This window comes from uncultured Psychroserpens sp., from assembly GCF_947492715.1.
Classification (GTDB): domain Bacteria; phylum Bacteroidota; class Bacteroidia; order Flavobacteriales; family Flavobacteriaceae; genus Psychroserpens.
The window spans coordinates 288,357-333,282 of record NZ_CANLNS010000005.1 but is presented as its reverse complement, the minus strand read 5'-3'; the positions used below and the strand labels follow the sequence as shown (position 1 = coordinate 333,282).

Sequence of the window (44,926 nt, the reverse complement as noted above, 5' to 3'; positions counted from 1 at the left end):
CGTATTTGCTAACTTTGATTTACGACGGAATAGTTCTACCGAACCATTCCGCAACGAAACCATAGCCAAGACCGTTATGTGTCATTAAAAACTAACTTCATAATTCAATGAGTAAATACACAACCCTTATCAATATTCTTGACATTTTAAGAAAAGAAGCTCCTGAAGATTATAAATTCTATCATCCTTTAGAAAATGAGATTGACAAATTAAATAATGCTAGATCAAGAGCATATGTTCATCTATTCTTAAAAGTAAAATTTGGACTCTTAAATTTTGAAGATCGAATAAAATTTGTAACAGATGGAATCGATGATGGTGGTATTGACGGATATTATATCGACAAGAATAATAAAGCTATTTACTTTATACAAGCAAAATTTAGAACTAATCAAGAAAATTTTGAAAGTAGAGAAATCAAATATGGTGAACTACTTAATATGGATATTGATAGAATTACTGAAGGAGAAACTAAATATGAAAATGGAAAAAATTATAATGTAAATATTCAAAACTTAATTAAAGAATTGCAAGAAATACCTGATATGGGAAGGTACAAATATGAAATTATTATTCTTGCGAATACAAAAGAGATTTCTCAAAATAAATTAAGAAAACTTTCAGATAGCAATCCTGTTAGTGAATTTAATCATTCCAAAACTTATAAAGAATTAGTTTTTCCAGTGGTAACGGGAACTTTTTATAATCAATCAGAATTAGCGATATCAATAAACCTTTTGGATAAAAACTCCGAAGACATAAGTTATTCTGTTGAAACGGAATTTAAAGATTGTGAGATTTCAGTATTATTTGTCCCTACTATTGAGATTGCAAAAACTCTATACAAATACAAGAATTCTATTTTAAAATATAATCCTAGAAGTTATTTAGATATGCACTCGGGAAGCGTAAATGCCTCAATAGCTAACACAATAGTTTCAAAAAAAACAAATGAGTTTGCTCTTTTTAACAATGGTATTACTATTCTTTCTGACGAAACAGATTTAAATAAAAAAATAGGAAAAAAAGGCATTGGTCAATTAATACTCAAAAACCCTCAAATTATTAATGGAGGCCAAACAGCTTATACTTTAAGTATGTTATACGCTGATGTGATTCAAGGCAATAAATCAATAAGCATTTTTGACAAAAAAGAAGTTTTGCTAAAGGTTATAACCTTTTCTAACGAAGTAGATGAAAAAGGTGAAAAAAAATTAAAATTAATAGAAGAAATCTCCAAAGCTACAAATCAACAAACTGCTGTAAGTGATGCTGATAGAAGGTCAAATGATAAAATACAAATAGATTTACAAACATTGATCTATGATAAATACGGTTATTTTTATCAACGAAAATCAGGCGAATTTGGAGAAGGAATTAGGAATAAATATATAGACAGATCACAAATCATTGATCGAGAGTTAATGTTAAGACTAATTCTAGCAATAAGTCAAAAACCATCTCAAGCAAGAAGAACAGGAAGTAAGACTTTATTTAAAAAGTCAAATTTTGAAAACACACTAAATGATTCAAGCAGATATAAAGAATATGTTTTTGCATTTTTAGTGTATAATCATTTAAACAAAATACAAAGTAAGTTTAAACAAGAAGTAAACAATAAAGATGGTATTATCAACTATGGTTATGCTTTACGATATGGTAAGTTTGCTGTGATTTCATCAATATTAAAACATTACGCTAAATTTAAAGATCAACCAATTGAAACTACAATTGAGAATACTTTAAATAATTGGTTGAAATTTGAAAAACATATTATTTCTGCTCCAGTCAACCAAAGATATTTTCGAGAATTTAAAGATCCTGAAACTGGAGAAAAAAGACAAGTTCTAAATTTTGATGGATACTATAAAGGAGTTAGTATAAACATACAAATTCAACATTTCGATTTTGAAAACGCCACATAACAACGCGTATAGCCAATTGCTCTAGCTGGTTAAGACGACGATCTTTGTGTGCTTTTCACTATATTGTAACTGCGGAAAAATAAACGTGTACTTTTCCGCAACAAACTATACACGAACACGTTAGGTACAATTGCAACTTCTCACTCTTGTAACTTACTCATACTCTCTTTACGTTAGCTTATTTCGGCGAAAACTGATTACTCAAAATTCCTTGCGTTAGCTCGTTTACGGCTTTATGTGCTTACTCTTGCTCACTTTACCTTAGATTGGTTATGGTAACACGTTCTTACTCTATTGTGTTGCAACAGTACATAACAACGTGTATAGTTCATTGCTGATTGTGTGTGTACTCGGAAAATCCTACGGATTTTCCTCTGGTTCGTTTTCTTTTGCTAACTTAGTTCTTGCCAACGCAACTAACCATACACGAACACGTTGTAAGTAATTTGACCAAACATTTATGCTGAATCGAATTTTAATTTTGATGACTATTTTTTTATTGAATTCTTGCTCTTCAAAACATAAAGTAGTTCCTAAACCTATTTTAGTGAAAACTAGTGTTGAAAAACCAATATTAATTAAAAAAACAAATTCAGATTCCTCTGAACAAAAGGTAATTTACCATTCTATTTTAGTCGGAACATATGATAAAAGACCCTTAATAATAGAAAAATGGAATAATAATGGCTCTAGCAAAAAACAAATAAGAGAAACGATTGATAAAAAAAATAGAGTTACAAAATTAGAATTTTTAAGAAACGATAAACTATCTGAGTTTGGCTATTTTCCAATAGCGAAAGTAACTTATGAGTATTCCGAGAATAAAATTATTGAAACTGCATACGACAAATACGAAGAAACTCTTTTTGTTGACAAACATGTAGCGCATTATCAATCAATTTATCATTTAAACAAAAATGGGTTTATTGAAAAAGTAGAAAGAATTTCTGATTTTAAAAAGAGAGATTCAATCTGGTCTGAACTTAATATGTCACCACCTTCAAATGCAGAATTACAAGAAGAATCTAAAGAATACCAATTATATTATTATTCTGGTAAACCAATTGAAATTGAATTTTACAAATATTCTTACTCAAAATTAGATGGAATATATCCTGTTTCAAAAGATTATATTGTTGAAAAGGACTATCAGGAAAAATATATTTTCTATTGGATGGAAAGAGGTGTTGAACAAGGCGTGAAGAAGTTGAAATCTGAATAAAAACTACTTACAACAACGTGTATAACTAATTACTAGTACAGCTTGCACTCGGAAAATCCTGCGGATTTACCTAATGGTTCGTTCTCTTTTACTATCTTAGACATTGCCTACGTAACTAACCATACACGAACACGTTACAAGCAATTGCTCATTCTCACTCAAACTCAATTTATCTACTTACTTATACTCTCTGTACGTTAGCTTGGTTGTGGCAATACGTACTTACTCAAATAGCAAAACGTGAGCTACTTACAACTAAATGTGATTACTCTTGCTCGTTTATTCCTAGCGTCCTTGAGGCAATACGTGTTTACTCTTCTGTTTCGCAACAGCATATAACAACGCGTATAGTTCATTGCTCGGAAATTCCTATCGGAATTTCTGTCGCTTCTGAACAATGGGTTCGCTCCTATTTGCTATCTTAGTGCAGACGCAACGAAACCATACACGAACACGTTGTACAACATATAAAGAACAATTATTAAATGAATGATGAAACAACAAAATCTACTAATGACAATGTTAAAGTTGAGTCTAATAGTTCTTTCATTGAGTTTTCCAAATACATACCGATAGTATATCCCATTTTTGTTTTCTTAGGCTACATCAATTATGATTTTTACTACAGGAAGTTTAATATTGACATTTTCAATTATTTATCTATAAATGAATTTCTGTTTTCATTTATTTCACTTATTTATCCAATAATTTTTCTCTTTGTATCATATTTATCTATGAATGCATACAATGAATTCATGATTGGTGATATAAAACTTAAAAAGCGAAAAAATGAAGATGACCAAAAGGAGAAAAAAGATAAAGAAAACCATATTGAAAACTATGAACTTAAAAAATCAATTTTTATAAGTAAATATAAAAAGGCAAAACAAGATTGGAATAAAGGGAAACATCTCAAAGCTATAGGTAATTATGTTCTAATGGTTTTATTATTTCTCTTATTCATAATTACAATTTTTCTACCCACTTTCATTTTGTGGTATGGATTTACTATAATTATATTACCTCTTTACTCTATTACAAGCCTAAAAATAAAAGAACCAAGTTATTTAAATGAACCTCGTTTGCTTGTCACTGTTATTTTAATATGCTTTATAGCTGTTGGTGTAGTATTAGGAATAAGGCATTTAAAAGGTAAAATGACAAAAAAATCTTTTAGGTTTTATTTAATAGCCATATTTTTTATAGTTATAATATCAACATTGATGCAATATCAAAACTTGAGAAGCTATAATTTTATTCATCAAAAAGCTACTAAAGAATTATGCTTTGTATACGAAAATCAAAATATAGAAACTACTGAAAATAAGAGATTACTTGGAATTACAGCAGATTATATCTTTTTAAGAGATCATGAGTTAAAAACAAATTACATTTATAAATTGAGTGAAGTTCGTTATTTAGAAATTTTACATTTGGAGAGAGATTAACATTTTATAAATTAAAATACGTTGTACAACAACGTGTATATTTAATTGCTTGTTCTGTGTGTACTCGGAAAATCCTACGGATTTTCCTCTGGTTCGTTTTCTTTTACTAATTTAGACATAGCCAACGCAACTAACCATACACGAACACGTTACCTGCAATATGAAGCAAAGATTATTAGATAGAATAAATGGAATAATAGGAAGTATAGATACTTACGAATCTACGATTACTAAAAAACCTAGAGTTATTTCTGGACGAAGAACTTTTACTACAGAATATGACACCGAACTTTACTCACAAATAAAGTCTTCATCTCTTTCTCTAATTTTAAATCTTTATGGAAAAAATCACCCTTATTATCTAGAATTTAAAGGGAATCACTCTCATCATTCATATAAAATCCTTCGTGGTATACTTAACGCAATAAAATTTGAAATAGCCAATGATTGGCTAGCATCAATAAAAGGCTTAATTTCTGCAGAAATCTTCTCTGATTTTCTTGAAATGAGTGAACATTTATTGAGTGAAAATTATAAAGATGCATCGGCTGTTATGATTGGAAGTATTTTGGAAGAACATATGCGGCAATTATCAACTTTTGCTGGAAACCCTATAAGAGATGCCAAAGACAGACCTAAAAAAGCAAACTTAATTAATGCTGAACTAGCAAAATTAAGTGTCTATAATAAACTTGATGAAAAAAACATTACTGCTTGGTTAGATTTACGGAACAAAGCTGCACATGGAAATTATTCAGAATATAATAAAGATCAAGTAGCATTAATGCTCAATTCTGTACGAGATTTTATCTTAAGGAATCCATTGAAATAATACAGCAGGTAACAACGTGTATAATTAATTGCTCTTCTGTGCGTACTCGGAAAATCCTGCGGATTTTCCTCTGGTTCGTTTTCTTTTGCTAACTTAGTTCTAGCCAACGCAACTAACCATACACGAACACGTTGTATGCCATTTGAGAAAACATTCTGCATTAAAGAAAAATGATATTTACTTCTGACAAAGATTATAAATCAACCAAAAAAATAAAACAAGGGATTTCAAAAATCAAGGATGAATTTGAGCCACTTGCGAAATGGATTGATAAAAAATATAGTGTAAAAACACTAAATTTAGTCTTTGATTTCATGGATAATAACAAGTCCAATCCACGATTACAAGTTTGTCTTGAATATGCAAAAGACAAAGGGAAATTTATGGATAATCGGACTTATAATTTTGACAAAACCAAGCAACACGAAATTGCGAAAAAATTTGGAGAAATAACATCAAATTATGAATTGAAAAATAAGCCGAATTGGATTAAAAAACTACTTGGACTGACTTATAAATCAAACAATCTATTTGTTTACTTCTCTGACTTTGAAACAATAGCAAAAGATGAGGCAAATAAAAATATACCTGATAAAGAAATTAAAAAGCTGAAATCGGAAATAAATAATCCAGAAATATGGATGATTGACAGAAGATTTAATAGTGCGACAATTTTTTTATACACAGATGAGCAATTAAAGAAATACCAAGATTCTGAATTACATAAAAAATGGAATGAACAATATTTTGACATTCTAAAAAAGTATGACGAATTTGGATATTTTAAGAGAGATTTTTATTCAATTTTTTTGGATAGTAAAGAGAATTTTGACACGAATTATGAAAGTAATTGGTACTATTACTATAAATAAAAAACGGCATACAACAACGTGTATAATTCATTGCTAGTACTCGCCTACTTACGAAAATCCTCGCGGATTTTCTATTCGGTTTGTATTTGCTAATTTAGTTGCTGAAACACGCAACGAAATCATACACAAACACGTTGTGAGTAATATGAGAAAACCTTTGTATTTGATAATTCTACTTCAATTTCTCACATACTCGTGTGGTGGAACAAAATATAAATGTGTCAAATTAGAATCGATTGAAAAAGTTTCAACTGAAATTCTAACTCGAAGTGCTGACTCGATTGCGGAATTACGAATGTTAGCTTGGAAAGAAAAAGATGAAGCTGAAAAAGAAGGTCTAATACTTGAAATCAATTTTCAAAATTCAATTTATTTTGAACAAAATTGTAATTCAACTTCTGATTTAGAATCTTCGTATCACATGATTGGATCAATGCTAAAATATGATAAACTGAGAATCCAAATTATTGGAAATTCGGACTCGGTTGAGAATAAAACTAATTCGAATATATCACGCGAACGTGCAGAATTTATTCAAGCTGTATTCATAAAGAACGGAATTAAAAAAAATCGAATAGAATTGATAGACGGGAAATCTGATAGACCATTTGGTCTGCAAACAGAAAACGGAAACAAAGAAAACAGAAGAGTTGATTTTGTATACATGACTGAATAAAATACTACTCACAACAACGTGTATAGTCAATTACTCGTTTTGTGTGTACTCGGAAAATCCTGCGGATTTTCATCTGGTTCGTTTTCTTTTGCTAATTTAGTACTAAACTAAAACAACGAAACCATACACGAACACGTTAGGCAACATTTCAGCACAACCAAATTAAATTATCAACATAAATTCTAATGAAGAAAATAATTTATAAAAATGAGTATGAAGCGATAATTAAAGAAATAGAATTGCCAGTGGATGAATACTATTCTGAACCAAATGATATTCAAGGGAAATATAAAACTCGAGAAATTTATAAAAATGAAAAACTCAACGAGTATATCATTTTCAACGAAAGCAATAAAAGTCGAATCGAAATACTCAACAATGTAGGTTTACAGGAAGTAAAATTTGTTTTAGGACAGCGAGAATTCATAGGAGAATTTAGACATGAAAAGTTATATCACTATAACAGCGATAAAATTTTAGAAACTATTGTGAATTCAGTTTATGATTGTGAAAACAATGTGATAGTTTCAAGTTTTACTGATGATATTGAAAATGAAATCCCATACTGGAATGGAACTTCTAAATACTACTATGATAAATCAATTAGAGTTGGCGATTCACTATTTGAATGTCACTTTAACGACAATGGCGAATTAATTCCTATAACAATTGATGTAGAAGAATTAGGCTTAGGTGATCATGATGGAACTTGGATCTATAATGATGCAGACGGAATTGAAGATTTAATGAGAATATTTAATATGCCAAAGTTTCTTGCTGAGTTTTATGTTAGTTCAGAAATAATACCCAATAAAAACGTTTCCTAACAACGTATATAAAAAATAGCGGTTTAATCGCTTAATCTAAAGAAAATGAATAAATTAGAGGTCATTGTTAAATTGAAAAAATAGTGCATAAAATCCGCTACTTTTCATATACAAGACCGTTGGCAATAATATTATGAGAAACCGTAGGAATATTAATAATCGTAATCGATTTTCGATAATTTTTCCAATTTTATCAGTAATTGGCATATCGCTTATTTTAATTTCCACATCTGGTTATGAAAAAAGTTGGTCTTTCAATTGGGATGGAATAAGAACAGAAATAAAAGATTCTATTAGTGTCTATAAACATCAATCTATCTCAAGCAGAATCGAAGGAAATGGAAAAGACTTATCAATTATAAGTAGAGTTTGGATTATTAATAATGCGACTGAATCTGAATTAATTAAATTAACTGATTTTCCAAGTGGAACTATTAAAGCAGTTGCTCACGAAGGACTTATACGAAGAAAGAATTTTGATAAAAAAACGGAATATATATTGAAAGCTATTAGAGACACTACTGATTTGGTTTATTACCAATCAGGTTGTATCGGAACAGCTATGACACTAAATAAATATGTAAGCAATTACGTGCTGAATATTGCTGATGACGTGCCTCCATTTCCTCCAGATTCAACTTCAGACTTTGGATTATCGGAAACTGATAAAGAAAAAATACTTAAGGAATATAAAAAATATCCAAAATTTGAACATTAAATACTATGCACAACAACGTGTATAACCCATTGTTTGCTTTGTGTGTACTCGGAAAATCTTACGGATTTTCCTCTGGTTCGTTTTCTTTTGCTAACTTAGTTCTTGCCAACGCGATCAACTATTAAAGCTAGTAGATTTTTGCTCGACATTTTGAAAAAATGACGCCAGCAAAAACGAACTAGGGAAAATAATCACCGAAGGTAAACCATACACAAACACGTTGTAACACATATGAGAAAAACATTATCGTCCATATTAATAATTCTATTTATCCAATTTAGCTTTGGACAAAATATCGAGCATTTTACGAAAGAAAACTCTGAATTGACAGATGATGACTTTTGGTCAATCGCAGTTGATAAAGAAGGAAACAAATGGCTAGGAAGTGCAAAATCTGGACTTATAAAATTTGATGGCGAAAATTTTACAACTTTTGACGCCAAAAATTCAGTTATTAAAGGAAAATATATTTCCCCAATTTTTATCGACTCAAAAGATAATATTTGGGCATCATTTTCGCAACCAGATGGTTTAGCAAAATTTGATGGAAAAGATTGGACGACTTATTCTTCAAGCGAAATCAAATTATCTAAAATTTCAATCATCGATATAACAGAAGATGAAAACGGAATAATATACTTTGGAGGTTCAAACGGACTGACTTCTTTCAACGGAACTGAATGGAATAAAATCAAACTACCGAAAAGTGTCACAATAAGAGCATTGGCTGTCAGAAACGACAAAGAAATTTATATTGGCCACAATAACGGACTTCTAATTTATAAAAACTCAAAATGGCAATCTCTAACAACCGAAAATTCTGAACTACAACAATATGTTCGAGCTTTAAGATTATATGATGATAATGAACTTTATATTGGTTATGGAGGAAATATAACTGGTGGTTATTCAATCCTAAAAAATGATAAATGGAATCACGTGAATAAAGATAATTCTGATTTATCAAATAATATGGTTAGAGATATAGAAATCGATGACGACGGAAATTATTGGTTGGCGACAAACGATGGGCTGAATATTGTATCAAAAGACAAAATACAATCTATATTTTTCCGACAAAGAGGAAATGCAATTTTAGATATAGCAATTGAAAATGATATTGCGTGGATTGCTACGAATTATGGATTATTTAAAATAGAACTATAAATACGTGTTACAACAACGTGTATAGCTCATTGCTGTTCAGTTGCTTAAGTCGAAGTCAAGGCGTATTTGGAAAGTCGCCAAATTTTTAAATTTGATGATTTCCAAGAAAGAAGATAAATAGTAAAATTTAAAAATCTGGCTTGTGCTCAACCGAAAAACATTCGCTAATTTGCATGCAACGAGCCATACACAAGACCGTTGGCAGTAAGCTCGAAAACTAATTATGGATAACGGATTATTACTTATTATAACTTTTTCTATTCTTCTACTTGCACTAATCGTTTATTTTATCTGGCTATCTAAACGAAAAAAAAGACATGTTGAAACTTTAAAATCAGATTGGAATAAATTTGAAAAAGCACTCAATAATGAGCATATAAGTGGAATTATAAAATACGGAACGGAATTAATATGGAATGAAAACTTGACGGATTCACAAATGAAAAAAATGAAAGAATCTGTTTATCCTCTAGCGGAAAAACATGCAGAATTGGAAAATCTAAAAAATTTGATATATAATAAATGGTTAGATTGGAATAGAGACTATGTTGGAACTGCATAAGGTAAAAAGCCAACAGCCAACAACGTGTATAATCAATTGCTAAGTTTGTGTGTACTCGGAAAATCCTACGGATTTTCCTCTGGTTCGTTTTCTTTTGCTAACTTAGTTCCAGCCTACGCGATCAACTATTAAAGCTAGTAGATTTTTGCTCGACATTTTGAAAAAATGACGCCAGCAAAAACGAACTAGGGAAAATAATCACCGAAGGTAAACCATACACGAACACGTTGGCAACAAGCTGAAAAATGAAAAACCTAACATTATTTGTCGTTCTATTTTTAATTTTTAGTTGTTCTGATTATGTTGAATCTGAAAAAAAATCCTTGGATGGAAAATTCTCTGTAATTGCAAAAGTAAATCGGACTGACAAAAATGCGGAATTTTATGCTGAACCTATTTTTGAAATTTATAATTCTAAAAAACAACTGATAGCAAAAATTGAGTCTGGAGCTGGAGATTTTAGCAGATGGGAAGTTGGTTGGAGTGATATGGACAATTATTTACTTCTTAACTCAAGTGATATTGGAATTAAAGCTTGGAAAGTTGAAGATAATGAGGTTACTGAAGTTGAACCTTCAGCAGAATTATATTCGCAAGCCCATTATTTATTTCAAGATTAAAAAGCAAATTTCCTGATTATAAAACCATTTGGAAAGAAATATAAACCAATAAAAAGCCAGTTGCTAACAACGTGTATAATCAATTGCTTGGTTCTCGCCTACTTGCTAAATCCTACGGATTTTCCTCTGGTTCGCTTTCTTTTACTAATTTAGACCTAGCCAACGCAATCAACTATTAAAGCTAGTAGATTTTTGCTCGACATTTTGAAAAAATGACGCTAGCAAAAACGAACTAGGGAAAATAATCACCGAAGGTAAACCATACACTAACACGTTGGCAAACATTTGAGACATGAGATACCTGAAAATAATATTTGTTCTTTTTTTAGTTTTCGGTTGTCAAAAAGCGAATAAAAAACACATCGCAATTGGAACTTGGAATATATGCCATAAGGATGGTAATTATTCCGAATATAAAATAACAGACAAGTATGTCATAAATCTAACAACAGTATCCGATGAAGTTTGGCTTTTTCAAAACAAGATCACTGACAGCACATTAATTTTATCGAAATTTAAAAATGGACTTGGACTACTCATAAATAACGACACACTTGTTACAATTTCTCAATCTAAAAGTAAAATTATTTTAAAAAGCACTTATAGCTGGGACAAACTTGAACTAAACAAAGCTGAATTTGATTATGATGAAATTGACTCTACAAATTTAAAAATGTGGAAAAGCAAAACTCTATCTGAATTTAAAAAAAGGGCAAAATTAGCAAGTTGTCCTGACCTAAGAACCGAAGAAGAGAAAGTAATTCCCACCTTGAATTTGGACGACATTGAGGAAGAAGAAATACCAATTGGAATAATAGAGAACTAAAAAACGTTAGCCAACAACGTGTATAATTCATTGCTCGTGCAATGATTACTCGGAAAATCCTACGGATTTTCCTCTGGTTCGTTTTCTTTTGCTAACTTAGTTCTAGCCAACGCGATCAACTATTAAAGCTAGTAGATTTTTGCTCGACATTTTGAAAAAATGACGCCAGCAAAAACGAACTAGGGAAAATAATCACCGAAGGTAAACCATACACGAACACGTTGTAAAACATTTGAGTGAACAGAATTCCAATCGACATATCGAAATCTAAAAAAGCTGGAAAGCTGATTACTAGACAATGGTTTCTCGAAAAATTATTCGAATATTTACTTCCATTAATGCCTGTTGGAATGTTTCCATTTGTAGCGATAATGGAGTTCAATTCGAACTTAAACAACGACGAACCAATTGGACTTTCTCTTGCGTTTCTAATTTTCACACTAATAATTGGAGGGTTTATGATTTACTCAATTTTCAATGTGTATAAATTAAAGCGGATTAAAGGAGTATCGAGAGGAAAAAACTCTAATCTAATTAAAAAGATTGCGAAAAAAAATGAATGGAATATTTCAGCGAATAATCAACAAATATCAATAATCAATTTTTCTTGGCAAGATTCTGGAACTGATTGGGGAAAACAAATGACAATACTTTATGACGAAAAAGATATTCTTGTAAATTGTATTTCGTTTGGACTTTTTTCAAGCCCTTCACCTTTTCATTGGTTTGCGAATAAAAGAAAAATAAATAAACTGAAAACGGAATTTGAAAGTGGAATTAAAAACGTTTTACAACAACGTGTATAGTTCATTGCTCTGAAATTCCTATTCGGAATTTCCTAGTTGCTGAACAATGGTTTCTCTCCTATTTCATATCTTAGTACCAATCGCAACGAAATCATACACGAACACGTTAGTCAACATTTGAAAACTGTCACTAAAAATAACCTCGAACAGAATTTAAAAGAAGCCACTTCTTCTCTATTAGAAATGGCAAGAAATTCTTGTTGGAATAAAATTTCAGATAATACGAGTTACATTATTTCGGAAATCAAAAATGGTGAACCGAATCGAACTGAACGAAAAAAGGCAAATGATAAAAAGATACCTAAATCACTCGGAAAAATAACGACTGAATTAAAAGCGTTTTATGAAAATCTGTACGATATAAACTTGCACATATATAAAAGCAAAAAGGACAAGACAATAATTGAAATTCAATATTATCCGAAATCATCTCTAGAATCTGACTTTTATGAAACTGTAAAAAATAATGACCCAATGCTGCATTGTAAAATTGGACTTCCAAATTATCGAAGAAATGACACAAACAAATTTGATGTTAATTGGGAATTGGGTGGAATTCGTTACGAATGGAATAGTTTTCTAGGTAAAATTCGATTTAAGATTTGGAAATATAAACAAGAAGGAAAAATTAAATTGCGGAATAAAAATGTTGATTAATTTGATATTTTAAAAGTACTTCAACAATTAAACACTTTAAACTTTTTATGAAAAAACGGATAACAGCACTACTGATATTTTCGATTTTGCTCATAATAATATTTCCATTGATTTATATTTTTGACAAGGAAAGTTTAAAAGATCCAGATGGTAATGGTACTATTGCAGCAACAGTAACAATTATTACTGGTTTTTTCGGAATTCTAATTGATTATTTATTATTCAAAACAATTAAAAATAAATTGACCCTAAATCTAATAGAATTAGTATTAATTGCTGGATTTGTATATTTATGCTGGCCGAATAAATAACGTTGGGTAACAACGTGTATAGTTAATTATTTGTTCAGCTTGTACTCGGAAAATCCTGCCGATTTCCCTAATGGTTCATTACCTTTTACTATCTTAGACCTAGCCAACGCAACTAATCATACACGAACACGTTAGTCAACACTTAACAAAACATTGAACATTAAACTACGAAATATTAATTGGACTAAAAATAGTGGTATTCTTATCATCGGATTTTGTTTGATTACAATGTTATTAGCACAAATAGTTAAAGAATATAGAGGAACTTGGATTTATAGGTATGGAGCACCAACTTTACTACTTGCATTTTATGGAGCTGTGTTTCTCTCTTTTATTAATACTATTGTTTTATTTTCAAAACATAAATCTGACTTGAAAAATAATCTGATTTGGATTTTTTTAAGTGCAATTCCATTTTTATATATTGGAATAATGATGATAATCGCAATGAATCAAACTCTTGAATAATGTTCTGGAAAAGAAAGAAAAATAAATCAAAGGAATTTAAATGCTCAGAATGTGGAAATGTTCATTCGGAATGGCCTGCTTTAGCGTTTAAATCACCTGCGAATTACGACTTTCTGTCCGATAAAGAAAAAACTGAACTTGGAAAATTAGAATCGGACTTTTGCGAAATTCATTACGAAGACCAAATTGACCGCTTTATAAGAGTAACGCTTACTCAAAAAGTAAAAGACGCTTGTGAAACTTTGGAATACGGACTTTGGGTATCATTAAGTGAAAAAAGTTATTTAGATTATAAAGAAAATTACAATAATCCAAATCACGAAACTGGATATTTTGGTTGGTTATGTAGCAATATTCCAGAATATGGAGCTACGTCTTCTATTCCTTGCGATGTAATGACAAAAAATGAAAATGATAGACCTGAAATTTTTCCACACGAAGATTTTGACCATCCATTTGTTAGAGATTATTACAACGGAATTTTAAAAACAGAAGCGGAAAATAGAATAAACGAAATGACAAAAAACGCTGGGTAACACCGCATATAATTTATTGCAAGTTCTAGCCTACTTACGAAAATCCTCGCGGATTTTCTATTCGGTTTTATTTGCTAAATTACGTGCTAAACCAACACAACAAACCATACACTTACACGTTAGCCATAATTAAACCAGACAATTGAAAAAAGCCATCATAATTTTATTTATAGGAGTAATAAGTTGCAAAGACACTAGTACAAATTCGAATATTACAACGGAATTAAATGAAACGGAAAGAATTCAAATCGAATTACCTGTATTAAGTAACTGGAATGAACTTTATTCTGACGAGCTAGTTAAAAATCGATTTGAAGAAAGCTCAAACGATGGAACAACAATTATTGGTGTCTATTTAAATAATGAAACAGCAAAAAAAAAAGACAGTATAGATTCCATTGATTTTACTGATTATTCTTTGTTATTTATAAGAGACGAAGAGCAAAAACGAAAAATCAAGGATGCTGATTTAAAAAAAATTTTTGACATTCAAATCAATAAAGCATCAGTAGAGGAAATTGAAGTTAAAGATGCCATTAATAAAACATATTCTGACTCAACATTTATTACTGCTGACAAACCATATTTACTTCAAGAATATAGCAAAAACCCAAAAATATATTCTGCAATTAAATTAATAAAACCATATTCAGACGACCATAATTACATAGTAGTTTATGTATATAATTTAATTAATATCAAAAACCACCTTGTTTATGGAGGTTACTATCTTGATTTTAATGGAATAGAATCTATTAAAAATGCTCGACTGAATAACGATTTAATTATGTCTGAATTTATTAAAGCAAATCAAAAATAACTATGGCCAACAACGTGTATATTTAATTGCTCTGTTGGTTAAGCAAAAGAAAAATTCCTACCTTTAATCAAAATCAATACAGCGGAAAATCCTCGCGGATTTATCCGCAACCAACCATACACGAACACGTTGGCACTTATTATAAATTCATACTTACTACGACAATTTTATTAATAATTTAACTACTTGTGCTTACTAAATGACATAGATTTGAATTTAATTTAAAGCCTAGTTGAAATGACAATAAAAAAACTATGTATATTTTTTTCTATATGCTATTTCTGCACAAATATATATGCACAAACAGTAAATAATTTAGGGGTTAATTATACAATTCATTCAAAAAGTTTAAATGAAGATCGACAAATTCAAGTATTTGTCCCTGAAAGTTATAAAACAACAGATAAAAAGTACCCAGTATTATACATCTTAGATGGTCAAAGGTTATTTCCTTTTGGAGTAAGCCTTTTAAAATCTAATACTCATTTTCAACTGACGCCAGAATTTATTATTGTAGGAATTACAAACAAATATCCTGATAGATTTGGGCATTTTATTGATATAGAAAAAAGATTCTTAAAATTTATCGAAGAAGAAGTCATTTCTTATATTGACAATAGCTATCGAACTTCTGATAAACGTATATTATTTGGTTGGGAATATGGTGGAAGTTTTGTAGTTCAGACAATGATGGATAAACCAGATCTTTTTGATGCTTATCTTGCCGCCAGCCCTTTTCCTTTGGACAATAAAATTGAAGAACTAGATAATTTTCTTTCAAATAATCCGAGAATTAACAACATGTTATATTTTTCAGTAAGTCCATATGAAAACCAAGTTAATATTGGAACCAAAAAATTGGATAGTTTGCTAAAATTGAAAGCTCCTAAAACACTGAATTGGAATTATAAAGAATTAGAAAATGAAGAGCATCTTTCTACACCTTATTCAACTATTTATTTCGGTTTAAAAAAGTTTTATGGCTACTATCCAGAATTACAATTCAATAGTCTTGAAGAATTTACAAAAGCAGGCGGACTAAATTATGTTAATGAGTATTACAAAAAAAGAGCTTTAGATTATGGGTTTTCAAGTAACCTTTCCGATTGGACAATGTTCAGTTTAACAAGAAACGCGATAAGAGCAAAAGACTATAATCAATTTGACATATTTATAAATGAGTTTAAAGAAACAGGGTTTCTTGAAAGAATAAGAATAAATCGTTCTTGTTTAATTGCAGACTACTATTTAGAAAATAAACAATACGATAAGTCCATAGAGATATTTAGTCTCCTAGCAGATAAATATCCTAATTCAGAATTACCACTCATAGGATTAGGAGATAATTATAAATCACTTCTGAATAATAAAAAAGCTTCTATGTATTACAGAAAGGCTGAAAAATTATTTAAAAATAAATCTAACTAAATAATAATAACAAGAGCCAACAACGTGTATAAGTTATAGCGATTTGAGTTTATATTCAAGTCGCTATTCTTTTTTATTTTGTAATTTACTTTCCGAAAAGTATCGCAAATAAATTCGCTACTACTCATACACAAACACGTTGTACACAATTTCCAAAATCGTAACTAAAACTATATGAATCGTAACTTCTTTTACATCTTAATTGCATTATCAATTTTATCATGCAAAGATTCCTCATTACCTAAAACTGATTTAAATAATACCGAACAGATTGTTATTACAAATAAAGAATTCAAATTTGAAAAAGCTGAAGCCTTAAATGACGAAGCAGTTAATTATGGTAAAAAAGGGTTCAGTGAAAAAGCTAATAAAATACTCTTGGAAGCTCTTGAAATTGAACCAGATAATGCGACAATACTAAGTAATTTAGGACTAGTTAATAGTCACTTAAAAAATCATGATAACTCAATTTTATATTATCAACAAGCACTAACAATTTCTGATTCAACTTATTTATCAGCTGGAACAAATTTAAGTTTGGAATACTTTAATATTGGAGAATATCAAAAAGGAATTGAAATTGCGGATTTCGTTCTAAAAAACACCCGAAATAAATATGAGGAAATTGGAGCAAGAATTCATAAATCATTCAGTTTAATTAGTAAGGGCGAGTGTGAAAAGGCAAAAATTGAATTAAAAATAATTAAAAGTTATGTTAACGAAATTGACAACTTAGAATTTCAAATAAAAATCATTGAAAATAAATTAAAAAACTGTGTACAACAACGTGTATAGTTAATTACTCGTTCTGTGTGTACTCGGAAAATCCTAGCGGATTTTCCTCTGGTTCGTTTTCTTTTACTAATTTAGACCTAGCCAACGCGATCAACTATTAAAGCTAGTAGATTTTTGCTCGACATTTTGAAAAAATGACGCCAGCAAAAACGAACTAGGGAAAATAATCACCGAAGGTAAACCATACACGAACACGTTGTACAACATTTGTAAAACCGAATAATAAGCAATAACTATGGATGATGAATTACTTAATCTTTTTTCAGAATTTCCTTCACTTAATGAACAGGAAATAAAAGCTATTTCTGAGAACATCGTAGTACGTACTTTTAAAAAAGGAACAATCTTACTTAAAGAAGGACAAGTTTCGAAAGAATGTTATTCCGTTTTAAAAGGATGTATTCGACAGTATTACATAATTAATGGAGATGAGAAAACAACAGCATTCTTTATTGAAGGTGAAGCTGTAGCTTCATTTTCAAGTTACGTAAATGAAATTCCATCTAAGCATTATTTAGTTTGTGTTGAAGATTGTTCATTAACAGTTGGAACTAAAGAAAAGGAGATAGAAATGATTTCAAAATTCCCGAAACTAGAACCCATAATTCGTTCAGAAATGGAAAAAAATGCTGGTAAAGCTCAAGAAGAGCTTTCATTTTTTATTACATCTTCTCCTGAAGAACGATATATTAATTTAATAAAAAACAGACCCAAATTACTTAATCGAGTTCCTCAACATCAAATTGCTAGTTTTCTTGGTATAAAACCCGAGTCATTAAGTAGACTTAGAAAAAGAATTCTATCTAAGAAAGAATAGACGTCATTATCACTGTTTAGCATCGTATAAATAGATAGCAGCAGCTTTAGCCATTTCTCTCTGATTGTGCCCCACACCAGCAACAATTACTAGTTTCCAATTGAATTTCGCATTTAATATTGTTGCCATTTCTTTACTGTCGTTATAAAAAAAAGCTCCTCTTGCTAATCTATGTGTACCTTGCTTATCTGTAGTTTTTGACCTTAAAATCTTGCCTCCTTTTTCACCTTCATTGTCCAATTCACCAAGAAAAACTACTAATTTTTTTTTGAAAGATTTTTTTAAATCTCTCTTTGTAATACCCGAATTTTTTATTCCATAAGGAAGGGTAGTATTCATGCTAGAAAGTGTATATGACCCAGCATTCGAAGCAAGAATACGATTTGCTTTAGAATTAGGATGAATCAAAGCAAATCGATGCAAAATTTGTCCACCAGCAGAATGTCCAAACATATCATATTTTTTTTGCTTAGATTTTATTGATTTTTTGGCAATCATAAAAATTCGATCAAAATCAGGATAAATCCATAGACTTGCATCTGTATTTGGCTTAAATTTTACGATATCCTCATCCATAAAAACTTGATTGGAATTCTTTTTAAAAGTAATCCCCTTTCTACTCCCTAAATTCTCGACCAAACCTCCTAAATGATACCCTTCATAAGCATATTGTTTTTCGGGATAGGATGGAGAAAGTATCAGTATATTATACTTTTCTGAAGCTTCTATCCAAGAATCGCGATAATCATCTCCATTTCTTCCTGCTCCAGGAATAACCATCAAAATTTTTGATTTAGGCGTTAAATTTTTTGGCTTATGATAATACACAGTAATAGTATCATTCTCATGTCCCTTACCTCCTTTAATGAAGAAAGAGCCTGAGCCTTCATCAATTTTTATTATCTCTAATGATTTTTTTTGTGCATGTATACAATTGATAAATCCAATACATGCTATTGTAATATAAGTTAGTATTTTACTATTCATAATTTGTTACCTTATGTTGTTTTTATTTGATTGATATTCGGATTTCTAAAATTTATCTTTTTAATCAAAAGCCAGAATGTAAAGGCTAATTCTCCAAAAACAGCTATCACTAGTAATACTATATTTGCAATAGAAACCATCTCATTGCTAATTAGCAATAATTTTATCATACTATCACTAGCATAGCCTATACTTCCAACCATCATTAATATCCCTAAAAAGCAAGGAAAATACTTAGACTTGAATATTAAATAGCCAAGTGCTATCAAATGAAGTGCAAAGAATAATTGCCAAATATATTCTCCAAATTTATGTGCTTCCATAAAAAGAAGAATTATTGAATCAATCTCGTTAGCTTGCAATCCATTTAAATAGTCTGTTTTTTCAAGAATTAATAAAGGAACTAAATAATTAACAAGGTTTATTCCCATAATTATACTCATCGCGAATCTTGCGAAAGTTGCAACCATGGCAATTGTGCTACTCACAACCTTAAATAATCTATAAAGCAGTACTGTCAGTATTATTTCAAATATTAAAACAAAAATATCACCTACTATTCCTAAACGAAACAAATCTATATTGTCAATAATATTTTGAGTCGTCATCATTCCATCACCAGAAACAAAAATCTCGTTTGGCATATAAGCAATACTAAAACCTCCAGTTATTGCAATAAGTAAATAGATAAGGCCTGTAAGTTTTAAATACGATTTTGAACCAACTTTCATTTTAATTTGTGAGTTTCTTTATCATTTCTTGAGCATAAGAATTGTTTGCATCAAGAGCTACAGCTTCTCTGAAAGCAACTAATGCCTTTTTAATATTTCCTTTATTATAATAAACCTGTCCCAAACTATCCCATAGATTACTATCGTTTGGAAATAATTCTATATTTAGTTCTGCAAACAATATTGCATTATCAAACATATAGTTCCTTGAGTATAAACCACTCAAGCGATTTAAGTAGAACGGTTTCGTAAGTTCGGAACCAAATTGTTCGATAATTTTTGATTTTAATTCAGCTAATGAACCTTTAAATTTTTCCGAATACTCCAAAAGCGAACTCACAAAATCAGGTTCAATGGGTTTTGGCGTATATGTTTCATCAAATAACATTTTATCAACCCACCATCCAATACCTCCAATTTTTGTAGTAAACGCATTAGTTCCATAAATAATTAATATATCTTCCTTTGGAAACCATCTATAATCATAGAAAAAAGTCCCATTGCTTCCATCATGAGCTATCATTTTAGTATTTCTAGGTGATTGGAAAACCACCCATCCATAAGAATAATAACTCGTCTCTCCTTCAAATTCAAGAATATAAGGTTTGGTCATTTTCTCAACAAGTGCCTTAGATAACACATTATTAGATGTTAAAGCTTGATACCATTTATACATGTCTTCTTGAGTAGAATGGATTCCACCATTACCCATTACAACCCAAGAAACAGCATTATCTTTTTTATAACGCTCTATCATAGTACCAATGTTCATTACATTATAACTATAACCTTTTGCAATAGACATATCGCTCCATTTAGGTAATAAATAACCTGTATGTTTCATGCCTGCTGGCATAAACAAATATTGATTTATATATGATTCATAAGATTGTCCAGATACTAATTCAATAATTCGCGATAAAATACTATAACCAGCATTGGAATATTTATGCTTTGTTCCAGGTTCGTGAGTTAGTTTTGTAGAAAAGAGTTCTTTGAAATAGTCTTCTGTTGATATAATGTCAAAATCACTCTTTCCTATCGCTCTAATAATTCCTGCTGAATGTATTAGCAATTGATGAATTGTAATCTTCTTTTTATCTTCTGGAAGATCCTTGAAAAATTCACTTAATGAATCTCCTACTTTTAGCTTCCCTTGCTCCTCCAGCTTTAGAATAGCTGCAGCAGTAAACTGCTTCGAAACCGAACCAATATCAAAAACTGTGGTTGGTGTATTTAAAATTTCGTTTTCCTTATCAGCAAAGCCGTATCCTTTATTGAGGATGATTTTTCCTTCCTTATAAACTAAAACAGTTCCAGATAGTCCTTTAGAAACACCAGCAGTTAAATAATTATCTATTCTTTGCTTAATTTCATCATTTCCTTGAGTAGATTGTGCTTTAACATATTTTCCATTTCCAATAATCATTAAGAAAAGGAACATTACTTTTATATTTTTCATCATTTTTAATTTATAGTGCAAAACTCCTATTTAAATTAAACACATTCATTGACTTTAGTTAAGAAGTGAAAGACGGATGAAAATAAAAACGTTGTACAACAACGTGTATAATTAATTGTTGGGTTCTCGCCTACTCGGACACGAGCGAAGCGAACTGGCGTAAGCAAAATCCTGCGGATTTTCATTTGGTTCGGTTTCTTTTGCTAACTTAGTTCTTACCAACGCAACACACGAGTGCAGCGAACTGGTGAAGCAAACCATACACAAACACGTTAGCAACAATTTAAAAAAACAAAATTGACAAGATTTCTTTTATTTATATTATTTACAATACCATTCTTTACAAATTGTAAAAATCAAGATAGAGAGTCTGGTAAAATCGAAAGTAATTCACAGGAAGTATTCTCAGAAATTGATTCACTAAAAACCATCTGTAAAACTGATTCGAATGAATTAACCAAATTCATATTTTCAACTAGAAAGGATGTTAACATTTTTGACCACTTTGAATATGATGAGCACTGGGATAAAATATTAGATAATGCTAAAGAATATGAGACACAAGTTTTATCTCTATTAAACTGTTCTAATTTAACCGAATCACAGAAGGGTTTTTTAATACATGCAATGAACGGCCTTTCTTTTGAAGAATATATAGAGTTTATCGATAGATGCTTCGATAAATATTTGTCTAACCGAATAACTCTTGAAACATTTGAATTTAATGTAATATTCAATATCATAAAACATAGACATTATGTTAGTAAATACTATCAAAACGAAAAAATAATTGAATTACTTACTCGTATTAAAAGTCATAAAACCATCAGAGGAACCAGATTGGAAAAAAGAATTGACAAAGTTCTTTCTGGTGAACATTGGAAAGAAAAGATTGAATTTTATTCTGGAGCTGCAATGGATGGTCATACTGAATTGTTAGAAGGATGGTAAATCAAAAAACTGTAGCCAACAACGTGTATAGCTAATTGCTCAGTCTGTGTGTACTTGAACACGAGCGAAGCGAACTGGCGCAAGCAAAATCCAACGGATTTTCCTCTAGTTCGTTTTCTTTTACTAATTTAGACCTAGCCAACGCAACGAAATTATACACAAACACGTTGGCATTCATATTGACAAAGAACACGAAAGAAAAAAATGAACAAAAAAAATAGTGTATTTATCGCAACAAGTTTAGATGGATTCATCGCTGACAAAAATGGCGGAATAGATTGGCTTCATACAATACCAAATCCTAATATGGATGATATGGGATACGTAGAATTCAATAACGATATTGATGCACTTGTTATGGGAAGAACAACGTTTGAAACTGTGTGTGGATTTGATGTCGATTGGCCTTACGATAAACCTGTATTCGTATTAAGTAACAAATTAAGTGAGATACCTGAAAGTCATAAAGGAAAAGCGTTTTTAGTTAAGGGAACTTTAATAGAAATTTTAGAACATATTCACGAAAAAGGTTTTAACAGATTGTACATTGACGGAGGAACTACAATAAGAAACTTTCTGAAAGAAGACTTAATTGACGAAATGGTGCTTACAACGATTCCTGTTTTATTAGGTGGTGGATCTTCTTTATTCTCTGAACTTCCAAACCAATTGAATTTCGAACTGGTTGAAACTAGAACATATTTGAATCAAGTAACACAAAGTCATTATAAACGAAATAAATAATACGAAATGCCAACAACGTTTACAATCAATTGCTAGGTTATTGCCTACTTGGAAAATCCTACGGAATCTCCTCTGGTTCGTTTTCTTTTGCTAAATTAGTTCTAGCCAACGCAACGAAATCATACACAAACACGTTGGTAAACATTTGAATTAAAATTAAAACAAAAATTTTATTTATAGCATTTGTACTTTTTCATTCCGTCTTCAGTTAAATACGGGAAGATCAAATTATTTACATAAACTACGTATTTGTTTTTTAAATTTGGATTTAGAAAATCATCAGCATTAAGGTTCATAAAGAAAAAAGTACGCATCGCACCACTTAAATCCATTAAATAATCTAAATCGTTGTCGGTTAGTTCTTTTCTCAATAAATTTTGAACTTGCAGCTGTTTTAATATGTTTAAATATCCATTTTTTCTAGCATTATTATCTTGTTCTATCTTTAAAGAAAGAGCTGAATAACTTCTCTTAATTTCAATAAAATCAACATAGAAAAATAAATATTTTAATGAGATTTCAAAAGTGATTTTTGGCGCGTCAAGTATGCTTTTCAATAAATTACCGAAATCAAAAGTCTTAATAATTTCCACCGTTTCTTTTAGCATATCTTCATATAAACTAAGTATTAATTGATTTTTCGTTTCGAAATGATAGGTAACATTACCATAGCTAATAGAAAGTTCTGTAGCGACTTCTCTTAACGTTACGTTTTTAAACCCTTTTATATTAAAAAGTTCTCTAGATATATTCTTAATCCTGTCTTTTGTCTTCATTATTACATAAAATTAGGTCATTTGGACTAATTTTAAAATTATTTAGATATCTTTGCTTTAAAATATATTCAAAGTGAAATCAATATACAAGAATAATCAAGCAAAAATTGATTTAATGAATCTTTATGATAAAAAATTAAAAGATTTGCAAATTGATTTTGAAAACATAGATATTGACACAAAATTTGGAAGAACAAGAGTTGTAAAAGCAGGCAACTATAGTGGAAAACAAATTGTAATGTTTCATGGTTATAATGCAGGATCACCGATTACTTTAGAAGCAATAAAAGACATATTAAACAACTATTGTTTTTATGTTATTGAAACTGTCGGACAGGCAACCAAAAGCGAAGAGTCTATCATCAATATTAATGACGATTCTTTTGCGCTTTGGGCAGATGAAGCATTGGAAAAGTTAGAAATACAAAAAGCAAATGTTATCGGTATATCATATGGTGCTTTTATAGTTGGAAAAATAATTGTCCACAAACCTCAACGAATAGAAAAATGCATTCTTGTAGTTCCAAGTGGAATTGTTAATGGAAATGTTTGGAAGTCAACAAAAAAATTAACCTTTCCATTAATTAGATGGAAAATCACTAAAAAAGAGAAGCATTTAAAATCTTTTTTAAGCGCATTTGTTCCTGTTGAAAATGATTTTTTATATCAAATGTTGAGTTTAATCATGAAAGGTGTAAAATTAGACACAAGACTACCTAAACTGCTAAAAACTAAAGACGTTGAAAATTTTACAGCACCTGTTTATGTAATTGCAGCTAAAAATGACGTTTATTTTCCTGGTGAAAAAATTGCGCGAAGGTGTAGGGAGCTGTTCTCAAATTTAAAAGAAGTCCATATTTTAAAAAATTCAAAACACATGCCCTCTAAAGATACGTATCCTATTATTCAACAAAAAATAGGGGAATGGATCAACTAAATATTAAGGTGTTATAACAGTGAATCTAGCCGAAAATAGCTTGAGGGTTTTTGCATAAATAACCACAACGAATACGTTGACAAACAGTTGAAAATATCATGAATTACAAATTTTATTTTTTATTATTATCATTAATCCTTGTCAGTTGTAATAACAACCAAGTTAATTATAAAAAAATTGCTTCCTTTCAAGATCATTCCATTAAAAATTTAGAAATCTCGGCAGATAAACACACACGTGTTCTACTTATTTTTCCTCATGCGGATGACGAGATTACTTGTGTTGGACTTACTTCTTATCTGAAATCGAAAGGAGCGAAAATCCATATGTTAACTCTAGGGCACAGCTCAGAAACCAAAATAAATGAAACTAGAATTGAAGAATTAAATTGTTCGGCAACTAAAATGGGTGTCGAAAAGTTAGAAATAGCGGGTCTAATTATTAACAAATGGGATGATATAATGAATGATAACATTTCATTTTGGTATGACAAAAAAGACAGCATTAAAGCTATAATTTCAGATAAGATAAAAAGGTACAAACCTCAAATATTAATAACATACGATACTGAAATTGGTGGATACGGTCATCCTGAACATCGAATATCTGCACAATTAACTGAAGAAATATTTCATGAAAAGAAAAGTGATTCTACACTTTATCTTGAGAAAATTTATCAATTTAGCTTACCAGAAAAATTAGAAAATTTCATGCTAAGTAATATTCCTGCTTATGATTATTCAAAGAAATTAACAAATAGTGAAGGTCTTCCAAATCCAGATGTTGCGCTTAATATAGCTGATTATTGGAAAATAAAGAATGACGTAGCTCTTTGTCATGAATCTCAATTTAAAATTTTGAATAAATTCCACATGATAGCCAAAAAAGGTGAGTTAAAAAATCATTCAGAGGCATTTAGCAAAGAATACTATACTGTTATAGAATAAACGATTTGCCAACAACGTCTATAATTAATTGCTTGATTCTAGACTACTTAGAAATTCTTTCGGAATTCCCTCTGGTTCGTTTTCTTTTACTAATTTAGACCTAACCAACGTGATCAACTATTAAGGCTAGTAGATTTTTGCTCGACGTTTTGAAAAAATGATGCCAGCAAAAATGAACTAACGAAAATAATCACCGAAGATAAACCATAGATAAATACGTTGTGCGTCATATCAAAAACAAAAAACGAATAAAATGGATATTGAAATAAGGCCTTTGACTAAAGATTTACAAGACGATTACTTGTTTCTCTTTGATAATATGATTCACAAAGAAAATCCTGATTGGTCAAAATGCTATTGTAATGACTATCATTTTCTAGGAGATGTGGAAACATGTACACGTGATATTAGCCGTTCTTTGATAATTAATCGTATCAATGAGAGTGAGTTGCAAGGTTATTTAGTTTTTGAAAATAATAACCCAATTGGATGGTGCAATGTAAACGATAGATTAAAATATCAAAGGTTATTGAGAGACTATGATTTGATTGATAACCCTGATGATAAGGTTTGTTCAATTGTTTGTTTTTTAATACATCCCGATTATAGAAGACAAGGGATATCTCAAAAGATTCTTGAAAAAATTATTACAGATTATTCAAATACAGATTATCATTATATTGAATCATATCCAAAGAAAGGAGAATCAAATGCGAGTAATTTCAAAGGTCCAATAGAATTATATAAAAGAAACAATTTCAAGACGCACAAGGAGTATGATCAATATTATGTAATGAGAAAAAAACTAAAATAAATACAGTGCACAACAACATGTATAGATAATTGCTCGTTCTGTATGCACTCGGACACGAGCGAAGCGAACTGGCGCAAGGAAAATCATACGGAATTCCCTCTGGTTCGTTTTTGTTTACTAACTTAGTTCCAGCCAATGCGATCAACTATTAAAGCTAGTAGATTTTTGCTCGGCATTTTGAAAAAATGACGCCAGCAAAAACGAACTAGGCAAAATAATCACCTAAGGTAAACCATACACGAACACGTTACCCAATATTTAAAAAAAACTTATGAAATTAAAATTACTAATAGTTACAACTTTACTATTTGGCTTTTTAACACAAGCGCAAAACCTGAAAGACGAAAAATTAATGGGAGAATGGCAAGCTGTAAAAGTTGATATTCCAAACTCTGACGAAATTCCACAAAAAGAAGCTTTAGAAATGGTAGAAAATGCCTTCCTAAACTCAATATTCAACTTCAAAGGAAATACAGTTTTTAGAATCAAATTTGGAAAATTAGCAGATAAAAAAATGAAAGAACTATTCTTTCTCGATAATCAAAACTGGAAAATAAAAAATGACCAAATATTAATTGGAACAGAGAACAATGGGTTCGCTTCAATGCGTATTACTTTTCAAGAAAACAATGGTAAAACTTACTTCATATTGCCAATGATTAGGCTAGAAATGGAAAAATTAAGTAATGATAAACCTTCAAAACCAAAAATTATTAAATCAAAGTCAGAAAAAACAGAAAGTGTCGATTACTCAAAAGCAGAAATCGTAACTAAAGACATTGATGAATCTCAAATTATAGAATTTAACGAATTGGAGAATCCACCATTAGCACCTGAATGTCAATCAAAATGGGACATCGAAAAAAGAAAAAAATGTACAAGTAAATATATCAGTATGCATGTTTCAAGAAAATTCAATACTGATTTAGCAGCAAAAGTTGGTGAAACAGGTAAAATAAAAATAAATATTGAGTTTGTGATTGACACAAACGGAAATCCAATAAACATTACTGCCAACGGTGGACCTGAAATTATGAATCAAAATGCTATCGAGGTTATAGGATTATTACCTGATTTAAAACCAGGAATGAAAAATGGAAAACCAGTAAACGTTTTATATAAAATGCCTCTAGTTATTCAAATCGCAAATTAAAAAACGTTGGGTAACAACTTGTATTATGCATTGCTTGGAAATTCCTATCAGAATTTCTGTCGCTTCTGAACGATGAATTTCTCTTTATTTGCTAACTTAGTGCTAACGCAACGAAACCTTATACGAATACGTTAGCCAACATTAAAAAATGTTATTAATTCATTGGACAAAACATAAAAACACATCTGATATTCTCAAAAATGGAATTCGACCAAAACGAAGAACGTCTGAATTGGACGAAAAAAAAGTAATTAAGGGAATTTGGTGTTATCCTTTTACTCGAAATAAAAGCCTCAATAATAACTGGAAAAGTAATCTAAAAGTTTGGAGACAAGATTTATCTAACTTTAACGGAATTGTTTTTAAATTGGAGGACTCTGATTTTCCGATTTATGCAGGTGAATTTGCCGCTGTTGGTAGTTTTCCTGAAAAGTCCAAATATTCTAGTAAAGAAGAGTTTTCGAAAGTTTACGGAAAGTACTTTTCTCCAAAGGAATATGGGTTTGAACTGAATAAAGAAACCTTAGAAGAAGGAGGTTTAGATTATCAAGATTTTGAAATCATAATTCCGAACCGAATTGATCCCAAAAGAATAATAAAAGTGATAAAAGATAGAAAAACATTGGCTAACAAGATGTATAAATCATAGTGGTGTCACAACAATAAAGAACGAATGTCATATCAAATAAAAAATACTCTGATTTTGAATCAGAAAGAATTTGACATCATAAAAACGACAAAAGAAGGGTTGGTAAAACCTCAAGATTTTGGCATTAAGCCTAAATACTGCTCATCTATTCTCATGAGAGGATATGTTACTTCCTATAAAATTGATTCCGACTTAAATCTTATTCTAAATAACTTTTGCGTTAATGTAAATATGAATGATGATATAAAATTTGTAAATGGAATTCCACCTCACATTTCCTCAAAAACAGATATTAAATCAGGAACTACGTTTAGAGAATATAGAGACCCCAACTTGCCAGTTGAATATTCAGGATATATTTTAATTGGACATAAAATCATAAAACTCTTAGATACAAAATACAGGCTTTATGGCGCTGATTATGAAGAAGTTATTGAATTAAGCGTAAAAAAAGGCAAGGTTATTTCAATCAATAATCTATCGGAAAAAATGTTGCAACATAAAATGAAATTTAAAGATGGTGATTGGGAACTAGATATTCAAAATACAACATTTGACAACGAAATTCTAAAGTGGCTTTTTAAAGATATTGAATTTTGAATACTGTGGCCAATACCTGTATAATCCATTGTTAGTACTAGCCTACTTGCGAAAATCATACGTATTTTCCTCTGGTTCGTTTTCTTTTACTAACTTAGTTCTTACCTACGCGATCAACTATTAAAGCTAGTAGATTTTTGCTCGACATTTTGAAAAAATAACGCCAACAAAAACGAACTAGAGAAAATAATCACCGAAGGTAAACCATACAAAAACACGTTAGCAAACATTAGATGAAACTCAATCTTTGGAAAATTATTTTGATTTTAGCATTATCTTTTGGTTGTCAATCTGACCAAAATCTTAATGGAAATTATTTCTCATGTAGCATGGGAGAATATACTGAGGTTTATTTCAAACAAGATTCGATGAGAGTAACGTTGAAAAATGAATGGGTTCAACTATCAGAATGGCGAAAAATTGAAATTAAAAATGATACTCTTTATTTTGAGTCGTTCGGAGAATGGAGTGAGAATAGGAAAGCAAGAATAAGATATATCGGAATAAATAAAATCGAATTACATGTTTTCGAAAACAATGACAGGGTAGATTTAAAACCAATTAATGAGAATCTAAACTTTGAAAATCTCGATGAATTTTGGAATGGATTTAATAATCGATTGAAATCCAAAAAATGTGAATAAAAAAAAACGTTAGCTACAATTTAAAAAAATGAAATCCCAAGAAAAAATATCGAACGAAAAAGGTAACTGGTACATCGTTGAGATTATCGAAAAATGCGAGCCAGTTGATCGCAATGAAAAGCAAGATTTAAGGAGAGTTACGACTTGGGGAAACCATCACCTGATTAAAGCTAATTCTCCTGAAAGGGCATTCGATAAAGCTGTAAAACTCGGAAAAGAAGCTGAATACAAATTCACTAATACTGACAAATTGGAAATGGAATGGATTTTTGTCGGAATTGGAGAACTTTTACCAATTTATGAAGAAAATATTGAGGACGGAACCGAACTAATGTGGAGAGATTACGGATTTATATCTGATCGGAGAACCAATCGATTAGTTTTTGATAAGAAAGAGTTATTAAAGAATTTTAAACCAATGTAATTTTAATTGAACAAACTTTGAATATGTTTAAATGGTTAAATAGATTCTTTAAGAAGACAAAGAAAACTAATCTTGAAAATTTAGAATATCTTGTTTTCGGAAGATTCTTCAGTGATAACTATGGCACTTATGAAATTTACAAACTAACGCGTTCGGAATTATTAGTAGATAAAAGAGAGTTGTGGCACAATGAAAGACATACCAAAAATGGATACACGTTCGTCGGTGAATTAATGTCTCAAGAAAAATTTGAACTTATAAAAGATTTAATTAACCAAGTACCAAATGACATGCTTGATGAAAATCTAAACGGATTTTATACCACTGGAAATAAAAACGAGGATAAACTGATAGTGGAAATATGTGATGGAATTCTAAAGAAAGAAATTACAATTGATGATTATGAAATAGAAACTGAAAACCTACCGACCGAATTGAGAAAATTTAGACTTTTAATAGAAAGTAAAATAAAAGAACTCGATTGAAAAAAACTACACCTAACAACGTGTATAATTCATTGCTAGTACTCGCCTACTTACGAAAATCCTCGCGGATTTTCTATTCGGTTTGTATTTGCTAAATTAGTTGCTAGAAATACGCAACGAAATCATACACCAACGCATTGTACACCATTTAACAAAAATGAACGAAGACAAATAATTATGGGAATGAGAACCACTTTATATGGTTATATTGAGGAAATGGATTTTTGGAAAAGTCCTGTTCAAAATAAAGTCAAAAAACATAATCATGAAGTAATAAAACAGTTAAATAAAGCAGATGAGTGGCCACCACTTTCCTATGAAATGTTTTCTATAACCCATAACTCAAGTCACGAAATTCCTCGTGCGAATTTGGAGTATTCTGGTAGAATTATCCACTTCGGTGCAAATCTAAAATCGGTTGAATATGAATTGGACGAATGGATTGCTAAATACGAAAAACTATTATCTGAATTAATATGGCTGGAATCAAAAGTTCATTTTCAAACTGAATACTCTGAATTACAAACGCTCTCATGGAGTGTTGACTTGAATACCTATAAAGTAATTCACAATGGAGAATTTCCTGAAAATATTGACAAATCTTGTTGGAATTTTGAATCGACTTGGAAACGACAAACATAAAAAAACGTTGTACAACAACATGTATAATTCATTGCTAAGTTGGCTAAGCACAAGAAAAATTCCTACTTTTAATAAAAATCAAATCTAGCAGAAAATAACGCACGTTCTTTTCCGTAACATAATCCTACACGAACACGTTGTTATCAAGCTAAAAATCCAGAACAAACAAAAAATAGAATGAACTTAAAAATACTAACTATTAAAGTTGTTCTAATTTTTGGAATTTTAACAACATTATTTACATGCAACGGACAGAATAAATCTAAAAATTTAGATACGCCTGAAAAAGTTATTGAACTTGGTGAAACTGTTTCTAAGCTCGACCAAAAAATATTACTAATCTTCCAAGATTCTAATAATAATATTTGGTTTGGAGGTAATGATAAAGGAGCTTATAAATATGATGGGGAAAGTCTAGTTCTTTTTACTGATAAAGATGGACTTATTGAAAGTAATATTTGGGGAATTCAAGAAGACAGATTTGGAAACATCTACTTCGACACAGCAGAAGGAGTGAGCAAATTTGATGGGCAAAAATTTACAACTTTAGAGATAGTAGAAGATAATTCTGTAGAAAATGAATGGAAATTAGAACCGTACGATTTATGGTTTAGAATTGGATGGAATAATAACGGACCATATCGATTTGATGGAAAGTATTTATATCATTTAAAATTTCCAAAAAATGAAGTAGAGAACGAATTCATTTCCATTAATCCTAATGCTAGTTACAATCCTTATGGTGTTTATTATATCTATAAAGACTCTAAAGGAAATATGTGGTTTGGCACTTCTAATTTAGGCGTTTATCAATATGATGGAAAGGAAATTCGTTGGATGTATGAAAAACATTTAACAGAAACTCCTGAAGGCGGTTCTTTCGGGATTCGTTCAATTATTGAAGACAGAGATGGATATATCTGGATTTGTAATCCGAAATATAAATACAAAATATTACTGGATGACACTAAGTCTAATGAGCTCAAATCAATAAATTATCAACGAGAGTTAGGAGTAAAAAGTAAAGAATTAGAAAGTTTGTATTCTATGTCGATGACTATAGATAATGATGGAAACTTGTGGATGGTAACATACGATAATGGTGTATGGAGAAGTAATGGCACTGAACTAATTCATTATCCAATTAAAGATGGCGAAACTGATGTTTTACTATTTTCAATATATAAAGACAACCAAGATGTTCTATGGCTCGGAACACATAACGCTGGAGTTTATAAATATAATGGAGAGTCATTTGAAAAATTAGAACTGTAAATAGCCAGCTTACAACAACGTGTATTGTTAATTATTCGTTCAGCTTGTACTCATACACGAGCGAAGCGAACTGGCATTAGCAAAATCCTACAAATTTCCTTGTGGTTCGTTTTCTTTTACTAATTTAGTTCTAACAAGTCATACATAAACGTTAGACGATTAAACCAGACTACAATGCTAAAAAATAGTGATATAAAAACTCAACTTAAAATTGAACTAGAAAATGCAATATCTGAATTTAAGTCTTCTGATATTGATGTGAAGCTACAAATTGGTTATGATAAACTCATGAGCTTTGATTTTGAGTCTTATAAAGTTAAATTAAAAGAAGAGATACATAGGAAACTATCCTCTGTTTGGACAAATGTTGAAAACGGAATAAACCCTGAACAAAAATTAGATGCAATTTTATTAGAACATTACATACCTAATCAACTAAATTTAGAGGCTTACGCTTACGGCATTATTGAATGGGAAGAAAGAGATGTAAATGACGTGGATGTTGATATGGGATGTAGTTATGATTTTGCAGATGGATTAGAACAAGATGAAGGAATTACACTTGATTTCTTTAACCCTTATGTTGAGATTATTAATGACGAATCAATAGACGATTACAAATTGGCTCACTGCTATAGATTAAAAGGATTTATTGCTATTCATGAGGTTTTCTATGAGCTATACAAACAAAATACATTCAATAAAATTAACATGAATGATGAATTCTATATTTTAGTAGGTGAACATGACTCCTATTGCTATGCTGTTTTATCAAATCTCGAAAATTAATAACACTACCTCACAACGAATATAACCAATTACTTGGTCTGTGTGTACTCTAATACGAGCGAGGCAAACTGTGCTAACAAAATCATACAGATTTCCGCGTTGATTCATTCCCTTTTACTATCTTAGACCTTGCCAACATAACGAACCATAAACCTACACGTTATATGCAAAAATTAAAGCAACACATTTATTAATATTTAAAATTTAAAAATCATGGGAGCAATTAGATTAGGTGATGAAGCACCAAACTTTACAGCACAATCAACAGAAGGGGAATTAAATTTTCATAATTGGCTTGGAGATAGTTGGGGCATTTTATTTTCACATCCAGCAGATTATACTCCTGTTTGTACCACCGAACTGGGAACAGTTGCTAAATATAAAACTGAATTTGACAGAAGAAATGTAAAGGTAGCTGCATTGAGTGTAGATGGTTTAAAGTCGCATAATGGCTGGATTAATGATATTAATGAAACACAAAATACAATTGTAAACTTTCCAATAATTGCAGATGAGGATAGAAAAGTAGCTATGCTATATGATATGATTCATCCTAATGCTGATAGTAAATTGACGGTCAGATCTGTTTTTGTTATAGGTAGTGATAAAAAGGTGAAATTAACTATCACCTATCCCGCTTCAACAGGCAGAAATTTTGATGAATTACTAAGAGTTATAGATTCTTTACAGTTAACAGCTTATCATAAAGTTGCGACACCTGCAAATTGGAATAATGGCGATGAATGTGTTATTGTTCCTTCTGTTTCTAATGAAGATATTCCTAGCTTATTTCCAAAAGGACATACTGAAGTTAAACCATACTTAAGGTTAACACCTCAGCCTAATATTGATTAAAATTAGTATATAGCAAGGTGTATAGTTAACAGCTTATGCCATATGTAATCGAACACGAGCTTAACAAACTGATATTAGCAAAATCCTACAGATTTCCCTGTGGCTCTTTTCCTTTCGCTAAATTAGTTACTACCAATGCATCAACCATACACAAACACCTCGCATTTAATTATGAGATACCTAATAATTTTAATAACTATACTATCATTTTCAAATCTTTATGCTCAAGTTAATGAGCAAGAGATTTTAATAAAAAATGGTATTACAAAGAGAATAATTCAAGGATTTGAATACAAAAATGACTCACTTATAAAACAAACTTATCTTGTTGATCAATTGGATGAATTTGGAAATACAATATCATTTCGAGAGTATGATTTAAACGACTCATTAGTTGAAGAAACAAAATACAAGTTTTCTGATGACGGAATGACGGAATATGGGGAAATGCGTGATAAAGACGGTAAATTAAAGTATACTATCGTTACCATAAAAAACAAAGAAAAACGCTCTATAAGAAGGATGCAAATAAGCTCCAAGAATGACACCCTAGTTGAACAAGTTTGGATTAGAGATAAAAATTTGAATGACAGTATTCTTTACCGAGTGAGAAATGGGAAAAAAATCGTGAGTCATAAATGGAATTATAATCAAGGTCATATGCTTACATCAAAAGAGCAGTATGACAAAAACGGTAATTTATTTTCGAGCCAATCATATACTTATGAAAAAAGTGGAAATTGTATGAAAAAAAGAGGAAACAGAAATAAACTAGTGTCTATTAAATGTAAAGATGGAAACAAGAATATTTGGAAAATCCTTAAAGATAATGTGGGCTATCTCTCTGGTATAAAACTTGTTTTAGAAAAAGGAGGTGAAAGAATCGAAACAAAATTAGAAAACGGACTTATTGAAAAAATTGAATATTTTTCAAAAAAAGGAAAGCTACTAGCGCAAATAAAATACACATACGAAAGAAGTAATTAAGCACAGTAAGGTCGATATTAATTTAAAGATGGAATTTGAAGAGGTATTAAATAATCTAAAATTAGAAAAGGAAAATAATTTAGCTCAGGAATGTTTGAATGAAATTCAAAACAGGCAAGTATTATTTCATTCTGGATTTGAACAGGAGAAAAAAGAACTTACTAGTCTTTATCGTCTTAGATTAAAAACAGCAATGGACTTAAACCGAGATAAGTTCGAAGAAGATGTTCTAGCCAATTGGAAGAAAACAATAGATGAGTTAGAATCTTGTTCCGCAAAAAAATTAAAATTAAATTGAGTCAGAACTGAATTCAAACAATTCATGATATTCTGGAATTCCGAAACAAAAAAACTTGAAGGTATTTTTTATTTGTATCCAAAAAACACTATAAAGGATCAAGAGGAATATAATACTGGAATAATTAACGGAGGGCTTACCGTAGGTTCAAAAAAATATAATAAAGGAACGTTTATTAAAGAGTGGAAATAAAACAGCGCCTTACAACCGATATAACGAGTTGACTGGTCTAGTGTACTCGAGACACGAACATAGCGAATTGGCCTTCCCAAAACCCTACTAATTTCCCTCTAATTCGTTTTCTTTTATTAACTTAGTTCCTAACCAAAATAGCGCACCATAACAAGAACACCTTGTAACCAATAAAAAAGAATACCAATGAAAGACATCCCTGGAATCGATGAAAACGGTAATCCTAAACATGGACCTTTTAAACTGTTCTTCAAAAACGGTCTTATCTCTTGTCAAGGTGAGTTCGACAACGGAAAGAAATCAGGAAAGTGGACCTATTTTCTCAACAATGGCCAGATGCAATCCACTGGTAGCTTCAAGGACGGAAAGATTGTTGGTCAGTGGACATGGTTCTTCAAAACTGGTGAGCCTCGAGGAATTGGAGGTTTCAACGATAACGAACAGAAACATGGTCTATGGAAGCGATACCATGCCAATGGTCAACTCTGGGACGAAGGTCAATTCGAACACGGCAAGAAGAAAGGTACATGGAAGGTCTATAGTGACGCTGGCGAACTCCTAAAGACGCAAACTTTCAAATAGCAGAACGACCCCAACTTAAACAAACACCTTATAAACAAACTTAAAAAACTCATGATATATTTACTGTGGTCCATTGTTAATTTAACCATTGCATTCTACTTTCTATATCTGGTTGTTGGATTTATTAGAAAAGGTATGCGAATTTTTAACCCTAAATTTAAAGTTGTTTCGGCATTTGTAATGCTCATTGGAATTGTCCAAGTAATTTCGGCTGTTAATTCGGAAGAAAAAACGAACCAAATAACCATTACAAACAATTATAATAAAAAGAATAATTCTAAAATAGAAAAAGTAAAACTCGAAGATAACCTGACTTTTGATATAAATATGTTCGTAAAGTATTCGATTGAACAAAACCAATGGATTCCTATAGAGAGTAATAGTTCTATAACGGGATTTGTTAGCGGTTACGATTGGGAATTCACCGCTATTGAAACTGATAATTATAAACCGAATGGGAAAGCCGAATTTACCGCAAATGGAATTTTGAAGTGGCAGCTTTTCGGAATAACCGTTTATAACGAATCGAAAACATTTAACGGAATGATACAATAGAACCAACACATCAATACTAATTATTTAAAATGAAAAATAGCAACGAATATCCTGTTGGATTCTATTTTTCACTTTCATTTGAAGGCGAAAATGTAGCATTTAAAGAAGTATCAGGAATCACGAAAGAGTTTGGCGTGAAGGACATAACTAATGGTGGAGAAAGTCGATTCAAATATCGATTACCAACTGCCAACTCAAGTAAAAACTTAGTCCTCAAAAGAGCCATTGTTCCATTGGGTTCAAAACTTATTGCCTGGTGTTCCGAAACGCTCAATGATGGATTAGGAGCGGCAATACAAACAAAAGATGTATCTGTAGAATTGATGGACAACGACAGCAAAATATTGATGAAATGGACATTTTACAATAGCTATCCTGTAAAATATTCGCTCTCCGATTTAAAATCGCAAGAAAGCGAACTATTGATTGAAACGGTTGAATTAGCATATGCCTATTTCGACATGACACCTTCTACATAAAACTTATTTAACCCATAACTAACCTCATACAAACATGTTGTGGTACATTTCTGAATTCATCATAAACTGTAACATTCCCTCAAATTATATGACTAATAAAATGGATAAATACACCATTTAAATGAAAAAAGAAAACAAAAAAGCCTTGTTCAAATTTCTTGGAGTAGTTTTATTGTTTATCACAATTCTAGTTATTGGGTTAAACACCACTAATCAACACGGAGAATATTACAAAGAAGTCAATCTTAATTTTACAGGTATAATAAAAGAAATTAAACCTTTAAATAAATACGGTCATGGCTTTGGTGTAATAGCAATTGATATTCATGACTCTAATATAACTAACTACGATGAACGTAAAAATTTAGACAAATATCTTGGTGTAATAAAAGGTAAAAAAGCAGATTTAGTTTTTAGTAATGTTAATTTATTAAAATCAGGTGATTCAATAGTATTTAAAACTCAAAACTATAAAATTTTCAGAAACGGAAAACTAATTAAAGAAAGTGTAGTTGATTTGCCTAGAACAAATTTCATTTTCAAACCATTTACGAAGTTAATCAGCTAATTGATCTATAAGAGCTTATTACAACATTAAGTATAGTGAATTGTTATGTAACATAAACAACGAACTCACGTTAACAAATCTCGTTAGTTCGTTTTCTATTTACTAACTTAGTGCTAGCCAAAGCAACGAAACATACACCAACACATTATCACAACGTTCGTATTAATTATTAACTCATACTTAGAAAAGACATTATGAAAAAAATTGGATTCCTACTACTATTAACAATACTATTCGGTTGTGACAATTCTGAAAAATACGACTTAATCACTGGCAAATGGGGATGTGGCAGCTGGATCATTGATTCTAATGGCAAAGACAATTGTAAAGATAATGTTGAATTTATATTTTCTGCTGACAAATCTTATACCTCCAAAATCGGAAACATCTCTGATTCTGGAAAATTTGAAATATCTGGCGCTCAATTAATCTGTTATCCCGACGGTAAAATGAAAATAGGCGTTCATTTAGACAAATTAAAGATTGACACACTTCAGTTTACTATGAGTAGATCTGGACAAAAAGAGGTTATGACCCTAATACGGGAATAAATTATTAGTGTCATCGGCTAGCTCAGGCAACGAGCTATACACGACTATAAACAGAAAATGAGCAGAGTTAAAGACTTTCTTACCAAATTAGACGATTACGAATTAGCAAATTTTGCAAAATTCAAACGCCTAAGCTATATGAAAGAAACGCAATCAGAAATAGAAAACTATTTAGCTGCACGCCATCTAACCGAATCCAGAATTAATCAACTGATCTCTGAAAACAAAAAGAGAAAATTCAATGATAACAACATTAGATGCTCAAGGTGTTATTCAAATAAAATTAGAGTTGAAAAAACCGAATTCACAAATACAACAGATGAGTTTGATGTAGCTGTACTTGATGGGATTGCTGGGAAATCTACTTATAAAGATAAAATTATTTGTAACGTTTGCGGGTTATGGCTAACAGACCCAAATAATGAAAAAGAAATCACAACATGGAATTCTATTTGGAATTTTATAACGGACTTACTTAGCAGAATTTAAAAATACATGTACGAACAATATATGTAGCTGCTTGCAGTTAAATTTCTTAGACAAAATTCAACGCGTATTCTCTGCCTTTGAATTACAATAAACCATGAGAGCTAATTTTCCAAAATAGACCATACACAAACACATTACCCAACATTTGAAAAAGCAATACGAATGAAAAAAATGACAATTATTTTTGCCCTTCTAATATGTATTAGCTGTAGCAATGACGATGACAACAACAATTCTACAGTAGAAACTAATATTGAATTAGTAACTGGTATTAATATTAGAAGTTCTGAATTTTCAGCACCTACGCAATTAGGCAATCCAAATGTTTTAATCAATAATCAATTTATTGCTTATCCAAATCCTCCAGCTGGAGCATTGAGTTTACTCGCGTCTGAAAACATTTCTGATGTTTGGATTATACCTGCCAATGCACAAAAAACGTTCCAGCAAACCGATTTCAATTCAGTTTTGAACTCCAATTTGTACGCCGAATCGTTAATCGAATCAAATGCCGAAATGGAATTCATGAACTTGAATACAACAAATTTAGTGCTCAATTTAGAAAATTTAGCTGCTGGATATTATAGAGTTTTTGTGAAAATCAACGGAAACTTATACTGGGATAATATTTACATTCCTGAAGACAACTTTGAAATTGACGATTTAATAAATTATTGGAATTAAAAACCTTGGGCAACAACGTCTATAAGTAATAGCGATTTGAACTTTAATTCAAATCGCTATTACTTTTTATTTTGTAAATTACTTTCTGAAAAGTGCTGTCTAAATACCTTATGGCGAACACTACAAGAATACGCTGGTAAGTATTGTAAGGCAACTTAAAATCATAACGAAATGGCTAAAAATAAAACCACCAAAACCGAAGTAGACGTCTTTGATTTTATTGAATCATACGTAGATAATGATCAAAAGAAAGCTGATAGTTATAAATTAATAGAATTAATGAGCGAATGGTCGGGTTTTAAACCAAGAATGTGGGGTCCAACAATAATTGGTTTTGGAAGGTATCATTATAAATATGCAAGCGGCCATGAGGGTAATGCTCCTTTGTTAGGTTTCTCTCCGCGAAAAGCTCAATTTTCGCTCTATATCTATTCCAAAACAGAAAAAAGTGATGCGCTTTTGGAGGATTTAGGCAAATTCAAAATGGGAAAAGCTTGTATTTATTTTAAGAAACTAACAGACATAAACATTCCTGTTGTAGAACAACTCAGTATGGAAACAATTGCATATCTCAATGAACATCATGAGTGTGCTTGTAGACAGTAACTTTTAGAAAACCAGAATCTTATAAAACAGAATTATCTATTTTAACAATATTTGTTGCCTATGAATTAAGTGAGTTCCTCAAACTAACCTAATTATGGCTAAATTAAATAACCAAAGGCTAACCCTACTCAAGTACATTGATTACAAGCAGAAAACACCTATATGGAGGAAAAAGAAAAACCTAGACTTTCAAGATTAACTGCTATTCTTACTCAACTACAATCTAAAAGAATTATTACGGCAAAACAACTTGCTGAAAAACATGGCGTTAGTGTAAGAACCATTTATCGAGACATTCGTACCCTAGAAAAATCGGGAATACCTATTGTAACCGAAGAAGGAAAAGGCTATTCTATTATGGAAGGCTATCACCTTCCTCCTGTTCTCTTTACCGAGGAAGAAGCAAATGCCTTAATCACAATTGAACAATTAGCAATCAAAAACAAAGACGCATCGCTTGTTAAAAACACCACAAGCGCCATAGAAAAAATAAAAGCCATCTTACGATACTCTCAAAAAGGAAACGCAGATTTGTTAGCAGACAGGATCTACTTTAGTGGAAACAATAACGAAGAGAAAACTAGTAATAATCTAATGCAAATACAATCGGCTATAACCCAATATAAAGTCTTAAATATGGAGTATCTTTCTTCCGAAAACAAACAATCCACTAGAAGCATTGAGCCGTTTGCTATTTACAGTATTCATGGAGATTTTCTGTTAATCGCCTTTTGTCGATTACGAAATGATTTTAGACATTTCAGAATAGATTTCATCCAAAATCTTAGGACTGATACCGAAACATTTAGTCCGCATAATATGTCTATAAAAGAATATTTTGAAAAATATGTAAAGCATCAAAAACACCCTTGACATACCTTTGTCACAACCTCAATTTACATTTGCAGATATATTAATACTAAAACATCTAAAAATGGAAATTATCAGTATCGCAACTTTATCATTATCGGCTTTAATGCTCGTCTTCGTTGGTATAATGAGGTTGAGTAATCCTATCAAAACTTATGGAAAGAATTCAGGAATCAGACTAGAACGTGATGCTAGTCTTTTAAACGAAATGAGAGGAGTTAGTGCAGTAATGCTTTCGGCAGGAATTATTATCGCTTTCGGTTTATTTATTGAAAAACTTACCTTTTCTTCACACCTTATTGCATCTCTAATTTTTCTAGGTTTCGCAATTGGTAGATTAATTAGCTTAAAACTTGATGGTAAACCAAGTAAACAAATTACCCAAGGAATTCTATTTGAACTTGTTTTAGGTCTAGCAAATACTTTTTGCTTAATAACTATTTATAGTTAGTTTAAAATACTAGTAGTGGCTAACCATGTGAATACTCAATTACTAGTCCCAGCACTCGTAAAATCTTACCTATTTTTCCTCTGGTTCGTTTTCTTTTGCTAATTTAGTTCTTGCGCGTTCAATCAATTATTAAAACTGGTAGATTTTTTTGGGCAAACCTGTATAAACCTTTAACAAAACTAAATGTCGGCATTAGGAGAACTCATTGTTTTCGGAATTTATGTGATACTCATTATTCCTATCCTTTTGACTTTAATTGTATGTATTAAAAGAAAAAAGAAATTGAGTGGTACTCTATTTATAATAATATCGTTAATACCGCTAGCCCTTTTCAGTTATAGTCAATATCAAAATCATAGAGATGCTGAATTAGACTATGTTGGAATTTATGATTTAACCGAATATCCAAATTGTGATTCATGTATTTTAAAACTGAATGACGACAATACGTATTTAGTTTCAATAGAAGGCAGTAAAATTGAACATGGAAAATGGAACTTTAGAAGTGGCGGAGATTATTGGATTGTTGACATTGGAGAACATGGAACACTTGGAAGCGGAAGATTTAAATACACAACATATAAAAATAGGTCGTCAAAAGAATAGAACAATACGTAATCAATTATAACACAAACTTGTTGACAGTCATTAGAAAAAAAACGAAAACTAGATGCTAAAAAAAATACTTTGGGGACTATTAATTCTTGGTATTATAGGAGGCATCTTTGGCTACTATAAATATTTAAGAATAATGGGGCCTAATGTTCCTGAAAAACTGGAGAACACTTCTGTTATTATTCCGGCAAATTCCTCATTCAATGATGTCGTTGACATCCTCTATAAGAATAACCAAATCATAGATACGGTTTCCTTTCGCGAGGTGTCAGAAATGATGAATTACAAAAAAAGTATTATGAGATCTGGACGCTATAAAATTAAGCCTTCTTGGAGTAATCGTTCATTAATAAGTCATCTCAGAGCAGGAAAACAGGAAACTGTAAATTTAGTTTTAACTCACGGTTGGTTATTGTCAGATGTCGCAGGCAAAGCCGCTAGATTTATAGAAAGTGACTCAACAGATTTGCTTAACCTTTTTCAAAATGAGGATTATATAACCAAATTCGGATACACCAATGAGACCCTTATGAGCTTGTTTATTCCAAATACATATGAATTTTATTGGAACACAAATGAAAAGGACTTTTTTGAACGCATGATTAAAGAACATAAACGTTTTTGGAATGCTAACAACAGACTTGCAAAAGCACAAAAAATAGGATTGACTCCCGAAGAGGTGTATACCTTAGCTTCAATTGTGGAAAGGGAAATTTCAAAGGATGAAGAAAAAAAACGAGTTGCAGGATTATATTTAAATCGAATGAGAATAGGCATGAAATTAGATGCAGATCCTACAGCAAAATTTGCAACAAGAGACTTTAGAGCAACAAGGATTTTATATAAGCATATTCGTTTCGATTCTCCTTATAATACGTATTTACACAAGGGACTTCCGCCAGGACCTATAAGTATGGCTTCCATCAAAAGTATTGATGCCGTTTTGGATTCGGAAAAGCATAATTTCTTTTACATGTGTGTAAAACCAGAAGATCCAGGTTATCATGTTTTTGCAGAAACGATAACAGAACATCATAGAAATGCTAGGAAATATCATCGCTGGTTGGATAGCATCGAAAAGCAAGCTAAAAATTAACAGTATTCACAATGTAAAAAGTTAATTGATGATTTTTACATACAAGTATCATGGCGTAACCAACTAACACAACTAAGACATCACAGGTTCCCTCTGGTTCATTTTCTTTTACTAACTTAGTTCTTTCTTACCAACGAAAATAAACACGAACGCGTTTGAACAATCGAAAATGAAAACATATCTAAAATTATTAATTCCTCTTTTCTTAATTCTAGTAGCCACTAATCAAATTAATGCACAGGATGTCACAAAAGACCATAAGGACTCCCTTAAAACAATGGTTAAGAAATATTATGATTTAAACCTTAAAATATTTCAAGCAAATTCTACTGTGGAAGATATCAACAACGCCTTTGAACTTTTCACGAAAGATTTCACATATGTTCACCCAAAATATGGTGGAATATATACTCGTGACGATTTGTATAAAGGATATGTCCGAAACCAAAAAAATGGAGGTTATGATGGAAAAATCAAAGAGATTAAAATACTAAACGAAATTATCGGACTGAATGCTGTTGTTGTTCAAAAAGTGTTCGTGAAAAAAAAAGATGGTAAAACCGAAGATGGAGAACCTCAAATGACACTTTTTGAATTTAAAAACGGTAAAATAGCTCGAATCTTTGAATATTGGTAATAACATAAAAAAAGTGATTTGAGATACCTTCTTAAAATAGTAACAATATCCTGCCTGCTAACTGCAGTATCATGTAATGAGCCTAAAACGATTACAGAGAAACAGAGCATTGAAGTTGCTGATGACGTCAAGCAAACATTGAACAGTTACTTTGACGACATTCGAGAATCAGGACTTACAGCCGAATTTAAATACCTCGATAATTCTAAGGCGTTTTTCTGGACACCTCCAGGATATACATCATCCATTTCATACGATTCTGTGGTCACAATACTCAAACAAAGTGCTCCACGTTATCAATCTATTGACAACCAATGGGACGTATTAAAAATCAACCCTTTAACTAAAGAGTTTGCAACATATACAGGTAAATTAAGTTCTATAGTGATAGACACATCAGGACAAGTTTTTAAAGTCAAACTTGTTGAAACTGGCGTTGTAGTAAAGCGACACGATGGATGGAAACTGCTATGCGGACAAACTTCAACAATTTCAGACTAGTTAATTTATGGTAAATTTTCATCTGGTTTCTTCCCTTTTAGTATCTTAGACCTACCCTATCCAGCTAATCATTAATAAACGTGTTATAAGTAATTGCATGAAAACTTTAATCGAAACAGAAAGGTTATTATTAAGAGAAATCACCCTTGATGACAAAGAGGCATTATTTAAATTACATTCTAATCCTGAGGTACAGAAATATACTGGAGAACCTGTAGTGAAATCTATAGAAGCAATGACAAAGGCTATAGAAAAAAGAATTATTAATTATAAAAAATATGGATTTGGTAGATGGGCGACTATATTAAAAAATGGAAATCAATTTGTCGGTTGGTCAGGATTGGCATATCTCCCAGAATTTGATGAAATTGATCTTGGTTATAGGTTCTTACCTGAATATTGGGGATTAGGCATTGCAACCGAAGCTTCACATGCAATTTTAAATTATGGATTTGATAGACTCAAATTAAAAAAGATAATTGCCATTGCAGAAAAAGAAAACAAAGCGTCTATCAGAGTGATGGAAAAAGTTGGAATGAAATTCGATAAATTTGCGCCATATGAACC

Annotated in this window: 58 protein-coding genes (1 of these 58 running past the window's edge); 54 read left to right on the top strand and 4 right to left on the bottom strand. The window is 30.8% G+C overall.

Annotated elements, in window-relative coordinates:
• Positions 1-107 precede the first annotated feature (107 nt).
• The 21 genes from Q0787_RS14190 to Q0787_RS14090 all read left to right on the top strand — a co-directional run bounded on the left by Q0787_RS14190 (position 108) and on the right by Q0787_RS14090 (position 18,333).
• Entirely contained in the window at positions 108-1,925 is a 1,818-nt protein-coding gene (locus Q0787_RS14190) for an AIPR family protein (protein ID WP_298903501.1), read from the top strand.
• Between the two features lie 547 nt (positions 1,926-2,472).
• A complete protein-coding gene (locus Q0787_RS14185; RefSeq protein ID WP_298903500.1) occupies positions 2,473-3,147 on the top strand; it encodes a hypothetical protein in 675 nt (224 codons plus the stop codon).
• 485 nt (positions 3,148-3,632) lie between these two features.
• Positions 3,633-4,595: a hypothetical protein gene (locus tag Q0787_RS14180; RefSeq protein ID WP_298903499.1), complete on the top strand. Its 963-nt coding sequence runs from the start codon at positions 3,633-3,635 to the stop codon at positions 4,593-4,595.
• Positions 4,596-4,755: 160 nt separating this feature from the next.
• A complete protein-coding gene (locus tag Q0787_RS14175; RefSeq protein ID WP_298903498.1) occupies positions 4,756-5,427 on the top strand; it encodes a hypothetical protein in 672 nt (223 codons plus the stop codon).
• Positions 5,428-5,597: 170 nt separating this feature from the next.
• Positions 5,598-6,299 carry a hypothetical protein gene (locus Q0787_RS14170; protein WP_298903497.1) on the top strand — a complete coding sequence of 234 codons (702 nt, stop codon included), beginning with the start codon at positions 5,598-5,600 and terminating at the stop codon, positions 6,297-6,299.
• 163 nt (positions 6,300-6,462) lie between these two features.
• A complete protein-coding gene (locus tag Q0787_RS14165; RefSeq protein WP_298903496.1) occupies positions 6,463-6,975 on the top strand; it encodes an OmpA family protein in 513 nt (170 codons plus the stop codon).
• Between the two features lie 185 nt (positions 6,976-7,160).
• Positions 7,161-7,802: a hypothetical protein gene (locus Q0787_RS14160; protein ID WP_298903495.1), complete on the top strand. Its 642-nt coding sequence runs from the start codon at positions 7,161-7,163 to the stop codon at positions 7,800-7,802.
• A 133-nt stretch (positions 7,803-7,935) separates the two neighbouring features.
• Positions 7,936-8,520, top strand: a complete 585-nt coding sequence (locus Q0787_RS14155) for a hypothetical protein (RefSeq protein ID WP_298903494.1) — start codon at positions 7,936-7,938, stop codon at positions 8,518-8,520.
• Between the two features lie 231 nt (positions 8,521-8,751).
• Positions 8,752-9,687: a two-component regulator propeller domain-containing protein gene (locus Q0787_RS14150; RefSeq protein WP_298903493.1), complete on the top strand. Its 936-nt coding sequence runs from the start codon at positions 8,752-8,754 to the stop codon at positions 9,685-9,687.
• Between the two features lie 223 nt (positions 9,688-9,910).
• The gene (locus Q0787_RS14145; protein WP_298903492.1) at positions 9,911-10,249 is read left to right on the top strand and encodes a hypothetical protein; all 339 of its coding nucleotides are present in this window, start codon (positions 9,911-9,913) and stop codon (positions 10,247-10,249) included.
• A gap of 245 nt (positions 10,250-10,494) precedes the next feature.
• Positions 10,495-10,869: a hypothetical protein gene (locus Q0787_RS14140; RefSeq protein WP_298903491.1), complete on the top strand. Its 375-nt coding sequence runs from the start codon at positions 10,495-10,497 to the stop codon at positions 10,867-10,869.
• Positions 10,870-11,161: 292 nt separating this feature from the next.
• Entirely contained in the window at positions 11,162-11,695 is a 534-nt protein-coding gene (locus Q0787_RS14135) for a hypothetical protein (protein WP_298903490.1), read from the top strand.
• Between the two features lie 236 nt (positions 11,696-11,931).
• Positions 11,932-12,501, top strand: a complete 570-nt coding sequence (locus Q0787_RS14130) for a hypothetical protein (protein ID WP_298903489.1) — start codon at positions 11,932-11,934, stop codon at positions 12,499-12,501.
• A 117-nt stretch (positions 12,502-12,618) separates the two neighbouring features.
• Positions 12,619-13,158, top strand: a complete 540-nt coding sequence (locus tag Q0787_RS14125) for a hypothetical protein (RefSeq protein WP_298903488.1) — start codon at positions 12,619-12,621, stop codon at positions 13,156-13,158.
• A 47-nt stretch (positions 13,159-13,205) separates the two neighbouring features.
• Positions 13,206-13,469: a hypothetical protein gene (locus Q0787_RS14120; protein WP_298903487.1), complete on the top strand. Its 264-nt coding sequence runs from the start codon at positions 13,206-13,208 to the stop codon at positions 13,467-13,469.
• Between the two features lie 153 nt (positions 13,470-13,622).
• Positions 13,623-13,937, top strand: coding sequence for a hypothetical protein (locus Q0787_RS14115; RefSeq protein WP_298903486.1), 315 nt, complete (start codon positions 13,623-13,625; stop codon positions 13,935-13,937).
• A complete protein-coding gene (locus tag Q0787_RS14110) occupies positions 13,937-14,473 on the top strand; it encodes a DUF2199 domain-containing protein (protein ID WP_298903485.1) in 537 nt (178 codons plus the stop codon). The genes Q0787_RS14115 and Q0787_RS14110 overlap by 1 nt, the downstream gene beginning before the upstream one ends.
• 142 nt (positions 14,474-14,615) lie before the next feature.
• Entirely contained in the window at positions 14,616-15,293 is a 678-nt protein-coding gene (locus tag Q0787_RS14105; RefSeq protein ID WP_298903484.1) for a hypothetical protein, read from the top strand.
• Between the two features lie 237 nt (positions 15,294-15,530).
• On the top strand, positions 15,531-16,721 hold the full coding sequence (locus Q0787_RS14100; RefSeq protein ID WP_298903483.1) for an alpha/beta hydrolase-fold protein: 1,191 nt from the start codon (positions 15,531-15,533) through the stop codon (positions 16,719-16,721).
• Positions 16,722-16,895: 174 nt separating this feature from the next.
• Positions 16,896-17,516: a hypothetical protein gene (locus Q0787_RS14095; protein ID WP_298903482.1), complete on the top strand. Its 621-nt coding sequence runs from the start codon at positions 16,896-16,898 to the stop codon at positions 17,514-17,516.
• Positions 17,517-17,751: 235 nt separating this feature from the next.
• Entirely contained in the window at positions 17,752-18,333 is a 582-nt protein-coding gene (locus Q0787_RS14090) for a Crp/Fnr family transcriptional regulator (protein WP_298903481.1), read from the top strand.
• 9 nt (positions 18,334-18,342) lie between these two features.
• Here the strand turns inward: Q0787_RS14090 and Q0787_RS14085 are convergent, their stop codons facing one another.
• Genes Q0787_RS14085 through Q0787_RS14075 form a run of 3 tightly spaced genes read right to left on the bottom strand, consistent with a single transcriptional unit; the run spans position 18,343 to position 21,516 of the window.
• On the bottom strand, positions 18,343-19,320 hold the full coding sequence (locus Q0787_RS14085; protein ID WP_298903480.1) for a hypothetical protein: 978 nt from the start codon (positions 19,318-19,320) through the stop codon (positions 18,343-18,345).
• An 11-nt stretch (positions 19,321-19,331) separates the two neighbouring features.
• Entirely contained in the window at positions 19,332-20,051 is a 720-nt protein-coding gene (locus Q0787_RS14080) for a DUF4386 domain-containing protein (protein ID WP_298903479.1), read from the bottom strand.
• A 1-nt stretch (position 20,052) separates the two neighbouring features.
• Positions 20,053-21,516 (bottom strand): serine hydrolase, encoded by a 1,464-nt coding sequence (locus tag Q0787_RS14075; RefSeq protein WP_298903478.1) that lies wholly within the window; start codon positions 21,514-21,516, stop codon positions 20,053-20,055.
• Positions 21,517-21,810: 294 nt separating this feature from the next.
• Between Q0787_RS14075 and Q0787_RS14070 the strand changes: the two genes are divergently transcribed.
• A complete protein-coding gene (locus Q0787_RS14070; RefSeq protein WP_298903477.1) occupies positions 21,811-22,464 on the top strand; it encodes a hypothetical protein in 654 nt (217 codons plus the stop codon).
• A gap of 204 nt (positions 22,465-22,668) precedes the next feature.
• The gene (locus Q0787_RS14065) at positions 22,669-23,208 is read left to right on the top strand and encodes a dihydrofolate reductase family protein (protein ID WP_298903476.1); all 540 of its coding nucleotides are present in this window, start codon (positions 22,669-22,671) and stop codon (positions 23,206-23,208) included.
• Positions 23,209-23,378: 170 nt separating this feature from the next.
• Here Q0787_RS14065 and Q0787_RS14060 read toward each other — a convergent pair whose 3' ends face one another.
• The gene (locus Q0787_RS14060) at positions 23,379-23,984 is read right to left on the bottom strand and encodes a TetR/AcrR family transcriptional regulator (protein ID WP_298903475.1); all 606 of its coding nucleotides are present in this window, start codon (positions 23,982-23,984) and stop codon (positions 23,379-23,381) included.
• A gap of 73 nt (positions 23,985-24,057) precedes the next feature.
• Between Q0787_RS14060 and Q0787_RS14055 the strand changes: the two genes are divergently transcribed.
• From Q0787_RS14055 to Q0787_RS13905, 31 genes are all read left to right on the top strand, one after another.
• A complete protein-coding gene (locus Q0787_RS14055; RefSeq protein ID WP_298903474.1) occupies positions 24,058-24,921 on the top strand; it encodes an alpha/beta hydrolase in 864 nt (287 codons plus the stop codon).
• A 98-nt stretch (positions 24,922-25,019) separates the two neighbouring features.
• Positions 25,020-25,868, top strand: coding sequence for a PIG-L family deacetylase (locus Q0787_RS14050; RefSeq protein WP_298903473.1), 849 nt, complete (start codon positions 25,020-25,022; stop codon positions 25,866-25,868).
• A 253-nt stretch (positions 25,869-26,121) separates the two neighbouring features.
• The gene (locus Q0787_RS14045; RefSeq protein ID WP_298903472.1) at positions 26,122-26,682 is read left to right on the top strand and encodes an N-acetyltransferase; all 561 of its coding nucleotides are present in this window, start codon (positions 26,122-26,124) and stop codon (positions 26,680-26,682) included.
• A gap of 271 nt (positions 26,683-26,953) precedes the next feature.
• Positions 26,954-27,835 (top strand): energy transducer TonB, encoded by an 882-nt coding sequence (locus Q0787_RS14040; protein WP_298903471.1) that lies wholly within the window; start codon positions 26,954-26,956, stop codon positions 27,833-27,835.
• A 148-nt stretch (positions 27,836-27,983) separates the two neighbouring features.
• A complete protein-coding gene (locus Q0787_RS14035; RefSeq protein WP_298903470.1) occupies positions 27,984-28,484 on the top strand; it encodes a hypothetical protein in 501 nt (166 codons plus the stop codon).
• 54 nt (positions 28,485-28,538) lie between these two features.
• Positions 28,539-29,084, top strand: coding sequence for a hypothetical protein (locus Q0787_RS14030; protein ID WP_298903469.1), 546 nt, complete (start codon positions 28,539-28,541; stop codon positions 29,082-29,084).
• Positions 29,085-29,317: 233 nt separating this feature from the next.
• Positions 29,318-29,728, top strand: coding sequence for a hypothetical protein (locus tag Q0787_RS14025; protein WP_298903467.1), 411 nt, complete (start codon positions 29,318-29,320; stop codon positions 29,726-29,728).
• Between the two features lie 28 nt (positions 29,729-29,756).
• On the top strand, positions 29,757-30,152 hold the full coding sequence (locus Q0787_RS14020; protein WP_298903465.1) for a DUF4288 domain-containing protein: 396 nt from the start codon (positions 29,757-29,759) through the stop codon (positions 30,150-30,152).
• Between the two features lie 23 nt (positions 30,153-30,175).
• Complete coding sequence (locus Q0787_RS14015) at positions 30,176-30,637, top strand: hypothetical protein (protein WP_298903464.1); 462 nt, start codon at positions 30,176-30,178, stop codon at positions 30,635-30,637.
• Between the two features lie 183 nt (positions 30,638-30,820).
• On the top strand, positions 30,821-31,279 hold the full coding sequence (locus Q0787_RS14010; protein ID WP_298903463.1) for a hypothetical protein: 459 nt from the start codon (positions 30,821-30,823) through the stop codon (positions 31,277-31,279).
• A gap of 177 nt (positions 31,280-31,456) precedes the next feature.
• Complete coding sequence (locus Q0787_RS14005; protein WP_298903461.1) at positions 31,457-32,554, top strand: two-component regulator propeller domain-containing protein; 1,098 nt, start codon at positions 31,457-31,459, stop codon at positions 32,552-32,554.
• Positions 32,555-32,728: 174 nt separating this feature from the next.
• Positions 32,729-33,343 carry a hypothetical protein gene (locus tag Q0787_RS14000; protein WP_298903460.1) on the top strand — a complete coding sequence of 205 codons (615 nt, stop codon included), beginning with the start codon at positions 32,729-32,731 and terminating at the stop codon, positions 33,341-33,343.
• Between the two features lie 213 nt (positions 33,344-33,556).
• Positions 33,557-34,198, top strand: a complete 642-nt coding sequence (locus Q0787_RS13995; RefSeq protein ID WP_298903459.1) for a peroxiredoxin — start codon at positions 33,557-33,559, stop codon at positions 34,196-34,198.
• A gap of 171 nt (positions 34,199-34,369) precedes the next feature.
• A complete protein-coding gene (locus tag Q0787_RS13990) occupies positions 34,370-35,185 on the top strand; it encodes a hypothetical protein (protein ID WP_298903458.1) in 816 nt (271 codons plus the stop codon).
• 28 nt (positions 35,186-35,213) lie between these two features.
• Positions 35,214-35,483 (top strand): hypothetical protein, encoded by a 270-nt coding sequence (locus Q0787_RS13985; RefSeq protein WP_298903457.1) that lies wholly within the window; start codon positions 35,214-35,216, stop codon positions 35,481-35,483.
• 24 nt (positions 35,484-35,507) lie between these two features.
• Positions 35,508-35,675, top strand: coding sequence for a hypothetical protein (locus tag Q0787_RS13980; protein WP_298903456.1), 168 nt, complete (start codon positions 35,508-35,510; stop codon positions 35,673-35,675).
• A gap of 336 nt (positions 35,676-36,011) precedes the next feature.
• Positions 36,012-36,257, top strand: coding sequence for a hypothetical protein (locus Q0787_RS13975; RefSeq protein WP_298903455.1), 246 nt, complete (start codon positions 36,012-36,014; stop codon positions 36,255-36,257).
• Positions 36,258-36,308: 51 nt separating this feature from the next.
• The gene (locus Q0787_RS13970) at positions 36,309-36,812 is read left to right on the top strand and encodes a hypothetical protein (RefSeq protein ID WP_298903454.1); all 504 of its coding nucleotides are present in this window, start codon (positions 36,309-36,311) and stop codon (positions 36,810-36,812) included.
• Between the two features lie 29 nt (positions 36,813-36,841).
• Positions 36,842-37,291, top strand: coding sequence for a phage tail protein (locus tag Q0787_RS13965; protein WP_298903453.1), 450 nt, complete (start codon positions 36,842-36,844; stop codon positions 37,289-37,291).
• Positions 37,292-37,412: 121 nt separating this feature from the next.
• Positions 37,413-37,859, top strand: a complete 447-nt coding sequence (locus tag Q0787_RS13960; RefSeq protein ID WP_298903452.1) for a hypothetical protein — start codon at positions 37,413-37,415, stop codon at positions 37,857-37,859.
• A gap of 194 nt (positions 37,860-38,053) precedes the next feature.
• Positions 38,054-38,410, top strand: a complete 357-nt coding sequence (locus Q0787_RS13955; protein WP_298903451.1) for a lipocalin family protein — start codon at positions 38,054-38,056, stop codon at positions 38,408-38,410.
• Positions 38,411-38,467: 57 nt separating this feature from the next.
• Positions 38,468-38,899 carry a hypothetical protein gene (locus tag Q0787_RS13950; protein ID WP_298903450.1) on the top strand — a complete coding sequence of 144 codons (432 nt, stop codon included), beginning with the start codon at positions 38,468-38,470 and terminating at the stop codon, positions 38,897-38,899.
• 162 nt (positions 38,900-39,061) lie between these two features.
• Positions 39,062-39,583 carry a hypothetical protein gene (locus Q0787_RS13945; protein WP_298903449.1) on the top strand — a complete coding sequence of 174 codons (522 nt, stop codon included), beginning with the start codon at positions 39,062-39,064 and terminating at the stop codon, positions 39,581-39,583.
• Positions 39,584-39,754: 171 nt separating this feature from the next.
• Entirely contained in the window at positions 39,755-40,189 is a 435-nt protein-coding gene (locus tag Q0787_RS13940) for a DUF1801 domain-containing protein (RefSeq protein ID WP_298903448.1), read from the top strand.
• Positions 40,190-40,351: 162 nt separating this feature from the next.
• On the top strand, positions 40,352-41,062 hold the full coding sequence (locus Q0787_RS13935; RefSeq protein ID WP_298903447.1) for a YafY family protein: 711 nt from the start codon (positions 40,352-40,354) through the stop codon (positions 41,060-41,062).
• 61 nt (positions 41,063-41,123) lie between these two features.
• Entirely contained in the window at positions 41,124-41,510 is a 387-nt protein-coding gene (locus Q0787_RS13930; RefSeq protein ID WP_298903446.1) for a DUF4345 domain-containing protein, read from the top strand.
• A gap of 183 nt (positions 41,511-41,693) precedes the next feature.
• Positions 41,694-42,116 carry a hypothetical protein gene (locus Q0787_RS13925; RefSeq protein ID WP_298903445.1) on the top strand — a complete coding sequence of 141 codons (423 nt, stop codon included), beginning with the start codon at positions 41,694-41,696 and terminating at the stop codon, positions 42,114-42,116.
• Positions 42,117-42,180: 64 nt separating this feature from the next.
• A complete protein-coding gene (gene mltG / locus Q0787_RS13920) occupies positions 42,181-43,221 on the top strand; it encodes an endolytic transglycosylase MltG (RefSeq protein ID WP_298903444.1) in 1,041 nt (346 codons plus the stop codon).
• Between the two features lie 169 nt (positions 43,222-43,390).
• Positions 43,391-43,858 carry a nuclear transport factor 2 family protein gene (locus Q0787_RS13915; protein ID WP_298903443.1) on the top strand — a complete coding sequence of 156 codons (468 nt, stop codon included), beginning with the start codon at positions 43,391-43,393 and terminating at the stop codon, positions 43,856-43,858.
• 18 nt (positions 43,859-43,876) lie between these two features.
• On the top strand, positions 43,877-44,359 hold the full coding sequence (locus tag Q0787_RS13910; RefSeq protein ID WP_298903442.1) for a nuclear transport factor 2 family protein: 483 nt from the start codon (positions 43,877-43,879) through the stop codon (positions 44,357-44,359).
• 97 nt (positions 44,360-44,456) lie between these two features.
• On the top strand, positions 44,457-44,926 hold the 5' portion of the coding sequence (locus Q0787_RS13905) for a GNAT family N-acetyltransferase (protein WP_298903441.1). It continues 70 nt past the right edge of the window; the window shows 470 of its 540 coding nt (coding positions 1-470); its start codon is at positions 44,457-44,459; its stop codon lies beyond the right edge, outside the window.

Bases quoted from the DNA above. Each gene is read 5' to 3' on its own strand.
- Q0787_RS13965 (WP_298903453.1), top strand. From the start codon at position 36,842: ATGAAAAATAGCAACGAATATCCTGTTGGATTCTATTTTTCACTTTCA.
- Q0787_RS14015 (WP_298903464.1), top strand. From the start codon at position 30,176: ATGTTTAAATGGTTAAATAGATTCTTTAAGAAGACAAAGAAAACTAAT.
- Q0787_RS14060 (WP_298903475.1), bottom strand. From the start codon at position 23,984: ATGAAGACAAAAGACAGGATTAAGAATATATCTAGAGAACTTTTTAAT.
- Q0787_RS13990 (WP_298903458.1), top strand. From the start codon at position 34,370: ATGAGATACCTAATAATTTTAATAACTATACTATCATTTTCAAATCTT.
- Q0787_RS14000 (WP_298903460.1), top strand. From the start codon at position 32,729: ATGCTAAAAAATAGTGATATAAAAACTCAACTTAAAATTGAACTAGAA.
- Q0787_RS14140 (WP_298903491.1), top strand. From the start codon at position 10,495: ATGAAAAACCTAACATTATTTGTCGTTCTATTTTTAATTTTTAGTTGT.
- Q0787_RS14065 (WP_298903476.1), top strand. From the start codon at position 22,669: ATGAACAAAAAAAATAGTGTATTTATCGCAACAAGTTTAGATGGATTC.
- Q0787_RS13970 (WP_298903454.1), top strand. From the start codon at position 36,309: ATGATATATTTACTGTGGTCCATTGTTAATTTAACCATTGCATTCTAC.
- mltG (WP_298903444.1), top strand. From the start codon at position 42,181: ATGCTAAAAAAAATACTTTGGGGACTATTAATTCTTGGTATTATAGGA.
- Q0787_RS13985 (WP_298903457.1), top strand. From the start codon at position 35,214: ATGGAATTTGAAGAGGTATTAAATAATCTAAAATTAGAAAAGGAAAAT.
- Q0787_RS13975 (WP_298903455.1), top strand. From the start codon at position 36,012: ATGCAATCCACTGGTAGCTTCAAGGACGGAAAGATTGTTGGTCAGTGG.
- Q0787_RS13950 (WP_298903450.1), top strand. From the start codon at position 38,468: ATGAGCAGAGTTAAAGACTTTCTTACCAAATTAGACGATTACGAATTA.
- Q0787_RS13935 (WP_298903447.1), top strand. From the start codon at position 40,352: ATGGAGGAAAAAGAAAAACCTAGACTTTCAAGATTAACTGCTATTCTT.
- Q0787_RS14090 (WP_298903481.1), top strand. From the start codon at position 17,752: ATGGATGATGAATTACTTAATCTTTTTTCAGAATTTCCTTCACTTAAT.
- Q0787_RS13995 (WP_298903459.1), top strand. From the start codon at position 33,557: ATGGGAGCAATTAGATTAGGTGATGAAGCACCAAACTTTACAGCACAA.
- Q0787_RS14050 (WP_298903473.1), top strand. From the start codon at position 25,020: ATGAATTACAAATTTTATTTTTTATTATTATCATTAATCCTTGTCAGT.
- Q0787_RS14100 (WP_298903483.1), top strand. From the start codon at position 15,531: ATGACAATAAAAAAACTATGTATATTTTTTTCTATATGCTATTTCTGC.
- Q0787_RS14025 (WP_298903467.1), top strand. From the start codon at position 29,318: ATGAAACTCAATCTTTGGAAAATTATTTTGATTTTAGCATTATCTTTT.
- Q0787_RS14120 (WP_298903487.1), top strand. From the start codon at position 13,206: ATGAAAAAACGGATAACAGCACTACTGATATTTTCGATTTTGCTCATA.
- Q0787_RS14020 (WP_298903465.1), top strand. From the start codon at position 29,757: ATGAAATCCCAAGAAAAAATATCGAACGAAAAAGGTAACTGGTACATC.
- Q0787_RS14095 (WP_298903482.1), top strand. From the start codon at position 16,896: ATGAATCGTAACTTCTTTTACATCTTAATTGCATTATCAATTTTATCA.
- Q0787_RS14180 (WP_298903499.1), top strand. From the start codon at position 3,633: ATGAATGATGAAACAACAAAATCTACTAATGACAATGTTAAAGTTGAG.
- Q0787_RS14005 (WP_298903461.1), top strand. From the start codon at position 31,457: ATGAACTTAAAAATACTAACTATTAAAGTTGTTCTAATTTTTGGAATT.
- Q0787_RS14040 (WP_298903471.1), top strand. From the start codon at position 26,954: ATGAAATTAAAATTACTAATAGTTACAACTTTACTATTTGGCTTTTTA.
- Q0787_RS13930 (WP_298903446.1), top strand. From the start codon at position 41,124: ATGGAAATTATCAGTATCGCAACTTTATCATTATCGGCTTTAATGCTC.
- Q0787_RS14160 (WP_298903495.1), top strand. From the start codon at position 7,161: ATGAAGAAAATAATTTATAAAAATGAGTATGAAGCGATAATTAAAGAA.
- Q0787_RS14010 (WP_298903463.1), top strand. From the start codon at position 30,821: ATGAGAACCACTTTATATGGTTATATTGAGGAAATGGATTTTTGGAAA.
- Q0787_RS14110 (WP_298903485.1), top strand. From the start codon at position 13,937: ATGTTCTGGAAAAGAAAGAAAAATAAATCAAAGGAATTTAAATGCTCA.
- Q0787_RS14075 (WP_298903478.1), bottom strand. From the start codon at position 21,516: ATGATGAAAAATATAAAAGTAATGTTCCTTTTCTTAATGATTATTGGA.
- Q0787_RS14150 (WP_298903493.1), top strand. From the start codon at position 8,752: ATGAGAAAAACATTATCGTCCATATTAATAATTCTATTTATCCAATTT.
- Q0787_RS14035 (WP_298903470.1), top strand. From the start codon at position 27,984: ATGTTATTAATTCATTGGACAAAACATAAAAACACATCTGATATTCTC.
- Q0787_RS14175 (WP_298903498.1), top strand. From the start codon at position 4,756: ATGAAGCAAAGATTATTAGATAGAATAAATGGAATAATAGGAAGTATA.
- Q0787_RS13980 (WP_298903456.1), top strand. From the start codon at position 35,508: ATGATATTCTGGAATTCCGAAACAAAAAAACTTGAAGGTATTTTTTAT.
- Q0787_RS14190 (WP_298903501.1), top strand. From the start codon at position 108: ATGAGTAAATACACAACCCTTATCAATATTCTTGACATTTTAAGAAAA.
- Q0787_RS13955 (WP_298903451.1), top strand. From the start codon at position 38,054: ATGAAAAAAATTGGATTCCTACTACTATTAACAATACTATTCGGTTGT.
- Q0787_RS13915 (WP_298903443.1), top strand. From the start codon at position 43,391: ATGAAAACATATCTAAAATTATTAATTCCTCTTTTCTTAATTCTAGTA.
- Q0787_RS14145 (WP_298903492.1), top strand. From the start codon at position 9,911: ATGGATAACGGATTATTACTTATTATAACTTTTTCTATTCTTCTACTT.
- Q0787_RS14085 (WP_298903480.1), bottom strand. From the start codon at position 19,320: ATGAATAGTAAAATACTAACTTATATTACAATAGCATGTATTGGATTT.
- Q0787_RS14170 (WP_298903497.1), top strand. From the start codon at position 5,598: ATGATATTTACTTCTGACAAAGATTATAAATCAACCAAAAAAATAAAA.
- Q0787_RS14045 (WP_298903472.1), top strand. From the start codon at position 26,122: ATGGATATTGAAATAAGGCCTTTGACTAAAGATTTACAAGACGATTAC.
- Q0787_RS14155 (WP_298903494.1), top strand. From the start codon at position 7,936: ATGAGAAACCGTAGGAATATTAATAATCGTAATCGATTTTCGATAATT.
- Q0787_RS13940 (WP_298903448.1), top strand. From the start codon at position 39,755: ATGGCTAAAAATAAAACCACCAAAACCGAAGTAGACGTCTTTGATTTT.
- Q0787_RS13945 (WP_298903449.1), top strand. From the start codon at position 39,062: ATGAAAAAAATGACAATTATTTTTGCCCTTCTAATATGTATTAGCTGT.
- Q0787_RS14135 (WP_298903490.1), top strand. From the start codon at position 11,162: ATGAGATACCTGAAAATAATATTTGTTCTTTTTTTAGTTTTCGGTTGT.
- Q0787_RS14080 (WP_298903479.1), bottom strand. From the start codon at position 20,051: ATGAAAGTTGGTTCAAAATCGTATTTAAAACTTACAGGCCTTATCTAT.
- Q0787_RS13925 (WP_298903445.1), top strand. From the start codon at position 41,694: ATGTCGGCATTAGGAGAACTCATTGTTTTCGGAATTTATGTGATACTC.
- Q0787_RS13960 (WP_298903452.1), top strand. From the start codon at position 37,413: ATGAAAAAAGAAAACAAAAAAGCCTTGTTCAAATTTCTTGGAGTAGTT.